General features: G+C 59.6%; 58 protein-coding genes and 1 riboswitch (2 of these 59 only partly in view). Of the genes, 29 read left to right on the top strand and 29 right to left on the bottom strand.

Annotation, left to right across the window (positions count from 1 at the left end; all coding sequences use genetic code 11):
- A protein-coding gene (gene uvrB / locus RD1_RS05785; protein ID WP_011567521.1) for an excinuclease ABC subunit UvrB crosses the window boundary here: on the top strand, nt 1-195 show its 3' end. 2,004 nt of this gene lie to the left of the window's left edge; 195 of the gene's 2,199 nt are visible here — the last part of the coding sequence; its start codon lies beyond the left edge, outside the window; it ends in the stop codon at nt 193-195.
- Here the strand turns inward: uvrB and RD1_RS05780 are convergent.
- On the bottom strand, nt 192-749 hold the full coding sequence (locus RD1_RS05780) for a T4SS efffector SepA family protein (RefSeq protein ID WP_105880325.1): 558 nt from the start codon (nt 747-749) through the stop codon (nt 192-194). The genes uvrB and RD1_RS05780 overlap by 4 nt on opposite strands.
- A 282-nt stretch (nt 750-1,031) precedes the next feature.
- On the opposite strand from RD1_RS05780, the gene RD1_RS05775 reads away from it, so the two are divergent.
- The 4 genes from RD1_RS05775 to RD1_RS05760 all read left to right on the top strand — a co-directional run bounded on the left by RD1_RS05775 (nt 1,032) and on the right by RD1_RS05760 (nt 3,024).
- On the top strand, nt 1,032-1,370 hold the full coding sequence (locus tag RD1_RS05775) for an EamA family transporter (protein ID WP_044032972.1): 339 nt from the start codon (nt 1,032-1,034) through the stop codon (nt 1,368-1,370).
- 42 nt (nt 1,371-1,412) lie between these two features.
- Entirely contained in the window at nt 1,413-1,901 is a 489-nt protein-coding gene (locus RD1_RS05770) for a HugZ family protein (RefSeq protein ID WP_011567519.1), read from the top strand.
- 97 nt (nt 1,902-1,998) lie between these two features.
- Nucleotides 1,999-2,508, top strand: coding sequence for a hypothetical protein (locus RD1_RS05765; protein WP_011567518.1), 510 nt, complete (start codon nt 1,999-2,001; stop codon nt 2,506-2,508).
- Between the two features lie 90 nt (nt 2,509-2,598).
- A complete protein-coding gene (locus tag RD1_RS05760) occupies nt 2,599-3,024 on the top strand; it encodes a hypothetical protein (protein ID WP_011567517.1) in 426 nt (141 codons plus the stop codon).
- A gap of 169 nt (nt 3,025-3,193) precedes the next feature.
- Here RD1_RS05760 and RD1_RS20650 read toward each other — a convergent pair whose 3' ends face one another.
- Nucleotides 3,194-3,424, bottom strand: a complete 231-nt coding sequence (locus RD1_RS20650; protein ID WP_011567516.1) for a zf-TFIIB domain-containing protein — start codon at nt 3,422-3,424, stop codon at nt 3,194-3,196.
- A 140-nt stretch (nt 3,425-3,564) separates the two neighbouring features.
- On the opposite strand from RD1_RS20650, the gene RD1_RS05750 reads away from it, so the two are divergent.
- Entirely contained in the window at nt 3,565-4,272 is a 708-nt protein-coding gene (locus tag RD1_RS05750; protein ID WP_011567515.1) for a hypothetical protein, read from the top strand.
- A gap of 6 nt (nt 4,273-4,278) precedes the next feature.
- Here RD1_RS05750 and RD1_RS05745 read toward each other — a convergent pair whose 3' ends face one another.
- Both RD1_RS05745 and RD1_RS05740 read right to left on the bottom strand, forming a co-directional pair.
- Nucleotides 4,279-4,680, bottom strand: coding sequence for a DUF4864 domain-containing protein (locus tag RD1_RS05745; RefSeq protein WP_011567514.1), 402 nt, complete (start codon nt 4,678-4,680; stop codon nt 4,279-4,281).
- A gap of 60 nt (nt 4,681-4,740) precedes the next feature.
- Nucleotides 4,741-6,324, bottom strand: coding sequence for a lysine--tRNA ligase (locus RD1_RS05740; RefSeq protein WP_011567513.1), 1,584 nt, complete (start codon nt 6,322-6,324; stop codon nt 4,741-4,743).
- Nucleotides 6,325-6,496: 172 nt separating this feature from the next.
- On the opposite strand from RD1_RS05740, the gene RD1_RS05735 reads away from it, so the two are divergent.
- Nucleotides 6,497-6,865: a tellurite resistance TerB family protein gene (locus RD1_RS05735; protein ID WP_050759060.1), complete on the top strand. Its 369-nt coding sequence runs from the start codon at nt 6,497-6,499 to the stop codon at nt 6,863-6,865.
- Nucleotides 6,866-6,912: 47 nt separating this feature from the next.
- On the opposite strand, the gene dacB is transcribed toward RD1_RS05735, so the two are convergent.
- The 5 genes from dacB to RD1_RS05710 form a co-directional block, all read right to left on the bottom strand.
- Nucleotides 6,913-8,412 (bottom strand): D-alanyl-D-alanine carboxypeptidase/D-alanyl-D-alanine endopeptidase, encoded by a 1,500-nt coding sequence (gene dacB / locus RD1_RS05730; RefSeq protein ID WP_011567511.1) that lies wholly within the window; start codon nt 8,410-8,412, stop codon nt 6,913-6,915.
- Nucleotides 8,413-8,494: 82 nt separating this feature from the next.
- A complete protein-coding gene (locus tag RD1_RS05725) occupies nt 8,495-9,094 on the bottom strand; it encodes a nicotinate-nucleotide adenylyltransferase (RefSeq protein ID WP_011567510.1) in 600 nt (199 codons plus the stop codon).
- Nucleotides 9,095-9,130: 36 nt separating this feature from the next.
- The gene (locus tag RD1_RS05720) at nt 9,131-9,619 is read right to left on the bottom strand and encodes an MOSC domain-containing protein (RefSeq protein WP_011567509.1); all 489 of its coding nucleotides are present in this window, start codon (nt 9,617-9,619) and stop codon (nt 9,131-9,133) included.
- A gap of 1 nt (nt 9,620) precedes the next feature.
- Nucleotides 9,621-10,910: an alpha/beta hydrolase gene (locus RD1_RS05715; protein ID WP_011567508.1), complete on the bottom strand. Its 1,290-nt coding sequence runs from the start codon at nt 10,908-10,910 to the stop codon at nt 9,621-9,623.
- 167 nt (nt 10,911-11,077) lie between these two features.
- Complete coding sequence (locus tag RD1_RS05710; protein WP_044032970.1) at nt 11,078-11,278, bottom strand: hypothetical protein; 201 nt, start codon at nt 11,276-11,278, stop codon at nt 11,078-11,080.
- A gap of 225 nt (nt 11,279-11,503) precedes the next feature.
- On the opposite strand from RD1_RS05710, the gene ettA reads away from it, so the two are divergent.
- Nucleotides 11,504-13,159: an energy-dependent translational throttle protein EttA gene (gene ettA / locus RD1_RS05705; protein WP_011567505.1), complete on the top strand. Its 1,656-nt coding sequence runs from the start codon at nt 11,504-11,506 to the stop codon at nt 13,157-13,159.
- A 517-nt stretch (nt 13,160-13,676) separates the two neighbouring features.
- Here the strand turns inward: ettA and RD1_RS05700 are convergent.
- From RD1_RS05700 to RD1_RS05690, 3 genes are all read right to left on the bottom strand, one after another.
- Nucleotides 13,677-13,955 (bottom strand): hypothetical protein, encoded by a 279-nt coding sequence (locus RD1_RS05700; RefSeq protein ID WP_105880324.1) that lies wholly within the window; start codon nt 13,953-13,955, stop codon nt 13,677-13,679.
- Nucleotides 13,956-14,593: 638 nt separating this feature from the next.
- A complete protein-coding gene (locus tag RD1_RS05695) occupies nt 14,594-15,064 on the bottom strand; it encodes a DUF2938 domain-containing protein (protein ID WP_044033360.1) in 471 nt (156 codons plus the stop codon).
- 97 nt (nt 15,065-15,161) lie between these two features.
- Entirely contained in the window at nt 15,162-15,551 is a 390-nt protein-coding gene (locus tag RD1_RS05690; RefSeq protein WP_011567503.1) for a BrnA antitoxin family protein, read from the bottom strand.
- A gap of 176 nt (nt 15,552-15,727) precedes the next feature.
- Here RD1_RS05690 and RD1_RS05685 point away from each other — a divergent pair, with 176 nt between their 5' ends.
- Together RD1_RS05685 and RD1_RS05680 are read left to right on the top strand one after the other, a co-directional pair.
- A complete protein-coding gene (locus tag RD1_RS05685) occupies nt 15,728-16,255 on the top strand; it encodes a lipocalin family protein (RefSeq protein ID WP_011567502.1) in 528 nt (175 codons plus the stop codon).
- Nucleotides 16,256-16,717: 462 nt separating this feature from the next.
- Nucleotides 16,718-16,924: a cold-shock protein gene (locus tag RD1_RS05680; RefSeq protein WP_011567500.1), complete on the top strand. Its 207-nt coding sequence runs from the start codon at nt 16,718-16,720 to the stop codon at nt 16,922-16,924.
- Nucleotides 16,925-16,997: 73 nt separating this feature from the next.
- Here the strand turns inward: RD1_RS05680 and RD1_RS05675 are convergent, their stop codons facing one another.
- Nucleotides 16,998-17,261 carry a hypothetical protein gene (locus RD1_RS05675; RefSeq protein ID WP_011567499.1) on the bottom strand — a complete coding sequence of 88 codons (264 nt, stop codon included), beginning with the start codon at nt 17,259-17,261 and terminating at the stop codon, nt 16,998-17,000.
- Nucleotides 17,262-17,670: 409 nt separating this feature from the next.
- Here RD1_RS05675 and RD1_RS05670 point away from each other — a divergent pair, with 409 nt between their 5' ends.
- Nucleotides 17,671-18,135 (top strand): hypothetical protein, encoded by a 465-nt coding sequence (locus RD1_RS05670; protein WP_105880323.1) that lies wholly within the window; start codon nt 17,671-17,673, stop codon nt 18,133-18,135.
- Between the two features lie 379 nt (nt 18,136-18,514).
- Nucleotides 18,515-18,721, top strand: a complete 207-nt coding sequence (locus RD1_RS05665) for a cold-shock protein (RefSeq protein WP_011567497.1) — start codon at nt 18,515-18,517, stop codon at nt 18,719-18,721.
- 61 nt (nt 18,722-18,782) lie between these two features.
- Here the strand turns inward: RD1_RS05665 and RD1_RS05660 are convergent, their stop codons facing one another.
- Nucleotides 18,783-19,421, bottom strand: a complete 639-nt coding sequence (locus RD1_RS05660; RefSeq protein ID WP_011567496.1) for an arylesterase — start codon at nt 19,419-19,421, stop codon at nt 18,783-18,785.
- 51 nt (nt 19,422-19,472) lie between these two features.
- Between RD1_RS05660 and RD1_RS05655 the strand changes: the two genes are divergently transcribed.
- The gene (locus tag RD1_RS05655) at nt 19,473-20,162 is read left to right on the top strand and encodes an ABC transporter ATP-binding protein (protein ID WP_011567495.1); all 690 of its coding nucleotides are present in this window, start codon (nt 19,473-19,475) and stop codon (nt 20,160-20,162) included.
- On the top strand, nt 20,159-22,675 hold the full coding sequence (locus tag RD1_RS05650) for an ABC transporter permease (RefSeq protein WP_011567494.1): 2,517 nt from the start codon (nt 20,159-20,161) through the stop codon (nt 22,673-22,675). The genes RD1_RS05655 and RD1_RS05650 overlap by 4 nt, the downstream gene beginning before the upstream one ends.
- 46 nt (nt 22,676-22,721) lie before the next feature.
- On the opposite strand, the gene gcvP is transcribed toward RD1_RS05650, so the two are convergent.
- Genes gcvP through gcvT form a run of 3 tightly spaced genes read right to left on the bottom strand, consistent with a single transcriptional unit; the run spans nt 22,722 to nt 27,124 of the window.
- The gene (gcvP, locus tag RD1_RS05645; RefSeq protein WP_011567493.1) at nt 22,722-25,571 is read right to left on the bottom strand and encodes an aminomethyl-transferring glycine dehydrogenase; all 2,850 of its coding nucleotides are present in this window, start codon (nt 25,569-25,571) and stop codon (nt 22,722-22,724) included.
- 51 nt (nt 25,572-25,622) lie between these two features.
- Entirely contained in the window at nt 25,623-25,982 is a 360-nt protein-coding gene (gene gcvH / locus RD1_RS05640) for a glycine cleavage system protein GcvH (protein ID WP_011567492.1), read from the bottom strand.
- A 17-nt stretch (nt 25,983-25,999) separates the two neighbouring features.
- Nucleotides 26,000-27,124, bottom strand: a complete 1,125-nt coding sequence (gene gcvT / locus RD1_RS05635) for a glycine cleavage system aminomethyltransferase GcvT (RefSeq protein ID WP_011567491.1) — start codon at nt 27,122-27,124, stop codon at nt 26,000-26,002.
- 154 nt (nt 27,125-27,278) lie between these two features.
- Nucleotides 27,279-27,367, bottom strand: a riboswitch (glycine riboswitch).
- A 96-nt stretch (nt 27,368-27,463) separates the two neighbouring features.
- On the opposite strand from gcvT, the gene RD1_RS05630 reads away from it, so the two are divergent.
- Nucleotides 27,464-28,054, top strand: a complete 591-nt coding sequence (locus RD1_RS05630) for a gamma-glutamylcyclotransferase family protein (RefSeq protein WP_011567490.1) — start codon at nt 27,464-27,466, stop codon at nt 28,052-28,054.
- Here the strand turns inward: RD1_RS05630 and RD1_RS05625 are convergent.
- Entirely contained in the window at nt 28,001-29,407 is a 1,407-nt protein-coding gene (locus RD1_RS05625) for an MATE family efflux transporter (protein WP_044032968.1), read from the bottom strand. The two genes, RD1_RS05630 and RD1_RS05625, sit on opposite strands and share 54 nt — an antisense overlap.
- Before the next feature lie 18 nt (nt 29,408-29,425).
- Nucleotides 29,426-30,751 carry a glutamate--tRNA ligase gene (gene gltX / locus RD1_RS05620; protein WP_011567488.1) on the bottom strand — a complete coding sequence of 442 codons (1,326 nt, stop codon included), beginning with the start codon at nt 30,749-30,751 and terminating at the stop codon, nt 29,426-29,428.
- Between the two features lie 176 nt (nt 30,752-30,927).
- On the opposite strand from gltX, the gene RD1_RS05615 reads away from it, so the two are divergent.
- Nucleotides 30,928-31,857, top strand: a complete 930-nt coding sequence (locus RD1_RS05615; protein ID WP_011567486.1) for an MBL fold metallo-hydrolase — start codon at nt 30,928-30,930, stop codon at nt 31,855-31,857.
- A 19-nt stretch (nt 31,858-31,876) separates the two neighbouring features.
- Here the strand turns inward: RD1_RS05615 and RD1_RS05610 are convergent, their stop codons facing one another.
- On the bottom strand, nt 31,877-32,686 hold the full coding sequence (locus tag RD1_RS05610) for an alpha/beta hydrolase family esterase (RefSeq protein WP_011567485.1): 810 nt from the start codon (nt 32,684-32,686) through the stop codon (nt 31,877-31,879).
- A 105-nt stretch (nt 32,687-32,791) separates the two neighbouring features.
- A complete protein-coding gene (locus tag RD1_RS05605; protein ID WP_011567484.1) occupies nt 32,792-34,450 on the bottom strand; it encodes an NAD+ synthase in 1,659 nt (552 codons plus the stop codon).
- 175 nt (nt 34,451-34,625) lie between these two features.
- On the opposite strand from RD1_RS05605, the gene RD1_RS05600 reads away from it, so the two are divergent.
- Nucleotides 34,626-36,014: an MORN repeat-containing protein gene (locus RD1_RS05600; RefSeq protein WP_011567483.1), complete on the top strand. Its 1,389-nt coding sequence runs from the start codon at nt 34,626-34,628 to the stop codon at nt 36,012-36,014.
- 10 nt (nt 36,015-36,024) lie between these two features.
- Here RD1_RS05600 and RD1_RS05595 read toward each other — a convergent pair whose 3' ends face one another.
- Nucleotides 36,025-37,554: a cryptochrome/photolyase family protein gene (locus RD1_RS05595; RefSeq protein ID WP_044032967.1), complete on the bottom strand. Its 1,530-nt coding sequence runs from the start codon at nt 37,552-37,554 to the stop codon at nt 36,025-36,027.
- Entirely contained in the window at nt 37,548-38,213 is a 666-nt protein-coding gene (locus tag RD1_RS05590; RefSeq protein WP_011567481.1) for an SDR family NAD(P)-dependent oxidoreductase, read from the bottom strand. Before RD1_RS05590 ends, RD1_RS05595 begins: the two co-directional genes overlap by 7 nt.
- 257 nt (nt 38,214-38,470) lie before the next feature.
- Between RD1_RS05590 and RD1_RS05585 the strand changes: the two genes are divergently transcribed.
- From RD1_RS05585 to RD1_RS05550, 8 genes are all read left to right on the top strand, one after another.
- Entirely contained in the window at nt 38,471-40,039 is a 1,569-nt protein-coding gene (locus RD1_RS05585) for a 2-isopropylmalate synthase (protein WP_011567480.1), read from the top strand.
- 132 nt (nt 40,040-40,171) lie between these two features.
- The gene (locus RD1_RS05580; RefSeq protein WP_011567479.1) at nt 40,172-41,008 is read left to right on the top strand and encodes an amino acid ABC transporter substrate-binding protein; all 837 of its coding nucleotides are present in this window, start codon (nt 40,172-40,174) and stop codon (nt 41,006-41,008) included.
- Between the two features lie 173 nt (nt 41,009-41,181).
- Nucleotides 41,182-42,228, top strand: a complete 1,047-nt coding sequence (locus RD1_RS05575; protein WP_013963402.1) for a rod shape-determining protein — start codon at nt 41,182-41,184, stop codon at nt 42,226-42,228.
- Nucleotides 42,229-42,302: 74 nt separating this feature from the next.
- Nucleotides 42,303-43,187, top strand: a complete 885-nt coding sequence (mreC, locus tag RD1_RS05570) for a rod shape-determining protein MreC (protein WP_011567477.1) — start codon at nt 42,303-42,305, stop codon at nt 43,185-43,187.
- Nucleotides 43,184-43,723, top strand: a complete 540-nt coding sequence (locus tag RD1_RS05565) for a hypothetical protein (RefSeq protein ID WP_011567476.1) — start codon at nt 43,184-43,186, stop codon at nt 43,721-43,723. Before mreC ends, RD1_RS05565 begins: the two co-directional genes overlap by 4 nt.
- Nucleotides 43,724-43,754: 31 nt before the next feature.
- A complete protein-coding gene (gene mrdA, locus RD1_RS05560; RefSeq protein ID WP_011567475.1) occupies nt 43,755-45,698 on the top strand; it encodes a penicillin-binding protein 2 in 1,944 nt (647 codons plus the stop codon).
- Complete coding sequence (rodA, locus tag RD1_RS05555; protein WP_011567474.1) at nt 45,695-46,834, top strand: rod shape-determining protein RodA; 1,140 nt, start codon at nt 45,695-45,697, stop codon at nt 46,832-46,834. Before mrdA ends, rodA begins: the two co-directional genes overlap by 4 nt.
- Nucleotides 46,835-46,854: 20 nt before the next feature.
- Nucleotides 46,855-47,787, top strand: a complete 933-nt coding sequence (locus RD1_RS05550) for a 2-hydroxyacid dehydrogenase (protein WP_011567473.1) — start codon at nt 46,855-46,857, stop codon at nt 47,785-47,787.
- A 3-nt stretch (nt 47,788-47,790) separates the two neighbouring features.
- Here the strand turns inward: RD1_RS05550 and RD1_RS05545 are convergent, their stop codons facing one another.
- From RD1_RS05545 to RD1_RS05520, 6 genes are all read right to left on the bottom strand, one after another.
- Nucleotides 47,791-49,806 carry a M3 family metallopeptidase gene (locus RD1_RS05545; protein WP_011567472.1) on the bottom strand — a complete coding sequence of 672 codons (2,016 nt, stop codon included), beginning with the start codon at nt 49,804-49,806 and terminating at the stop codon, nt 47,791-47,793.
- A gap of 60 nt (nt 49,807-49,866) precedes the next feature.
- On the bottom strand, nt 49,867-50,928 hold the full coding sequence (locus RD1_RS05540) for a HesA/MoeB/ThiF family protein (RefSeq protein ID WP_011567471.1): 1,062 nt from the start codon (nt 50,926-50,928) through the stop codon (nt 49,867-49,869).
- Nucleotides 50,928-51,380 carry a dUTP diphosphatase gene (gene dut / locus RD1_RS05535; protein ID WP_044033358.1) on the bottom strand — a complete coding sequence of 151 codons (453 nt, stop codon included), beginning with the start codon at nt 51,378-51,380 and terminating at the stop codon, nt 50,928-50,930. Before dut ends, RD1_RS05540 begins: the two co-directional genes overlap by 1 nt.
- Before the next feature lie 14 nt (nt 51,381-51,394).
- A complete protein-coding gene (coaBC, locus tag RD1_RS05530) occupies nt 51,395-52,588 on the bottom strand; it encodes a bifunctional phosphopantothenoylcysteine decarboxylase/phosphopantothenate--cysteine ligase CoaBC (RefSeq protein WP_011567469.1) in 1,194 nt (397 codons plus the stop codon).
- Nucleotides 52,589-52,657: 69 nt separating this feature from the next.
- The gene (locus RD1_RS05525) at nt 52,658-53,365 is read right to left on the bottom strand and encodes a ChaN family lipoprotein (RefSeq protein ID WP_245897212.1); all 708 of its coding nucleotides are present in this window, start codon (nt 53,363-53,365) and stop codon (nt 52,658-52,660) included.
- Nucleotides 53,366-53,469: 104 nt separating this feature from the next.
- Nucleotides 53,470-54,348: an RNA polymerase factor sigma-32 gene (locus tag RD1_RS05520; RefSeq protein WP_011567467.1), complete on the bottom strand. Its 879-nt coding sequence runs from the start codon at nt 54,346-54,348 to the stop codon at nt 53,470-53,472.
- A gap of 97 nt (nt 54,349-54,445) precedes the next feature.
- On the opposite strand from RD1_RS05520, the gene cobU reads away from it, so the two are divergent.
- The 4 genes from cobU to RD1_RS05500 all read left to right on the top strand — a co-directional run.
- Complete coding sequence (cobU, locus tag RD1_RS05515; RefSeq protein WP_011567466.1) at nt 54,446-54,967, top strand: bifunctional adenosylcobinamide kinase/adenosylcobinamide-phosphate guanylyltransferase; 522 nt, start codon at nt 54,446-54,448, stop codon at nt 54,965-54,967.
- Nucleotides 54,964-55,545, top strand: coding sequence for a histidine phosphatase family protein (locus tag RD1_RS05510; protein ID WP_011567465.1), 582 nt, complete (start codon nt 54,964-54,966; stop codon nt 55,543-55,545). Before cobU ends, RD1_RS05510 begins: the two co-directional genes overlap by 4 nt.
- A gap of 59 nt (nt 55,546-55,604) precedes the next feature.
- Nucleotides 55,605-56,288: a glutathione S-transferase gene (locus RD1_RS05505; RefSeq protein ID WP_011567464.1), complete on the top strand. Its 684-nt coding sequence runs from the start codon at nt 55,605-55,607 to the stop codon at nt 56,286-56,288.
- A gap of 79 nt (nt 56,289-56,367) precedes the next feature.
- On the top strand, nt 56,368-56,370 hold the beginning of the coding sequence (locus RD1_RS05500; protein ID WP_011567463.1) for a YifB family Mg chelatase-like AAA ATPase. The gene runs 1,497 nt beyond the window's last position; the window shows 3 of its 1,500 coding nt (coding positions 1-3); it begins with the start codon at nt 56,368-56,370; its stop codon lies off the right edge, out of view.

Here is a 56,370-nt window from a genome sequence, read left to right as displayed (position 1 = left end):
GAATTCGAAGAGGCCGCAAGGTTGCGCGACGAAGTCAAACGCCTCGAAGCCGTCGACCTCGCCATCGCCGACGACCCCATGGCGCGTCAGTATGCAGTGGAAAAAGCCGTGGAAGACAGCGCCAAAGCCTCAGGCCGCAGCACACTGGGCCGCGGCGGCATGCGCGGCGGGGTGAAGCGGAAGCGGGGGCGTTAAATTTTGATCCTCGCACGCTCTCCTGGAAGGTATGCGCCTTTCTTGTCCCTCCAAACAAAGTCGATCTGCAAACTTTGTTTCAACGAACGTGCTGATCGAATTGCTATCTCAATCGCATCGTCAGACGAAACGCCTTGGTAGGATAAGTTCAGTTCTGGCAAAAATTTGTAACCCTCATCACTCTTCACGCCTTCTACGATATTTGCACCGGAACAATTCTTGACAGCCCTGAATTCGCCGTGTTCGTTCCAAAGCGCATGTAAAGATGCTTTAACCAAAGCGTCCCAAGTCGGCTTTTCGATTTCGCGGCCTGCAAATGAACCTTCCAAAACTTTTGTGTGACGCAACGGAGGAACCTCATGTGGACCAAAGTGCTTACCCATCCGCGTTGCTAATTCAACCTCAGTCCGGCTACTCCGTGAGTCCTTTGCGGCTTCTGCGGCTTCTGCAATATCCAAAACCTTAGCAAAAGCGGTGGCCGCACTGTCTACTAGCGGCGTCGCAAAGGCCTGCAGTCGCTGAAAATCACGTGCATATACTTCAATGTTCTGCATTTCATATTTTCCTTTCATATTTTCATATATCCATATTTCCCTAAACCGTCAACTTGAAAATACCTAAACTCACAGAACGCGCCTTCGAATTAACTCAAATAAATGCGCGCAGATTGTCTAGTTTTTGGTGCTACACACCGACGGAAACCACACGGATTTTATGCGTCGGGCATTGCTCACAGAAGTCTCGCCATCTATGTAAACTGGTTCACATCCATCCAGCCGTTTCTATGCCACACTCAAAAACAGGGCATTCCCCCTGCTTTTCGGAAAGGGCATTTCATGACCCAACTCGCTTTTGGTTACGGCTTTATCATTTTCACGGCTCTCATCGTCATCATCGGTGACAGTATCATCAAGGTGGCGGCGGATGCGGGGCATGCGATTTCGTCCTCTTACGTTGTGATCGGCGTGGTTCTTTACGGCGTCTCGGCGGTTCTGTGGTTTTTCGCCATGCAGCACATCACCCTCGTGCAGGCCGCAGTCGCCTATTCGATGCTGACCCTCGTCGCCCTCGCCATCATCGGCGCGCTTTGGTTCAACGAGCCGCTGCACCTGCGCGAATACGCGGGTCTGGCCTGTGCGTTGCTCGCCATGGTGCTGATGAGCCGCATCGCCTGAATACCCGGTTGCAACCGGCGCGCCGCGCCCCACATCTGATGCATGAGCAAACGCGACCCCTTCCGCCCGGTTGATGCCGAGGCCCGCGCGCTGGCGCGCGATCTGATCGACCATGCCACTTACGCAGCCCTCGCCGTGATCGAACAGGGACACCCCAGCGTGAGCCGCATCGCCTTTGCCACCGACCCGGGTGGCGCGCCGTTGTCGCTGATTTCGGACCTGTCCTCGCACACCACGGCGCTGGAGGCACAACCCGACTGCGCGCTGCTTGTGGGCGAACCATCAGACCGGGGCGATCCGCTGACCCATCCGCGCCTGACCCTGCAGGCCACCGCCTGTTTCATCCCCCGCGACAGCGCCGAACACCCGGCCCTGCGCGCGCATTACCTTAAACAGCGCCCCAAGGCGAAACTCTACATTGATTTCGGTGATTTCCGGCTGGTTCGCTTTGACGTCCGCCTCGCCTTGCTGAATGGCGGTTTCGGGCGTGCCTACAAGCTGACGGCGGCTGACCTGACCATGGCGCCCTAGGCCGGATCATCCCCGTCCGTTCCGCGCTTTACGACCTTGTCCTCTCTGCGCAATTGGATAAGCTGCCACGCATCAATTCAACCTAAAGAGGTGCGCCATGATGCTTTTCTCCACCCGCTCCATCGCCGTGATTGCCACGGCCGTTTTTGCCACCGGTGCCAGTGCCGACACCTTCCTGAAATACGGCGAGGTCGAGGGCTGGAAGGTCTATATCGATCAGGAAAAGAAATCCTGCCTGATCGAAACAGTCGATAGCGCTGAGAATGTCGTGCAGATGGGCCTGACCGAAGACCGCAGCGTGGGCTATCTTGGCGTCTTCACCAAGGGCGAAACCGCCCTGAAGGCAGGCGAAACGGAGGCAGTCGTGATCCTGATCGGTGAGAACATGTATGTCGGCGAGGCCACGGGCATGCGTGGAAACATCACCAAAGGATACTCCGGTGGTTACGTGCTGAGCGATAGCCCGCAGTTTGCTGAGGATCTGGCGCAACAATACACGATGACCGTCTTTCCCGAAAAAGACTACGCCTTCACCATGGACCTGAGCGGCACAAAAAAGGCGATGGCCATGGCGCGCGAATGCACCCAAAAGCAGATCAGCGGGTAAAGCGTTGACATTGCAAGGGCCGGCGGCGCAAAGCCCCGGCCCATTCTGCGCAGCATTTGAGAATTCGCCACAGCGCCCTACTCTTTTTGCATGCGGTACGCCCTGCCCCTGATCCTGTTTGCAACCGCCTGCCCGGCATGGGAGTTCACCCCCGGCCTGCCCTGCCTGTTGAACCATGAAGAAGGCGGCGCGGCGGTGGCGTTGACCTATGACCCGACCGCACCGCTCTACACGATATCCATCACCACTGCAGAACCCTGGCCCGTTGCGCCGAATTTCTCGATGCGTTTTGACGGGCCGTCCGGCCTGATGATTTCAACCGACCGCCAGACCTTCAGCGCGGATCGCCGCACGCTGACGGTGACGGATCGGGGTTTCGGAAATGTTCTGAACGGATTGCAGTTCAACGAGAGCGCAACCGCAACACTGGGCGCAGCGACGGTGCGCTTTTCGCTCAGCGATGCCGCCGAACCGGTATCCGATTTCAGGCAGTGCCGTGCATCACCCGGCGTCTGAAGATACCGGGCGGCAATGCATCGCGGCTGGTGCTGGTTAGGGGTTCAAACCTCCAACCCGGACGCTCTCAAGCGTCATGCGAAAAACCTGCATCACGTAGAGCTGTCTGAAATCAAAGATTTCAATGCGTTACGTAATACTCGATGTTTCAGGTATTTCGTCAGACGCTCTAGAAGTCAAACAACTCATCGAGGAAGCCACCGCGCTTTTTCCTTCGATACCCGCCACGATCGTCATAGCCGCGCGACGGGGCTGGGGCAGCGGGCGGGGCGCTCCGGTCGAGAATCTTGTCGAGTTCGCCACGGTCCAGCCAGACGCCGCGACACTGAGGGCAATAATCAATTTCAACACCGCTGCGGTCGGTGATCACAAGGGTCGTTCCATCAACAGGGCATTTCATCGCGCTCTCCTTTTGTTCCTTCTCTCCTAGATAGGAAGTCTGTTCCGGTTTTCACCCGCGCAGAACCGCAAAAATCTCTAAAAATGCGTAACCAATTTTTAACGCTCGTTAACCATGATGCAGACCGGGAGACGAATGTGATGCGGTCCGTGGTTTTCGCGCTGATATTGGCCTTGGCAAGCGCGCCTTCCGCGCAGGCTGGGGCGTGGTTGCGCGAAAAAGGCAAAGGTTTCGTGTCAACCTCCGTGCAGACAACCGAAAACAACGGCAGCTCCGTCAGCTTTTACATGGAATACGGGTTGGGTGAAAAAGTCACCATCGGCGCCGATATCACCTATGACACTGAAATTCTGAACTATGTCGCGGGTGCCGATATCGCCGCTACGACGATCGAAGACGTGCCGATCGGGTCCGGCATCCTGTTTGCGCGCTTTCCCTTGGGCCCCGTGGACCAGCCCAATAAATGGGCCTTTCACCTCGGTATCGGCGCGCGGTACTTCGAGGCGGAGTTTCTCAAGGCCGCCGAACTGGGCCTGTCCTGGGGCCGTGGTATTCAGATCGGCGATAAATACGGCTGGGTCAATGTGGACAGCAGCTATAACGACGCCGAAGCACCCGCCAAAGCGCGCATCAAAGTGGATGGCACGGTCGGTCTGGGGCTCACCGACACAACCAAGGTCATGATGCAGATGTTCAACACGTTCGAGGATGGACAAAGTTTTTCAAAACTCTCCCCCTCGCTGCTGTTTTCGCCGGGCAGGGGCCGGGTGACGTTTCAATTCAGCAGCGAGATACCGGTCGAAAGCGGTGAGGCGTCGCTGAAACTCGGGGTCTGGACGGAATTCTGATGCCGGTCAGGTTATGAAATCGGCCGCATCCAGAATCTGCACCCCATTGATACGCCAGCCATTTTCAGTTTCGAGCATGCGGTAATCAAGGATATGCACCTTGCCTTCCATGTCCTTGATCCGAACCCGCTGCCAATGGATGCCGTCCTCAGTACGGTTTTCCAGATACTCCACCGTGTCAGGCCGCCAGACCATCGGATACCCCTGCGTCACCATGCGCCTGAAATTCTCGGGCGTGGCGAAATAGCGTTGCAAACCGGGGCTGGCATATTCCATCGCCTGCGCAAAATCATCTTGCTGAAAGGCCGACAGTTGACTGTCGATCACATCGCGCATGTCCTTGGGGTTCGCCACCGCGCCAAAGGCGGCCAGAACCGTGAACACAACGCCTAGAACAACTGCACGCATGGGCATTCTCCTTGATCCGATAGATCAAGGGTAAACCGCCAGCGCCATCCGGCAAGGGTGTCAGTCGTCGCTCAGCAATTCACCGGCAAGCGCGGCATCAATCAGAGCGACCGTTTCCTGCACCCCGTAAAGGGCGATGAAGCCACCAAAACGCGGCCCCTGCGACGCGCCCAGCAGCACCTCATAAAGGGCCGTGAACCATCCGCGCAAGGGATCAAACCGCTCGCGCCCGCAGGCATAGACGATGGACTGCAACGCCTCATCATCCACCGGCCCGTCATAGGCCTTGAGCTGGTCGCGCAGGTCCTCCAGCGCCTCACGCTCCAGATCACTGGCCGCGCGATAGACCTTTTTCGGCTTCACGAAATCGTTGAAATACCGCACGGCGAAATCTGCCGCTGCGTCCATATCCGGATTGTTTTCCGGATTGCTTTCAGGCGCATAGCGCTGGATGAACCCCCAAAGCTGCGATTTATCCTCAGCGGAGGACACGCTCGCCAGATTGAGCAGCATGGAAAACGGCACCAGCATATTCGACGCCGGCACATCGCCCCCATGGATATGCCACACCGGGTTGTTCAACCGCTGCGCTGTGTCCTGACCGGCATAGGCGCGCAATTGCTGATGGTATTCGTCCACAGCCTTCGGGATCACGTCGAAATACATGCGCTTGGCCGTCTTCGGCTTTTGGTACATGAAATACGACAGGCTCTCGGTGCTGGCATAGGTCAGCCATTCGTCAATGCTGACCCCATTGCCGGAGGATTTGGAAATTTTTTGCCCGTTTTCATCCAGAAACAACTCATAGGTGAAATGCTCCGGCGGGCGCTGGCCCAGGATACGGCAGATCTTGTCATAGATCGGCGTATTGGTGGAATGGTCCTTGCCATACATCTCGAAATCCACGCCGAGGGCCGCCCAACGCGCGCCAAAGTCTGGCTTCCACTGCAATTTGACGGCACCACCGGTGACCGGCAGCGTCATCTCTTCACCATCTTCGCTGTCAAAGGTGATGGTGCCCGCCTGCGCGTTGACCTCTTTCATCGGGACATACATCACGCGCCCGCTTTCGGGATGGATCGGCAGGAAAATCGAATAGGTCTGGCGCCGCTCCTCGCGCAGCGATTTCAGCATCACAGCCATGATTTCATCGTATTTCGCGGCGGCGCGCAGCAGAATCTCATCAAACTGCCCGGTGTTATAGAACTCGGTCGCGGAAATGAATTCATACTCGAACCCGAAAGTGTCCAGAAACCGGCGCAGCATGGCGTTGTTATGCGCGCCAAAACTGGCATGCGTCCCGAACGGGTCCGGCACGCTGGTCAGCGGGCGCTGCAAATGCTCGGTCAGCGCGTCGGGATTGGGCACATTGCCCGGCACTTTGCGCATCCCGTCCAGATCATCGGAAAAGCAGATCAGCCTGGTCGGAATATCCGATATTTCCTGAAACGCCCGCATCACCATCGAGGTGCGCGCCACCTCGCCAAAGGTGCCGATATGCGGCAGGCCCGATGGGCCATAGCCCGTTTCGAACAGGACATAGCCTTTCTCCGGCGGGTTCTTTTCGTATCGCTTGAGCACGCGGCGCGCCTCTTCAAAGGGCCATGCTTTGCTCGTCATCGCGGCGGTACGGGTGTCGGACATGATATATCAAACCTCTGGGTGCCGCGCCTCTTGCGCGACGTTCCGCCCGTCCCTATTGCCTTGTCATAGCGGCGTCAATAATCTGCGCCTGTAACCTTTTGCTGAAAGCACCCCTCCCTTGCCCGATACACCAGCCCATTCATTTTCTGCGCAGGACTGCCTTGTGGCGCTCATGATCGCGGTTTCCGCCTCTGACGAAGACATGCGCACCTCGGAACTCGTGAAAATACAGGCTGCCGTGCAGCTGCTGCCGATCTTTTCCGACTACGACCCGGACCGGATCACCCATGTGACACAGGTGGTCTTTGACCTGCTGGAACAGGAAGACGGTCTGGATGCGCTCTTTGGCCTCATGCGCGAGGGGCTGCCCGAACGTCTTTACGAAACGGCCTATGCGCTGGCCTGCGATGTGGCGGCCGCAGATGGCACCCTGGGGGAGACCGAACTGCGCCTGCTGGAGGAGGTCCGCTACGAACTCGCGCTGGACCGCCTGCATGCTGCCGCCATCGAACGCGGGGCCCGGGCGCGCCACCTGACCTGACCGCGGCCCGACCGAGGACGCAGGCCCGCCCTGCGACCAACATCGGATTACGCCGCCGGGTCGTAGACCGCCCCCCACCGCATGATCAACTGCCGCTGCAGGCGGCGCGCCCGTGTGGCATAGCTGCGCCCGCCGGGTGGGCGTTCGCGCTGCGCACGGGTAATGCCCGCCCTTGTGGCTTCATCGGCGGCAAAAATGGCGAATACCAACTCGCGCCCCTCGGGCGTTGTGACATAGCCGCCCAGTCCCGAAACGAAATTCAGCGTGCCGGTTTTGGCATCCGCCTGCACCGGGTGCTCATTGACCAGACGCCCCTGCGAGTCCAATAGCTTCACCGACTTGAGCAGCGGGCGCAGCAAGGCCGCGTGACCAATGGCCCCGAGGCCGCGCACCATATCCTGCGCGCTGACCCGGCTGTCGCCCCCAAGTCCTGAGTGATCGACAAAGGCCGGGCTTTGCATTTTCAGCACATCCTTGGCCCATGCATTCATCTCGCGCGCTGACGCGGCAAGGCTGCGCACCTGCCCGGTCCGCGCCTGCGTCGCCGCCATTCCGATCATTTCAGCGGTCAGGTTGTTTGAATACTTCAGCATCGCGCGCAACACGTCACTGAGTGGCGCGCTCTCGATCTCGGCCAGAACGGCCCCTTGTGGCGCTGCCTTTTGCAGCTTGGCCGCAGGCAGAACGATCCCGTGCGACCGGGCGAGCGTTGCAAACACCTCCCCCGCATAAAGCCCCGGTCGGCGCACCGGCAGCCAGCGCGACCCGCCCGACCCCAAGGCGCCACTGGCGACGGTCCAGTTATCGCGGCCGTTCGCTTCCTCATAGGTGTAAATCGGCGCGCGCCGTTGCACGACCTTCATACGCGCAACCGCCACCTCCGGGCGGTAGCGCCCTGCGCGCGCATCCATGGTCACGGTGTATTTGCCCCCCGCCCGTTTCCATTCGAAATGGACACGGTTGAAGTTGAGCGCGATCCCGGCCACCGCCGGGCTGTAGCCCACATGATCCGGCTGCTCAGGATCGATGGAACGCACCGTGGCAACGGGCCCTTCGTAGACACGGAAATCCCCTTTGACCTCGCGAATGCCCGCCTCTTTCAACTGTGCGGCCAGCGCTGCAAAGGCGCGCGTATCCGTTGTCGGATCACACCCACCGGCCAGAACCAGATCGCCCCGGACCACACCATCCGTCACACCGCCCGTCGCAATCACGCGGGTCTTGAACCGGTGCGCGGCCCCCAATGTGTCCAGCGCATAAAGCGCCGTGATCGCCTTGGTCACGCTGGCGGGCGCGATACCCAGTTCGGGGGCGCGCGCCTCAAGGATCTCACCGGTTTTGGCATCCGCAACCGCAAAGGCTACATCACCCGACAGCCGCGCCTTTTTCACCAGCGCCTCCGGACCGGGCGGGCGCACGGGGCCACGCCCTCTTGGGGGACGCTCGGACACAAGCGGCGCGCCGGCGGCCAGAGGTGTCGCAAGCGTCGCCATCAACGCCTGCACCACAGCGCGGCGTGAAAAACTCGAACAAGGTGTCTTGGTCATGGTCAAACCCTACCCCCAGCCGGGGCGCAGAAACAACAGTGCAAAGGCCATCATTTTGAACCGATTGCGGACGCAGGCAGCCTCAGACCCAGCCACCCTTGGACCGGATCGCGGATGAGGATTGTTCTACCATGGGGACGTTAACAAAACACCACGCCGGCGCGGCGGCACGTCCCAAAAGCTGCGAGGCGCGCCCCGGTATGCGCGCGCGGCCAAAAACCGCCGCAGCCGGGCTCATCCGCGCCGGGATTCTGTCGCCCGGTCGGGCAAGAACCCCAAGCGGCGTGGTGCTGGCGATGTCACGCCAGCGCTGCCATTTGTGAAACTGCGCCAGATTGTCAGCCCCCATCAGCCAGACGAAATGCACCCCCGGATAAAGCGCCGACAACTGATCGAGCGTCGCCGCCGTATAGCGCGTCCCAAGCCGTGTTTCGACGTCGGTGATGATCACGCGCGGGTGCTGCATGATCGCCTTTGCACGGGCCATCCGCGTGTCCAACGGGGCCGGACCCTGCGGTTTCAACGGGTTACCGGGCGAGACCAGCCACCAGACCCGGTCAAGTCCGAACCTCTTGAGCGCCTCGCGTGTGATATGCGCATGGCCCTGATGTGCCGGATCAAACGAACCGCCAAACAGCCCGATCACCTCACCTGCGCGCGCTTTCGGAAAGCCTTGTCGCACCCATCGCTCCCTTGCCTGATGGTCAGCGCCCTACAATCAGGCCGGGGCCCCGCTTGTCAATGGCATGACCGCGTCGCCGCGCTTTATCTCGCCGCCCTGCAGCACGCGTGCACACCATCCGCCATGCCCGCGCACCGCTGAATAGCCGCCCGGGCCCAGGATCTCCTCCATCCGGCTGCACGGGGCGCAAATCCCGGTGACTTCCAGCACGACGCCTCCGATCCGCAACTGCCGGTTCTTCAACGCTGAAAGATTGATGCCCGATACAACAAGGTTGCGCCGCAGCTCTTCGGGCGTCACCGGAGTGCGCCCAAGCATCGCGCCGATCACCGGCAGATGCTCCGCCTGAAGCAAGGTCACAGCGCGCTTTTGCGAGGTTCCGTGATCGCCCGTCAGCCCGGTTTCGCCAACCTCGGCACGCGCGCAGGCGACAAGCGGCGCACGGCGCGCGGGGCGCAGACCGATCCACGTTACCGCGCCGGGCTGCGCATGGCGCGCGATCAATGCCTTGAGCGGGCTTTCCATCCTAACGATCCGACCCTTCCACGCGCAAATCCGGCAACCGCTCCAGCGGATAGTTCGGATGCAACTGCCAGAACCCGTCCTCGCCCAACTCAAGCGGACGCAGCGTTCCACCGGGAAAGGCGCGCGTGCGCAGCGCCAGCACAATATCGGACAGCACCGCCGGGTTATCGCGGAAATAGGAATGCCCCCCGCCCCGCACATTTTCCACCCGGATCACATGCACCAGTTCGGATTTACGCAACCGCGCAAGTTCCCCCGGTGGCAGGGATTCAGACGTCGCCGCCCCCAATCGCTGCTCATTGGTCAGGATCGACGACAGCCGCAGCGCCCCATCGCGCGGGTTGATGTATATGTTGATCTGCTCGAACGCCTCCGAAAACCGTTCCGCCTGCAGGCGCTGGCGCACCACGCCCGTGTCCAGATCGGCCGCCGCCAGAATCAATGTTCCCGTTTTCATCGCCAGTTTCGGCGGCTTGCCCGCCCCACGATAGAAAATCACCTGCTCGCGCAGCGCCTTGGTCATGACATCCGTCCCGCGGGAATGGGCCACGATGTCGATGTCTTCCAACTCCGGGATGTCAGCCAAGAGCCGCAACATCTCCTTGGCGTGGAACACACTGAAATCGCCCGCTTCCCGGTCGCGAAAATACCCCAGCACACCGCCATTTCCCGCAGGCCAGCTGAACACGATCGGGATCGACTTGCGCCCGGCAAAATGCCACAGGTTCGCCAGCGTGGTCACGCTCTTGTCAAAGCCCGACCCGACGCCATGGGCATAGAGCAGCACACGTTTGTTCCCGGTGCGCAGGATCTCGGCGCGAATGGCGGCCTGAAATGCGCGCCCTTCCTGTCTGTAGATATCCTCCTCGTCGGGGTCGAAAATCAGCGCCCCATCCGTGCGCAGTGTGCTGAGCGGCACCGGGTTGAACTGCACATCTTCCGCCACGCCAGACACATCCAGCCGCGAAATCCGCCCGCCCCGATCAACATAGGTGCGCGTGACCAGATCGTCCCAATTGCTGGCCCCGAACTGCACCTGTGCTGTGCCAAAAGCCATGCCTTCCGAACGCATCGACCCGTAGATCTCCGCGCCTGCGCCCTCCCTCTCGCTCAAACGATCCGTCAGATAAAAGATACGCGGCGTGGTGGTGCGCAATACGGGTGGCACGTCTTCTGCCGGGAAATTCTGCCCCGTTGAATAGAGGTTCGGCGGCGGCGCAAGACTGATGCTTTGAGGCACACATCCTGTGAGGACCAGAGCCGATGCAATCAGCGCGTGTTTGATCTGCATGCTGTCCGCCCCGCAATATGCCTTGCCATTATCGCTACCATGCGGGGGTGATAAGTCAAATCACACTGCAGTCCGCGCGGTTATCTGCGCATTCCGGCACGGGCCACGCCCCGCCTCCGCACGGCCGGCCGCTGCGCACATCCGCAAAATTGACACCGTTGAGGTCCTCAACCCTCCCGCTTACCTGCGGCGTCTTGCAACCCACGTTGATAGCCCTGCCACAGGGGCGGCCCCACGAACCGCACAAGGCCCATCACAACCGTCAGGAACAATTGCACCAGAAACACCGTCGCGCGGTTCTGGCTGGCCCGCGCCCGCGCGCGTAGCCCGAAGATCACCGCCCCGAGGGCAGGTCCTTTGCCTGCCACTCCGCCTGCGACAGCCGCTCACTGCGCAACCAGCCCTGCACGTAGCCCGGCAGCTTGCTATCCGTTTTCCCCACCTGCGAACTGGCCCTTGCTGTAATATCTGATCCAAATAATCATGCCGGAGGTGCTTCTGCACCCCGCAACCGTCAATACCGGCGATTGCACCCGGACCGGCGGCGCGGTAATCGGGGGGCAAATCAGTTATCCAGCGACAGGAGCATCCCCATGGCCGCCTATCAATACGTCTATCACATGTCCGGCGTTTCCAAGACCTACCCCGGGGGCAAGAAATGCTTTGAGAACATCCACCTGAACTTCCTGCCCGGCGTGAAGATCGGCGTCGTGGGCGTGAACGGCGCGGGTAAATCCACCCTGATGAAAATCATGGCCGGTCTGGACACAGAATTCTCCGGCGAGGCCTGGCATGCCGAGGGGGCGACCGTCGGTTATCTGCCGCAGGAACCCAAACTGGACGAGACGCTCAGCGTGCGCGAAAACGTCATGCTCGCCGTGGCGGACAAAAAGGCGATCCTTGATCGCTACAACGAACTGGCGATGAACTACTCCGATGAGACCGCGGACGAGATGGCCGCCCTGCAGGACCAGATCGACGCCGACAACCTCTGGGACCTCGACAGCCAGATCGACGTCAGCATGGAAGCGCTGCGCTGCCCGCCCGATGATGCCGACGTCACCACGCTCTCGGGCGGTGAGGCCCGCCGTGTCGCCTTGTGCAAGCTGCTGCTCGAAGCGCCCGATATGCTGCTGCTGGACGAACCGACCAACCACCTCGATGCGGAAACCATCGCATGGCTGCAACAGCACCTCATCGACTACAAGGGCACCATCCTGATCGTCACCCACGACCGCTATTTCCTCGATGACATCACCGGCTGGATTCTGGAACTCGACCGCGGCAAGGGCATCCCTTACGAGGGCAATTACTCCGACTGGCTCGAACAGAAAGCCAAACGCCTCGCCCAGGAAGCACGCGAGGACAAATCCCGCCAGAAAACGCTTGAGCGCGAACTCGAATGGATGCGCCAGGGCGCCAAGGCCCGCCAGGCCAAATCCAAGGCCCGCATCAACGCCTATAACGAGATGGCCGAACAGTCAGAGCGCGAAAAACTCTCCCGCGCACAGATCGTCATTCCCAACGGCCAGCGCCTTGGCTCCAAGGTGATCGAAGTGCAGGGCCTGCAAAAAGCCATGGGTGACAAACTGCTGGTCGAAGGGCTGGATTTCTCCCTGCCCCCCGGCGGCATCGTCGGCGTGATCGGCCCCAACGGCGCGGGTAAATCCACGCTGTTCAAGATGCTCACGGGACAATTGGAACCGGACGCAGGCACCATCGAATACGGCGACACGGTCGATCTGTCCTACGTGGATCAAAGCCGCGATGATCTGGCCGAAAACGACACCGTCTGGGAAGCCATCAGCAGCGGCGCGGAACTGATCCAGCTGGGCGATGCCGAGGTGAACTCCCGCGCCTATTGCTCATCGTTCAACTTCAAGGGCGGCGATCAGCAGAAAAAGGTCGGACTGCTCTCGGGGGGGGAACGCAACCGCGTGCACATGGCGCGCCTGCTGAAATCAGGCGGCAACGTGCTGCTGCTGGATGAACCGACCAACGACCTCGACGTCGAAACCCTGCGCGCACTCGAAGACGCGCTTGTCGATTTCGCCGGCTGCGCCGTGGTCATCTCCCACGACCGGTTCTTCCTCGACAGGATCTGCACGCATATTCTGGCATTTGAAGGCGAAGCCCACGTGGAATGGTTCGAAGGCGGCTTTACCGATTACGAAGAGGACAAGAAGCGCCGCTTGGGCGCAGACGCCCTGGAGCCGAAGCGGTTGAAGCATAAGAAGTTTGTGAGGTAGTGAGGCGCTAGTCTAACTTATTTTTGCCAGTTCCCTAGCGTGTTTCGCACCAGGACTTGTGATAAGCACCCAAGCTACAAAGGCTTTCTTGTCTGTGGTTGGCACAGCCTTCAATGTCGCAATGCTTTTTTCTGCCAAAGCAATGTATACCAACGCTTCGGCCTTGTTTGGCCGGTACATTGGATCGTAGTCTGCGCGATGGCGAGCCTCTTGAAGTTGAATGAATGCGTCCGCGAAATCGTGAACCTCTTGCGGAAAGCTGACTTGGCCAGCTTTCTTACAAGCGTCTTTACAGGCGCCGTGTCCTAGCCCTCGGTATACTTCAACCCAAGCTTTGTTAGGTCGTCGCGATTTTGTCGCTCCTACTAGGCTGTCCGCCGCCGTTTTTGCAAGCGCGTGAAAAACAGCATAGTAACACGTACTAATGCACCGCCTTAGATTTGCCTGATTGGGACGTCTAGCAGATACTGGCGCTAACCGTCGTGCCGTGCTCAAAAAGTTTTGAGCAAGACGGCCGTCAGGCATTTGCTCCAGATGCAATCTCGGGCGTTATTACAGGAAAAAAGTCTTTCCAGTCGCTACCCAATGCAGTGCGCACTTTGCTTGTCAGGCCGAAATATCCTTCGGCGATAGACTTCGGCTCGGTGGTTGTTGTGATAGAGACCACAATACGAACCTCACGGCGGTCTGAATCAACATCAAACGATGTAACTTCAATGTTTTCTACGTTTTCAAGAGCAAATTTTTCCGAGATTGCCTCCAGCAATCTCTCGCGGATTTCAGCGTCGAGTTCCATATTTTCTCCCATCTAAAACAAGATATGGCACCTTATCGGATCGAATACCAGAAATACCGCCGCCGATTGAGGCCTTCTAAAAGTTAAGTTTATATTAACACACAGTGTTATGTCCCATCTTTTTTCTTAGAGAATATTGACGGCAAAGCGAACTCATGTTCGTTTATGAATAGATGCCCGTCATCACCTCAAGTCTCGCACCCTTCAAATGGATGAAGTCGCGCGAGGCGACTTCGGAGAGTTAGGCTTAACCTAACAAATCCTAAAAGAGGTGTCGAAATGACGACCTGTAAATGGCCGAAACCGGTAAGCGTAAGCTCTTATATCCGGTTTCGGTTTGGCCGTTGGGAGCATGTCTGCTCTCATTGCCGGTCATATCCGTCCTAAAAAGCGTTACAGCGCTAAGTAAGACCCATTGACGAAGATGGCGGGCATCTCCAGTTTCGTTGAATCAGCGTTATCACATATTTGCAATTAAAAAATTCGATACGTAATGGTTATGCAGTCGCAAATCGTATCAGGATTTACTATTTTACTCTGTAAATCCCCGATATCGTCGAAAACTATACTAAATCGAAACCGCAGACGCGCGCACGTCGTGAAAGCTTAGCTGCGACAACACCACCGCATCCCAAATCTCACACCATCGCCCCGACCCACAGGCCCAGACCAAAAACCGTATGCGCCGCCAGTCCCAGCGCGCGGGCGCGCCATGGGGTGGGTGTGCGCGATGCTGCCAGCCCGGCACCCATGGCCGGTTGCATCAGGAACCAGCCAAAGCCGATCATCACAATCGAAAACACCCACGCAGGCCCAAGCGTCGGCGCCGCCAGCCAGCCCGGCCCCATCAGCAGCGCCAGCGCCACGCCATAGATCACCCCCACCGCATAGTGAAACGCCCAGCCGATCTGCGCCTCGCGCGGCACGGGGGGCACAGCGCCAATGTCATCGTGGAACACGCGGCCCTGCGCGACCTGCACAACCCAGCGCCCCGCGCGGCCCCAGTTGGACATCGGCAGACCCACCAGCCGGTTCAGCAACAGCCCCCAAAGGTCCATGGCAGCGGTTGCCACCAGCCCCATCACGATACCCTCCGTCAGTATAGTCATCCCCACGCCTCGCAAACGCATCCAGAGGCGTTCTTTCAGGTTGCACCGGATTTGACCAGCCCCGCCGCCCACCAAACAGGCGCGCATCCGGATACGCTCAGAAATCCTCCCGCACACCGGGGCCCCATCCGGGCCTGACGCCGCTTTCCTGCTCCGCCGCGATGAGCCGGGCGCGCCGGTTGCCCAGCGCCGTCTCCTCCTCCATCAGCCCCGCCATCTTCATCGCCAGCCACGTGTTCAGAATGCGGTTGATCCGCGCCTGATAGCCCTGCCCCATGGCGCGGAACATCTTGGCCACGGATTGATCAAGGTACAGCGTCGTCTTCACCTTCGGCTCGTGGCAGTCGATGTCCGCTTCGATCATGTGCCATGCGTCCGGCACCTCTTCGCGCAGCGCACGCAGCGGCAGCGTGTCTTCATCCGCGCGCCACAGGTGATACATCAAACGGCGGCGGGCGATGTGTTCGGTCTTGGTCAGGCGGGGCATGGCGGTCTCCTTTGCCCGCAAGCCTGCCAAAACAGCATTAGCAAAGCCTGAGCGGTGCGCGCGCCCCGCACCGACGTGATACCGACGCCGTGCCGACCCTGTGCCGATGGCACTTTTGCCTGTCGCAAAAGGCGCCTCTGCGCTAGGGTTTCCGCACTCAACCGGACGGAGATTTCATGCCCTACAGACTTGCCCTATGCGCCCTTCTTCTGTTGACCGCCTGCGGCACACAATATCGCGACACCAGCGTGCCAATCGTCGCGCAGGCCGATTTTGACACGGCGCAGTATCTTGGCAAATGGTATGAAATCGCGCGCTATCCCGTGTCCTTTCAGGAAGGCTGCACCGCGACCACAGCCACCTATCAAACCCTTGATGCCAATAGGATTTCCGTGGTGAACCAATGTCGCCAGGGCGATCCGTCCGGACCGCTCGATCAGATCAAGGGCAATGCACGCATCGAGGCGCCGGGCCAGCTTTCCGTGCAGTTCAACCGCATCCCGTTCCTGCGCGCGCCCTATTGGGTGTTGTGGGTCGATCAGGACTACCAGACGGCGGTCGTCGGTGTGCCCAACGGCCGCGCCGGCTGGATTCTCGCCCGCAGCCCGGACATAACGCCCGGGACACGCGCCAAAGCAGATGAGATCCTGAGCCAGAATGGCTATGACCCCGCCGCACTTATCGACACGGTTCATGCGCCGTAAGAGCCCCGCGTCATGTTCCAGATCATTATGAAAACAAGGGGCTTGGCGGTCGCGCTGACGCAGAAAAAACGGGCCGATACAAGATCGACCCGTTGAGTTGAAAAGACATCGCGGAGGAAGAAAGCCGCGTGCCCGCCGAATGAACACATTGACCACTACGCCACCCTGACGCAGCCCAGTGGAAACATGGTTCCTCATCAATTAAGCACGGGGGGTCAAAGACGTCTGTGAACAACATCACACTGCCCCCTGCGCCGGGCGACAGGCAAGCAGGCGCGCAACGCTGGGTTTCATGCGTACGGCGCTCGGTTGCAATTTTGATGAAATTCTGCTATCGTTAGCGCGCACAAAACGTCTTCTTCGACCTGCTCTCCATGAAACGGCGCTCAGACTTCGATACAGATATACTGCGCCAGGTTATCGCACAAACGCGGATAGCATTCTTTAGAGGAGACACGGGATATGGCCACAGGCACCGTGAAATGGTTTAATACAACAAAAGGCTTCGGCTTTATCGCACCCGATGGCGGATCAAAGGACGTTTTCGTCCATATTTCTGCGGTCGAACGTGCAGGACTGACCGGCCTGGCTGATAATCAAAAGGTAACTTTTGACATTGAAGACGGTCGCGACGGGCGTCAGTCCGCAACGAACCTTGCTCTGGCCTGACCGCCACAACTTTGACAAAAAAGTCGGCAATCACATGCCGACTTTGCATTTTGTACGTGCTGGGTAAGCCGAGTTACAGCAGAACCCGCCAGACCAACAGGCTCGGCGCGAGCAGTGCAAATCCGATGCAGAACAATTTGGCGAAATGGCTCACTTTGCCGAAGGTGCCACCGCCCATCGCGCCTTCACCGTAACCGACCACAGCGGCCATGACAGCATAGCCGCGCGCAACTCTGCGGGTTTCATCCTGCTGCAGCTGCTTCAGCGCTGCCTCATTCACCAGTCGCTGGCGCTCATGCTCGTTCAAGTGATTCTCAAGGTTTTCCATGTTGGTCATGTTACCGTAGACGCTCCCGACTTAAAGTTTAGCAAGTAAGATGGGGTCAGAAGAGTTAAAGTCCAGACCGCAAACCGATATTTTAATATATGCGCACAAAGCACCGCGCGATGTATTCCATTTCAGCAGCACTCTTTAAAGCCATAACATAAAAAATTATTTAATACCATATGGTTAAATAAAACCTTTCGATACATGCACGCCCCTCAACCTCAGGTAATTTTGAACGCAGACATCAGTTTCCTGCTTCGTCAAAGCGTCATTTGGGCCCTTTGGACAATCCGATGTTAGCACTTTGTTAACCACGCAAGCGCACCACAAAACCGAATTAACCGCTTGTTCATATTTACATAGCCTTAATGTTCACCGGGTGGCGGGCGCCGAAATGGACTTTGTATCGGAGCCTACAATGACAGCAGTTTCACTTATCAATCCCTATGCGCCGCAGCCAGCAGCCGGCGTAAACATGGATGGCAACACATTTTCAGGGCAGGCAACACTGCCAGTGTCCACAACATCAAACAGTGCGGACGCGGGTCTTGCATCCGATCAGTCGGGGCAAGGTGCCGGGAACGGCACAGGCACCGGTGGCGCGCATCTCACCAGCCTTTTGGAGCGCGCGCGCGGTGAGGTGCAGGTACAGTATCCATCGCCAAAATCCGTGGTAGAGGCACAATCAGAAAGCGATCCGGCCACGGCCTTTCTGGCACAAAAGGCCGAACAGATGGCGCAGGCAGCCGCCTTGGACGCAACGCGCGCCGAAGAACAGGCCCGCGCAGCCAAAGAAGAGTTGGCCGAGCAAGCCAAACCGGAATACAAAATGCCTAACCCCCTGCCGACCGCCCCGATCCTGATGGAGGAGGAAGCAGAATGAACGTCCTGCACCCGGCCCAAATGCCGTCCGTCGTATTCGGACCGGACCCACAGTAGCGCCCTGTTTCAGTGCCCATACGCCGCTGCCCCGATTCTCGGCCCGGAGCGTGAAAACGCATCCGGACCCATCGGCGCATTAACAGACATGAACCAATAAAATGCCGCTCCGGCGGTTACTTGCCCATAAACAAAAACATCCGGCGACGACAAAAGAAATAACTTGAAATCGTGCGAGAAAAGGCCAAGATTTTACCCGTGACGCGAGAATTAAACGACCACTGCTGCTTTCGGCCCGCCTGAAACGACACTGTTTATCAATTGATTTAAGCCGAACCGCGCTGCCGCATCCTGCGGGCAGGTTTTCTTTAGGAGACACGGATATGGCTTCAGGCACCGTGAAATGGTTCAACACCACAAAAGGCTACGGCTTCATCGCGCCAGACTCTGGCGGCAAGGACATTTTTGTCCATATTTCCGCGGTTGAGCGGGCAGGTCTGACCGGGCTGGCCGACAACCAGAAAGTCACGTTTGAAATCGAAACAAGCCGCGATGGCCGCGAAAGCGCCAGCGATCTTGCAATTGCGTAAAACAGGCTTTTAGCGGGTCATTCGGGCGCTTTCCGGCGCCCGTTTTCTTTTGTAGCGGGGCCTATCGCGATCCGGCTTGTGCCACCAGTTCCGCCACATCCGGCCCGAGCGCCTCAACGATGCGCATGACACCCTGTGCATTGGGGTGAATACCATCCGGTTGCATGAATGCCCGCACGCTCGCTGGATCGCCCCCGACGACGGACAAACCTTCAAAAAAATCTGCCGCGTATAAAACACCGAATTCTGACGCAAGCTCAGGATAAATCGCATCGAATTCCGCCTTGAAATCGGGGCCGAAGTTACCCGGTGCCTGCATGCCCACCAGCAACACCTCCACGCTCTGCGCCGCTGCCGCCTCCAGAATTCCCGTGATGTTGCGGCGGCTTTCGGCCGGGTCAATCCCGCGCAAAAGATCGTTGCCGCCAAGGGCCACGATCATCGCATCCACCTTTGGTGTAAGGGTCCAGGCCACCCGCGACAGCCCGCCAGCCGTTGTGTCGCCCGAGACACCTGCGTTGATCACCCGCGCCGCGATGCCTTCCCTGTCCAGCCAGGCCTGCAGTTGCGGCACGAAGCCCTCCTCCTGCACCAGCCCATAGCCCTGCGTCAGGCTATCGCCGAGGGCCGCGATCACAACGCCATCCGCAGCGCCCCACGTTGGAAAACAAACGACAAAACATCCGATTAACTTGCGCATTCTGATCCAAGCTCCATATGCCAGAGGGAAGCCAACAACCTGTGGTATCTCATGCCTGACCCCATCTACACCCTCACAGATGCAGCATTGTCACTGGATGGCAATGCAGGGCCTGTGGAAATTCTGCGTTCGATCAGTTTTGAGGTTCACAAGGGCGAAAGCCTTGGGCTGATCGGGCCATCCGGGTCCGGGAAGTCTTCGCTCTTGATGCTGATGGGCGGGCTGGAACGGCCCACCGGGGGGCGCGTCACAGCCTTGGGTCATGATCTGGGCGATATGAGCGAAGACGCGCTGGCCCGTTTCCGGCGCGCGCATATGGGCGTGGTGTTTCAGTCCTTTCACCTGATCCCGACAATGACGGCACTGGAAAACGTGGCAACGCCGCTGGAACTGGCCGCCGATCCTGATGCCTATGACAAGGCGCGCGCGGAGCTCGATGTGGTGGGCCTCGCCCATCGGGCTGACCACTACCCCGCGCAGATGTCGGGCGGCGAACAGCAACGCGTAGCACTTGCACGCGCCGCCGCACCGCGCCCCGCCATCCTGCTGGCGGATGAACCCACAGGCAACCTCGACGGCGCAAATGGGGCGGCCATCATCGACCTGTTGTTCGGGTTGCGCGACCGGCACGGGGCGACGCTTATCCTTGTGACCCACAGCACCACGCTGGCGAACCGTTGTGATCGGATCATCCGCCTGTCCGACGGGCAGATTGACCCGATGGAACAGGCCGCTCAATGAGCCTCGCGGTCGCAGCGCGGTTTGCCCGGCGTGAATTGCGCGGTGGCTTGCGGGGGTTTCGCATCTTTCTGGCTTGCCTCGCACTAGGCGTGGCCGCGATTGCCGCCATCGGCACCGTGCGCGTCAGCATCGAGGCTGGTCTGGCCCGCGAAGGAGCAGCACTGCTCGGCGGGGATGCAGAGCTTGATTTCACCTACCGCTTTGCATCAGAGGACGAACGCGCATGGATGCAGGACGCCGCCCGCGCTGTCTCTGAAATCGCGGATTTCCGCTCCATGGCGGTCGTCGGCGACAGCCGTGCGCTGACGCAGATCAAGGCGGTCGACAGCGCCTACCCCCTGATCGGGACCGTGGGGCTCGAGCCGCAAATTCCGATTGATGTTGCCTTGGGCAGCCACGGAGGTTTGCCCGGCGCGGTGATGGAACGTGTCCTGATGGACCGTCTCGGCCTGTCCGTCGGGGATCGCTTTGCGCTAGGCACGCAGGAATTTCACCTCTCCGCCGTGCTGACCCGCGAACCGGATGGGGCTGCGGGTGGTTTTGCCCTCGGGCCACGCACCATCGTGTTGACCACGAGCCTTGAGAACTCGTCCCTGCTGGCCCCCGGCACCCTCTTTTCCACCAAATACCGTCTGGCGGTAGACCCCGGCACGGACCTTGAGCAACTCAAAAACGAGGCCGCCCTCACCTTTGCCGAAACCGGCGTGCGCTGGACCGATGCCCGCAACGGCGCGCCGGGCATCTCGGAATTCGTGGATCGCCTTGGCGCATTCCTCGTGCTGATCGGGCTGTCGGGCCTTGCGGTCGGGGGCGTGGGCGTGTCGTCGGCCGTGCAGGCCTATCTATCACAAAAGACCAGCGTGATCGCCACCTTGCGCACCCTTGGCGCAGAACGCAAAACGATCTTCCTGACGTACTTCCTGCAGATCGGTGCGCTTTCGGTCCTTGGTGTTGTGCTCGGCCTCCTCCTTGGGGCGCTGATCCCTGTGGCGCTCGCCCCGCTGATTGCAGCGCAATTGCCCATCCCCGCCGCATTCGCCATCTACCCCGCCCCTTTACTTGAAGCGGCGGTTTACGGGCTGCTGACCGCATTCATATTCACCCTGTGGCCCCTCGCCCGCACCGAGGACGTCCGCGCCGCCACCCTGTTTCGCGACGCGCTCAGCACCGGTCAGAAACTGCCGGCCCCCCGCTATATCGCGATCACGTTGCTGGCGCTCGCGGTTCTGTTGGGCGTGGCCGGGTGGTTCTCGGGCACATGGTGGCTGACGCTGCTGACCGCCGGGGGTATCGCGGGCGCGTTGGTTTTGCTGACCGGGGCCGCGTTCCTGATCCGGGTTCTGTCAAAACGGGGCAAGGCGCTGTCACGGGGCAAACCAAGGCTCCGCTGGGCGCTGTCGGCCATTTCCGGCCCCAAGGAAGGGGCCACATCGGTCGTCCTGTCGCTGGGCCTTGGGCTGTCGGTGCTTGCTGCCGTCGGGCAGATTGACGGCAACCTGCGCAATGCCATCACGGGCAACCTGCCCGACGTCGCGCCAAGCTATTTCTTTGTCGACATCCAGAAAGACCAGATCGACGGATACACCGACAGACTGGAAAGCGACCCCGCTGTCAGCCGCATTCAATCCGCCCCGATGCTGCGTGGGATCATCACCCGGATCAACGGGGCCCCCGCCGCAGAAACAGCCGGGGATCATTGGGTCTTGCAGGGCGATCGTGGTGTGACCTATTCCGCTGCCATGCCCGAAAACACGCGGCTGACAGCGGGGGAATGGTGGGCCGATGACTATAGCGGGCCACCCCTGATCAGCTTTGCCGCCGAAGAGGCCGAAGAGATGGGGCTGCGCCTTGGCGACACGATGACCATCAATATCCTGGGGCGTGACATCACAGGCACGCTTGCCAGTTTCCGGGAGGTTGATTTTTCCACCGCCGGCATCGGTTTCATCCTCGCCATGAACCCCGGTGCCTTGGCGGGCGCACCGCATAGTTTCATCTCGACCGTCTATGCCGAAGAAACGGCGGAGGCTGAAATCCTGCGTGACCTTGCCTCGCGCTATCCCAACATCACGGCCATCCGTGTGCGCGATGCCATTGACCGGGTGGCAGACGCGCTTGGCGGCTTGGCGACGGCCACCTCCTACGGTGCCGCTGCAACGCTGCTGACCGGGTTTCTGGTGCTGATCGGCGCTGCTGCCGCCGGGACCCGCGCGCGGGTCTATGAAGCCGCCGTTCTCAAAACGCTGGGGGCCTCGCGCCGCTCCATTCTGGCAAGTTTTGCGGTCCGCTCCGCACTGCTGGGCGGGGGTGCAGGGCTCGTGGCTCTGACGGCCGGCATTTTGGGCGGCTGGGTGGTCAGCGTCTATATCCTCGACACATCCTTTATCGTGATCTGGCCCTCTGCGATTGGCATCGTGCTCGGCGGTATTCTTGCCACCACGCTGGCGGGGCTGGCCTTCGCCTGGACCCCGCTCAATGCCAAACCCTCGCGCGTGCTGCGCACGCTGGAATGACATAGCGGCAGCCCCCACCCCGCACCCTTGTCACAGCAACCAGACGCTACTCCGCTGCTTCGGCATAGTCTTCCATGGGCGGGCAGGTGCAAACCAGATGCCGATCACCAAACACATTGTCGACCCGGTTGACCGGCGGCCAGTATTTGTCCACGCGGAATGCGCCTGGCGGGAAACACCCCTGATCGCGGCTGTAGGGGCGATCCCAATCGCTGACGAGGTCATCGACAGTGTGGGGCGCGTTTTTCAGCGGGTTGTTCGCAGCGTCCATGCGGCCCTCTTCGATGTCAGCGATTTCGGCGCGGATCGCGAGCATTGCGTCACAGAACCGGTCCAGTTCGGCCTTGGTTTCGCTCTCGGTTGGCTCAACCATCAGTGTCCCCGCCACGGGCCAGCTCATCGTTGGCGCATGGAACCCGCAGTCGATCAGACGTTTTGCAATGTCTTCGACGCTCACACCCGCGGATTTTTCAAAGGGGCGCACATCAATCACACATTCATGCGCCACCCGTCCCGTCGGCCCGCGATAAAGCACGTCGAACGCGCCCTCAAGCCGTTTGGCGATGTAATTCGCGTTCAGGATCGCGACCCGCGTCGCTTGCGTCAGACCATCCCCGCCCATCATCAGGCAATAGGCCCAACTGATCGGCAACAACGAAGGCGACCCGAATGGCGCTGCCGAAACAGCCCCTTCCCCCCCGCCGGTCATCTCATGCCCCGGCAAGAAAGGCGCAAGATGGGATTTGACGCCAATCGGCCCCATGCCCGGCCCACCGCCGCCATGCGGGATGCAAAAGGTCTTGTGCAGGTTCAAATGGCTCACATCCCCGCCCAGATCGCCCGGACGGCTCAGCCCCACCATCGCGTTCATATTCGCCCCGTCGATATAGACCTGACCGCCATGCTGATGGGTGATCCGTGTAACCTCGGTCACGGTCTCTTCGAACACCCCATGGGTGGAGGGATAGGTGATCATGCAGCCCGCAAGGTTGGCGGCATGTTGCTCGGCCTTGGCGGCAAAATCTGCCATGTCGATATCGCCATTGTCCGCCGATTTGATCGGCACGACAGTCCAGCCCACCATCTGGGCCGATGCAGGGTTGGTGCCATGCGCGCTCATCGGGATCAGGCAGATGTTGCGATGCGCTTCCCCATTCGCGCGGTGATAGCCCGCAATACTCAGCAGTCCGGCGTATTCCCCCTGCGCGCCGGAATTCGGCTGCATCGAAATCTGGTCATAGCCGGTGATCTGGCACAGCTTGGCGCTCAGATCGTCAATCATCTCTGTATAGCCTTTGGCCTGATCCACCGGCGCAAAGGGATGCAGCAGCGAAAAATCGCGCCAGCTGACCGGCATCATTTCTGCCGCCGAATTCAGTTTCATCGTACAGGAGCCCAGCGGGATCATCGCCCGGTCAAGCGCCAGATCCCGGTCGGACAGGCGACGCATGTAGCGCATCATCTCGGTCTCGGCCCGGTTCATGTGAAAGATCGGATGCGTCAGATAATCGGACGTGCGCAGCATTTCTTCTGGAAAGCGGTAGTCGGGCCGAAAATCATTATCGGCCCGCGTGATGCCGAAGGCGCGCCAGACCGCCTCAAGCGTATCCGGGCGGCAACGTTCGTTGAGGCTGATGCCCACGCGGGTTTCCCCCACGCGCCGCAGGTTGATCCCTTCATCCACCGCCGATTTCATCACCGCTGCCTGCAACGGCCCCACGTCCACCGTGATCGTGTCGAAAAACGCTTGCGGATCGACTGTGAACCCGGCCTCTTCCAGCCCTTTTGCAAGGCGCACGGCTTTTCGGTGGATGCGCTGCGCGATGGCGCGCAGGCCTTCGGGTCCGTGGAACACCGCATACATGGACGCCATGACCGCCAGCAGCGCCTGTGCCGTGCAGACATTGGACGTTGCCTTTTCGCGCCGAATGTGTTGCTCGCGCGTTTGCAGCGACAACCGGTAGGCCCGGTGCCCGTGACTGTCGACAGACACGCCCACGATGCGCCCTGGCATGGCGCGTTTATAGGCATCCCGGCAGGCCATATAGGCCGCGTGCGGCCCGCCATAGCCCTCTGGCACACCAAACCGCTGGGTCGAGCCGACGGCGATATCCGCGCCCATTGCGCCGGGTTCTTTCAACAGCGTCAGCGCCAGTGGGTCAGCCGATACGATGCCGATCGCCTTATGGGCATGCAACGCCGCCATATGGTCGGTGAAATCATTCACATGACCATAGGTGCCGGGATACTGAAAGATCGCGCCAAAGACGGCTTCGGCGTCCATCTTGTCAGGATTGCCGACGATAATCTCAATGCCCAAGGGGGCGGCGCGGGTTTGCATCACGGCGATGTTCTGCGGGTGGCAATCCCGGTCCACGAAGAACGCCTTGGATTTGGATTTCGACACCCGCTGCGCCATGGTCATCGCCTCGGCACAGGCGGTGGCCTCATCCAACAGGGATGCGTTGGCAACCTCAAGCCCGGTCAGATCGGAAACCATGGTCTGGAAGTTCAAAAGCGCTTCGAGGCGGCCTTGCGAAATCTCGGGCTGATAGGGGGTATAGGCCGTATACCACGCCGGGTTTTCAAGGATATTGCGCTGGATCGCGGGCGGTGTGACCGTGCCGTAATACCCCTGCCCGATCAGCGACGTCAACACCTGGTTCTTTGACGCGACCCGGCGCAGATGCTCCAGCACCTCACGTTCCGACATCGCCTTGCCAAAAGCCAATGGCTCTTTCTGGCGGATCGCGGCGGGCAGCGTATCATCCATCAGCGCATCAAGGTTTGCAGCACCCGTCACCTCCAGCATCTGCGTCATTTCCGCAGGGGATGGGCCAATATGGCGCCGGTTGGCAAAATCATAGGGCAGATAGTCTATCGGCTTGAAACTCATCGGATCATTCTCTCTGTGCTGGCGGGGGTCAGGCGCATCGGACGCAGCGGGTCAGGCGATAAACGCCTGATAGCCGGCTTCATCCATGAAATCGTCCATCTGGGATGGATCGCTGGGTTTCATCTTGAAAAACCAGGCTTCTCCCTGCGGGTCCTCGTTGACCGCGCCCGGATTGTCGGCAAGTGCCGTGTTCACCTCGGTAATCTCGCCATCAATGGGGGCCAGAATATCACTGGCCGCCTTGACACTTTCGATCACCACGACCTCATCATCCTTGCTGACGGTTGTGCCCTCTTCGGGCAGTTCCAGAAACACGACATCGCCCAACTGTTCGGCGGCATGTGTCGTGATGCCCACGATGATTTCGTCACCGTCCGGGCGCAACCATTCGTGCTCTTCTGTGAATTTCATGGCCTGTCTCCTGTTTTCTAACGTTTAAATCCTGCGGGAACGAACGGCAGGTCAACGACCTTCAGCCCCATGCGCTTGCTGCGCACCTCACCCCAGAGCGCGGTGCCGGTGGTGGCAAAATCGGTATCGACATATCCCATCGCAACCGGACCCTGCACCGAGGGGCCAAAACCGCCCGAGGTGACCGAGCCGATCTGCGCGCCCCCTTCGGCGCTGGCAAACAGCGCCACGCCCTGACGCATGGGCGCGCGCCCTTCGGGGCGCAATCCGACGCGTTTTGTCGCCGGGCCTTGGGCTATTTCATCAAAGATCGCCTTGCTGCCGGGAAAGCCGCCAGCGCGTGCGCCACCGGGACGGCGCACTTTCTGAATGGCCCAGGACAGACCGGCACCAACCGGACCTGTCGCCGCATCTATATCATTTCCGTAAAGGCACAGACCCGCTTCAAGCCGCAGGGAATCCCGCGCGCCAAGTCCGATGGGCGCAACCTCTGCGTCCTCAACAAGCCGCTGCGCCAGCGCCACGGCTTCGTCCGCGTGAACGGAGATTTCAAAACCGTCCTCGCCCGTGTACCCGGACCGGGAGGCCCAGACCGTATGCCCGCAGAGCGATAACTCGCATGTGTCCATGAAACGCATCGCAGCTGCGCGCGCATCCAGAGACGCGATCACACTGCCCGCCGCAGGTCCCTGCAGGGCCAGCAAGGCCCGGTCGCTCAACTCGGTAAGGGTGATGTCATCGGGCAAACCCGCGCGCATCAGGGCCAGATCCGCGTCCTTGCACCCGGCATTGATCACCACAAACAGGGCATCGCCGCGTCGGGAAAACATCAGATCATCCTCGATACCGCCTGCGTCATTGGTGAAAAACCCATAGCGTTGCCGCCCATCCGCAAGGCCCAGCACATCCACGGGCACCAAAGCCTCAAAGGCAAGCGCAACCGCGTCCCATGAGGGACCAGACAGGAGCACCTGCCCCATATGGCTGACATCGAAAAGCCCGGCACGGCCGCGCGTGTGCAGATGCTCTTTCATGACCCCCATCGGGTATTGAACGGGCATCTCGTAGCCTGCAAAGGGCACCATCTTCGCGCCAAGCTCTGCATGCAGATCAAAAAGTGGCGTCCGTTTCAGACGTGTCATCCGGCCTCCAATTCGTCGCCGGTGCTGCAATCAGACAAACAACGGCATCCCCCGCGCAGCCCTGTGACCTGCGCCTGAATGCCCCCTCTGTCTTTTCGCCTGAGATCGTTATCCCTTCGGCGGATGCGTCTCGCGCATCTCTCTCCAGAGTTCTGACACCACGACGGTCCTTTGGCCTGAGAGTTTCCGGGGCGGTTGCTCCTTCGGCACCGGCACTTTCGCCGGTTCTCCCGTGGTGGATGATGTCACGCTATGCCGCCCCATGCGTGTTGGTCAAGTCCCCTTGTGAAGCACAAACACCCATGATTGACTGTGCGGCGTGAAACCAAAGAGGCACAGATGAACGACCCCTACTTCTTTGGCTATGGCAGCCTTGTGAATACCAAAAGCCACGACTATCCGAACCCGCAGCCCGCGACACTGCGCGGGTGGCGCAGGGCATGGGTTGCCACGCCCCGCTACGGTGTTGTTCTGCTGACTGGCGTGCCGGCACCGGGGCATCGTATCGACGGGCTGATTGCACATGTGCCCGGCGCCGATTGGGCAGCCCTTGATGCACGCGAGGGCGGGTATGCCCGCCTGCCGGCCTCAGAGCACGTGGATCACGCGCTGCCACACCAGCCCGAGATCGCCGTTTATGCCGTGGCCCCGGAAGATATGACCGATAACAACAGCCACCGCATCCTGCTCAGCTATCTTGATGTCGTGGTTCAGGGGTTCCACGAGGTCTACGGCGACTCCGGTGTGCGGCATTTCTTTGACACAACGGACAATTGGCACACGCCCATCCTCAACGACCGCGCCGATCCTATCTATCCGCGCCACCAAAAGCTAACGCGGGCACAGACCGCGCTGGTCGATGACAACCTCGATCGTTTATCGGCGCAGATACAAGAGCGACATGAGGCGACCCTGCCGCCCAAATTCTGAGGGTTTCGCCTCTGCCGCGGCGATTTCCTGCGGCGCGCGGGCAATCACGCGCCGCGCCAGCCACCAAGCCAGCAGACCAAAAATCACACCAGCCACGGCCTGCCCGACCAGAACCCCCTGCGCTCCGAAAAAGCTGGACCCCAGCAGCACAAGAGGGATCATGCCCACAGTGTTGCGCCCCCAGTTGAGGAAGGTCGAAAAAAAAGGATGGCCCAGGTTGTTGAACGTCGCATTGGCCACGAACAACACTCCGTTGAAAAAGAACAACAGCGACAGCGGGCCACAGAACAAAAAGACAAGGTCCCGCGTAATCCCGCGCGCCAGAAAGAGATCGGCAATCGGGTTGCGCAAGGCGAAAAGCACGCATGAAACGACAACGCTGACAAGTGCCGTAAAGAGCAAGGCAGATGTCAGACCTGCTTGCACACGCTCGAAATTGCGCGCGCCGTAGTTCTGCCCGAGGATCGGCCCGACAGCCCCGGACAGGGCAAAGATCAAGCCAAAGGCCAGCGGACTGAGCCGTCCGACAATCGCCATTCCGGCAACGGCGGCTTCGCCAAACTCGGCCATGGCGCGGGTCACGATGGCCTGTCCGACCGGGGTGGCAAGCTGCGTCAGAACGGCGGGGAAGGCAATCGCGGCAATCGGGGGCAAATCCCGCAGCAGACCATGCGGATGGGGCCGCCCGACACCACCGTAATGCCGCACAATCTGCATGATCGCCGTGACCGCAATGACTATGCGCGCAGCGACTGACGCCAGAGCGGCACCGGTAAGTTCCAGATTGAGGCCAAAGATCAGAATGGGATCGAGCACGGCATTGACCAACCCGCCATAAATCGTCGCCATCATCGCCCGGCGAGCATCCCCATGCGCGCGCAAAATCGCACCCCCCATCATGCCGATCATCAGAAACGGCAGGCTGGGCACGACAATCCGCAAATACTGCACCGCAAGCTCGGCCGTGCGCCCCGTTGCCCCCAACAAATCCACAATCGGGGCGAGGTTCATCCAGACCAGTGCTGCGAAAATGACGCCAAAAACCGCGCCATAGGTCAGCGCATGGGTCTTGCGCTCTGATGCGAGTTGCGCATCACCGGCACCAAGTGCGCGCGCCACCAGCGCCCCGGCGGCAATCGCCATGCCGATCCCGAAAGACGTGGTAAAAAACAGCACCGTCGCCGCATAGCCCACGGCGGCGGCCAGTTCCGCCTTGCCCAGCATCGCGATAAAAATCATGTCGATGAAATCGACCACGAAAATCGCCATCAACCCCACGGATGAGGTCAGTGACATCACTGAAACATGGCGAAACAGGTTCCCCGTCAGGAATTTCGCCTGCGCCTCAGCCATGAACCGGGCGCGCGCAGCTCATCGGCGGGCCTTGACGACCTGCAACAGCGGCATCAGCCCCGACATGTCCGGCCCGTGGCTCTGACCTGTCAGGGCCTTGCGCAGCGGCATGAACAATGCGCGCCCCTTGCGCCCGGTCTTTTCCTTGACGGCGGCGGTCCATGTGCCCCAGGTCGTCGCATCAAAGGGGCCGTCCGGCAAAAGCGCCAGCGCCTCGGCGACAAATTCGCGGTCTTCGTCGTCGATCTGCGGCTCCGCACCATCGCGCATCAGGGTCCACCACGGGCCAATATCCTTGAGCGTGGTGATATTCTCGCGCGTCACATCCCAGAATTGTGCCGCCATGTCATCGGGTACGCCCGCTGCGGACAGATCACCCGCCACATCGGCCAGAGGCAGACCCGCCAGATAGCGCGCGGTCAGCGGATAAAGATCATCGGCATCGAATTTCGTCGGTGCGGAGCCAAAGCGCGAGATGTCAAACCCCTCGATCAGGTCGGCCATGTCGGTTTGCAACTCGACCGGGTCGCTGGAACCAAGCCGCGCCATCAGGCTCAGCAAGGCTGCGGGCTGCACACCGTTTTCGCGCAGATCGCGCAGGGCCAGCGTGCCCAGACGTTTTGACAACGCCTCGCCCTGCGGGCCGGTCAGCAGCGAGTGATGCGCGAAGTCGGGAACCGTGCCGCCTAGCGCGTTGATGATCTGAATTTGTGTCGCGGTATTGGTTACATGATCCGAGCCGCGCACCACATTCGTCACACCCATCTCCGTGTCATCCACCACGGAGGCCAGCGTATAGAGGATCTGACCATCCCCGCGAATAAGCACCGGATCGGAGACGGAGGCCGCATCAATCGAAATGTCGCCCAGAATGCCATCGGCCCATTCAATGCGTTCCCGCTCAAGCTTGAACCGCCAAACACCCGCACCGCGTTCGGCGCGCAAGGCGTCCTTTTCAGCATCCGACAACTCCAGTGCAGCCCGGTCATAGACCGGCGGTTTGCCCATGTTCAGTTGTTTCTTGCGCTTGAGGTCCAGTTCGGTCGGTGTCTCGAAAGCCTCGTAAAACCGCCCCATGTCCCGCAGTTTGTCAGCGGCCTGCGCATAACGATCAAGGCGCAGCGACTGACGCTCGATGCGGTCCCAATGCAAGCCGAGCCATTCAAGGTCTTGCTTGATGCCATCGACATATTCCTCTTTGGACCTTTCGGGGTCTGTATCGTCAATGCGCAGGATGAACGTACCGCCCGCCTTGCGCGCGATCAGGTAGTTCATCAAAGCCGTGCGCAGGTTACCGATATGGATGTAGCCGGTGGGCGACGGGGCGAAACGGGTGGTGGTCATTTGCTGTCTCCTGTTGGCGCGGTGTTGTCACAGGGTCGTGTAATTGTCCAGCAGCGCAATCAAGCACCTTGGTCAACTTTCGCGCGAAATCGTGAAGGACCGCCAAGCCGAAAACCATGGCTCCCGCGACATTCTGCCCTATGTTGCCACGGGATAACAATCCTCGGAGAATCCTGATGTCCAACACACCCAAGATTTCGCGCCGCACGGCACTCGCCAGCGCGGCTGCCTTGCCGCTCGCTGCCGTCACAGCCCGAACAGGCTACGCCGCGCCCCCGATCACCGGCGCGCAGATGTCACCCTTCCAGCGGCTCAAGGTCGGCGGGTTTGACGTCACCACGCTCTTGGCTGGCACCGTGCCGCGCGATGATCCGCACAGTATTTTCGGCCTGAACGTAGACAAAGAGACCTTTGACAGCGTCTCTGCCGCTGCAAACCTGCCCACGGACAAGGCGCAGTTTTTCTTTACGCCGACGGTTGTAAATACCGGCAGCGAACTGGTCTTGTTTGACACCGGCCTCTCCGGCGTCGGCACCGTGGCAGCGCTGGAAGCGGCTGGCTACACCGCGGATCTGATCGACGTGGTTGTTTTGACCCACATGCACGGCGATCATATTGGCGGCATGACGCTTGAGGATGGCAGCCCAACCTTTGCCAATGCGCGCTATGTGACCGGGCGCATCGAATATGACGCCTGGGCCGCACAAGACAATGACCGCTTCAAATCCAAGGTTGTTCCCTTCGCCGAGAAGATGACCTTCCTCGAAGATGGTGGTACGGTTGCCTCAGGGCTGACAGCAATGGGCGCTTTCGGTCACACGCCCGGTCACATGAACTACATGATCGAAAGCGAGGGCACGCAGCTTTACCTCGGCGCGGATTTCGCCAACCACTACATCTGGTCCCTCGGGCATCCAGACTGGGAGGTGAAATTCGACATGGATAAACCCGCCGCCGCCGCGATGCGTCGCAAAATCCTGGACATGCTTGCCGCGGATAAGGTTGCATTTGTGGGCTATCACATGCCCTGGCCCGGCGTCGGGTATGTCGAAACCAGAGACAGCGGGTTCACCTATGTGCCGCACAGCTACCAGCTGATGCTCTGAGCCTAGTGCAGGGTGGCTGTTACAGCTGCCCTGCCTTTTGCAATTGCTCCCAACCATGGCGCAGATGCTCGGTGCGAAACGAATGCCCGCCCCTGAACAGGCAGAACGCCAGAAGTTCACCGGTCTCATTGCGCTGCTCCTTGCAGCTTAGCCCGCCATATTGCACGGCACTGGCGCTGCCGAAACCGCCAAACGCCTCGTACATATCAAGTGCTGCGGGCACTTCGCCCTGTTTGGTCGGGCCAATCGGGCGGCCCAGCAAGGGCACCGTCTTGTCCTGATCCCCGTGGATGTGGATGATGCTGGCCGCAGGAGCCGCACAGGTCGCCGGAGGTTTCAACCAATAGGTTCCCGCAATCGGCACGAACCCCGCGAACATGTCAGGCCGCGCGCAGGCGAGGTTCCACACCATCATGCCCCCGGCGCTGAACCCGGTGGCGACAATGCGGTCCCTATCAATGGCAAACCGGGTTGCCGCATCGCTCAGCACCGCGTCGAAATAGGCGAATTCGGCCGCGCCGTCTGTATCAAGATGACGCGGGGCATTCGGGATCACCCAGTCCTGATCGCCTGATTTGACCGCAATCAGCGCCGCCCCGAGGTCAGAGGCCAGTGCCCGCAGGGACCGGTTGCGCATGACACCCCGCGCAGAGCCACGATAGCCATGCGCAAAGACGATGGCTGGCACCGGCACGCTGGCGTCATAGCCTTGCGGCAATGCAATGCGGTAGTGCCGCTCACCAATCATACAATCGCTGTCAGGCCCACAGGCCGCCGCCGGAAAGGCAAAGAACGCCAGTGCGAACAAAAACAAACCGCGCAAGATCATAAAACCCATTCCTTGATGATGTGTCCTTCAAAACAGGTGGCGATACCCTTTGGCAAATCACAGTTTTGCGTTTCGCATCATCAATAACCGGGATGTGGACCGCTTTCAGCCCCGGTCCCGCCAGCGGTTCACAATCGGATAGCGACGGTCCAGCCAGAACGCCCCTTTGGTCAGACGCGCACCCGGTGCGGACTGGAACCGTTTGTATTCACTGATATAAATCAGGTGTTCGATCTTCCTGGCCGTCTCCACATCACTGCCTGCGGCGACACAATCCTCGATGGAGCCATTCCGGTCGACCAGTATCTCAAGCAGCCGGTCCAGTTCCGGGTAATCAGGCAGGCTGTCACTGTCTTTTTGATCTGCGCGCAGCTCGGCGGAGGGCGGTTTGTCAATCACGCGCGGCGTGATCACCTCGCCCTGCGGGCCTTTCATCCAGTCACGGTGGGTCTTGTTGCGCCACCGACAGGTCTCAAACACGCGGGTTTTGTAGAGGTCCTTGATCGGATTATACCCGCCCGCCATGTCGCCATAGATGGTCGCATAACCCACGGCCACCTCGGATTTATTCCCGGTGGTCAAGAGCATCTCGCCGAACTTGTTGGACATGGCCATCAACAACAAGCCCCGCAGCCGGGATTGGATGTTTTCCTCGGTCAAATCCGCGCCGCGCCCCTCGAAAAGCGGTGCCAAAGTCTGTTCAATGGCGGCGCGCCCTTCGGTGATCGGCACGTAATCATAGTGACACCCGAGCGCCTTCGCGACGGCCTCGGCATCCTCCAGCGATTCCGCCGAAGTGTATTCCGACGGCAGCATCACGCAACGCACGTTCTGCGCCCCCAAGGCATCAACCGCAATGGCCGCAACAAGGGCGGAATCGACCCCGCCCGACAGCCCGAGCAGCACTTTGCCAAACCCTGTCTTGCGGCAATAATCGCGCAGCGCCTGCACCATCACGCGGTAATCCTGCTCCCAGGCATCCGGATGATGTGCTTTTTCCCCCTCAACAATCCGCCACCCTTGAGGCCCGCGTTCAAGATCGACATGTGCGACCGCCTCATCGAAAACCGGCAGTTGCACCGCCAGATTGCCGCCGGGGTTCAGCCCGAAACTGGCCCCGTCAAACACCTGATCGTCCTGACCGCCCACCATATTGAGGTAGATCAGCGGCAATTCGGTTTCGATGACGCGGGCCACCATGTGGTTCAGGCGGGTGTCGAATTTCCCGCGATAATAGGGCGATCCATTGGGCACGAGTAAAAACTCGGCCCCGGTTTCTGCCAGCGTTTCCGCCACATCCTCGTGCCACGCGTCTTCGCAGATCGGGCTGCCAACGCGTGAATTGCCCACGGAATAGGGCCCACCAAGCGGTCCGGCATCAAAAATGCGTACTTCGTCAAAAACAGTCTCATTGGGCAGATGGTGCTTGAGCACCTGACTGACGATTTTGCCGCCCTTCAGGATCAGGTAGGCATTGTACAGCCGCGTACCTTCAACCCATGGGGCACCGATGGCCAGCGTCGGCCCGTCCGCACAGTCTTGCGCCAGCCTGTCGACGTGTCGCGCCACATCCAGTTGAAACGCGGGCTTCATCACCAGATCCTGCGCGTTATAGCCTGTGATGAACATCTCGGGCAGCGCGACGAGATCGGCCCCGGCGGTTTTGCCCGCTTCCCAGACCTCGCGCGCGAGTGCGGCGTTACCGGCCAGATCGCCCACCGTCGGGTTCATCTGACCCAGAGTAATTCGAAAACGATCCGCCATGGATAAGGCCCTTTTGCCTGCCCGCCTGCCTGATTTTGAACCATGTAGCAGATCGTGCCGCCGATGAAAGCCCAACCCCGCCTATTGCGGCAAAAGGGCGTTGCCCCTGCCCGGCCCATTGCCTAAATTGCACCCCAACACCCCGCCGCAGTTTGCCAGAACATAAAGGGTAATCATGACACTTCGCCGCCTGAGCCTTTGCCTTGCCCTATTGCCCCTGCCGCTTTTGGCGCAGGACGGCGAGACACAAACCAAACAATACGAAGACGGTGGTGTCTATGAGGGGACATTCAAAGGCGGGGTGCAGCATGGCACGGGCACCTACAAACTGCCCAATGGTTATGAATACACCGGCCAGTGGGTTGATGGGGAAATCAAGGGCGAGGGTATTGCCCGTTTCCCGAACGGGTCGGTTTACGAAGGGCTTTTCGCGAAAGGAAAACCCGAAGGCTTTGGCCGGATCACCTTTGCCGATGGCGGCACCTATGAGGGCGAATGGCAAGGTGGCGCGATCATGGGGCGCGGCATCGCGCTTTATGCAAACGGCGTGCGCTATGAGGGCAGCTTTCGCAACGCCAAACATCACGGCAAGGGCACGATGCAAAGCCCCGGTGGATATGAGTATCAGGGCGACTGGGTGGATGGCGTCAAACAGGGCATGGGCACGATCACCTACCCGGATGGGGCCGTTTACGAGGGCAGCGTCGCCAATGGAAAGCGCGAAGGCGAAGGCACGCTGACCATGCCGGACGGGCTGATCTACGTGGGCCTGTGGCGCGATGGGCAGATCGACGGCACCGGCAAGCTGACGCAGGCCAATGGCGATGTCTACGAGGGGCAACTGGTGGCAGGGCGTCGCGAGGGCACCGGCAAGGTGACATACGCCAATGGCGATACCTATGAAGGCGAATTCGCCAATGATCTGCGCGAGGGCCAGGGGACCTTCATCGCGCAGGACGGCTATAAATATGTCGGGTCATGGGTTGCCGGCGAAATCGAAGGCGAAGGTCGCGTGACCTATCCTGACGGCTCGGTCTATGTGGGGTCGTTGTCCGCAGGACAGGCGGATGGTCAGGGGCTGATCACCTACCCCGATGGCTCCACCTATGAGGGCGAGTGGAAGGACGGGGTGATCGACGGCGTAGGCAAGGCGGTATATGCAAATGGCGTCGTCTATGAGGGCGGTTTCCGAAATGCCCGCAACCACGGGCAAGGCGTGATGACCTATGCGGATGGGTATCGCTATGAGGGCGAATGGCTGGACGGGCAACGCCATGGCCAAGGCACCGCCACCTATCCGGATGGGACCGTTTACACCGGCGGCTTTGCGGGTGGGCAGCGGGACGGGCAAGGCCGTATCGATATGCCTTCCGGTTTTTCCTATGTCGGGGCATGGGTCAGCGGCGAGATCGAAGGCATCGGTGTTGCGACCTACGCAAACGGCGATGTCTACGAAGGCATGTTCCGCGCCGGAAAACGGCAAGGGACCGGCACCATGCGCTATGCAACGGGCGAGGAAAACTCCGGCGAATGGGAAAACGGCATCCTGAAAGACGGCGGGTAGAACATCGCGGTCAGATGGCCTCGCCCGCGTCGAGGCGCGCCAACAGCGCATCCGCCTGCGCAATCACCGTCTCGCGTCTTTCGGCATCCATCCGGTCCCATGTACGATACATGTTGCCCATCCGCGCGTTATTGGAAAAACGCGCGCGGTGACGGTCCAGAAAATGCCAATAAAGCAGGTTGAACGGGCAGGCCGTGTCGCCGGTTTTCTGTGCCACTTTATAACTGCAGGATTTGCAGTAATCCGACATGCGATTGATATAGGCACCGCTGCTGACATAGGGTTTGGAGGCGATGATACCCCCGTCGGCAAACTGGCTCATACCGACAGTGTTGGGCGCTTCGACCCATTCGAATGCGTCCGCGTATACGGCCAGATACCATTCATGCATCTGCTGCGGGTCGACCCCGGCCAGCAAGCCGAAATTCCCGGTGATCATCAAGCGTTGGATGTGATGGGCATAGGCCTCTTCGCGGGTCTGGCCCACAGCTTTGGCCATGCAGTTCATGTCCGTTTTGCCGCCCCAATAGACATCCGGTAAATCGCGGCTCTGCCCCAGAACGTTGCGGCCTGTGTAATCGGGCCCTTCCAGAAAATAGATGCCGCGCACATATTCGCGCCATCCGATGATCTGCCGGATGAAGCCTTCCACCGCGTTGATGGGGGCATCGCCCTGTTCATAGGCACGCGCGGCGGCGGTGCAGACCTCAAGCGGGGTCAACAATCCGATGTTCAGCGAAGTTGAGATCAGACCGTGATACAAGAACCGGTTGTCGTTCAGCATCGCGTCCTGAAAATCGCCAAATTTAGGCAGGCCGTTTTCGATGAAATGATCCAACTGTTGCAGCGCTTCGGCGCGGGAAGTCGCAAACCAGAAGGGACGCAGCCTGCCAAAGTGATTTGAAAAGCGCGCCTCCACAAGGTCAAGAACCTCTTGCACGGTGTCATCCGGCTCGAACCGCAGTGGCCCGTCAAATGTAATCTCATCTGGTGCCGGTTTGCGGTTGTCGTGATCAAAATTCCACTTGCCGCCGCTGGGTTGATCGCCCTCCATCAGCAGACCCGTCTTGCGCCGCATCTCGCGATAGAAATACTCCATCCGCAACTGCTTGCGCCCGTCGGCCCAGTCTTCGAACTCCTGATGAGACGCAAGAAAACGATCATCCGGCAGCACCTCGACCCGCAACGGCGCCTCTTTGAGAAGCGTGATGAGACGCCACTCCCCCGGCTCTGTGGCCAATACGGTTTGCGCCCCGGTCTGCTCTGCCCGGCGCAACAGCTCACCAACAATGGACCCGGCGTTTTCGCTGTCATCCAGCTGCGCATAGGCAACGTTCCAACCCTCATTTCGAAGGTGTTGCGCGAATTTCCGCATGGCCGCAAAGATCAATGCGATCTTTTTCGGGTGGTGCTGCACATAGGAGGTTTCATCTGCGACCTCGGCCATCACAACAGTATCGTGCGACTTGTCGCCCGCCTGCAACGCGCTGAGGCTTTCGGACAGCTGGTCCCCCAGCACCAGAACGAGGCGGCTCACCACGCAACCTCCTTGCCTGCCCAGTCGAAAAACCGGCCCGTCTGCGCCGCAGACAAGCCATCGACGACGCGCAACAGGTTATGCGCCGCCTCGGACGCTGGCACCGACGGATGCCGGCCGAGGTATTTCTCGGTAAAGGCCGTCTGGACCGTGCCGGGATGCAGGGCCACACAAACGGACTGCGGATGCGTGCGTGCCAATTCGATGGACGCCGTGCGCACCACCTGATTGACCGCCGCCTTCGCGCTGCGATAGCTGATCCATCCGCCTATCTTGTTGTCACCGATGGAACCGACCCGCGCGGAGAGCACGGCAAAAACCGACGGGCGGTCGCGGGGCAGTAACCGCGCAGCATGGCTCAGCACCAGCGCAGGCCCGACCGCATTGAGTTCAAATTGATCCAGCATCGCCTGCGCAGTGACGTTCCGGATCGACTTCTCCGGGACTGCGCCATTTATTTCCAAGGCCCCTGTTGCCACGATGATCAGATCAAACGGCGCGCTGAGCGAGGCCAGATGCTGCGCGACTGAAGCGTCATCCGTTATATCAAAACCATCACCGCTGCGCGACAGCCCCGTAACCACGTCGCCGCGCGCTTTGCAGGCGGCTGTGAGCGCCGCACCGATCCCGCCGGACGCCCCAAGTATCAAAACATTTTTCATTCTCAGCGACCTAGAAGGCGCAAGCGCGCCTTCAACCCCGGCGCAGGCAAACAGGACAAAGCCTCTTTCCATTTTGCCAAGCTGCTGTATAAATCCGACCCATGGTACAGTCAGAACATATTATCGCGACCGCACGCACCCTGCGCGCCACGGCTGCCCTACTGCTGCTAATCCGCCTCTGAGCGTGCCCTTCGGCGCGCCCGCTCAGAGGGATGTGTTGCGCGCCACGGATTGAAGCACAGAACGAAAGATACACCATGACAGATACGACGAAACAGGATCACGTATTGATCTTTGACACGACATTGCGCGACGGCGAACAAAGCCCGGGTGCGACCATGACCCATTCGGAAAAGCTTGAGATCGCCGGGCTGCTGGATGAAATGGGTGTCGATATCATCGAAGCAGGCTTTCCCATTGCGTCAGAGGGCGATTTCGCCGCTGTCTCTGAAATAGCGCGCAACGCCAAGACATCGGTGATTTGTGGTCTGGCGCGCGCCCAGATCGGGGACATCGACAGATGTTGGGAGGCCGTGAAACACGCCAAACGCCCGCGCATCCACACCTTTATCGGGACGTCCCCCCTGCACCGCGCCATTCCGAACCTCGATATGGACCAGATGGCCGAACGGATCGAACAGACCGTGACCCACGCGCGCAACCTGTGCGACAATGTGCAGTGGTCGCCCATGGATGCCACCCGCACCGAAGAGGATTACCTCTGCCGGGTGGTGGAAATTGCCATCAAATGCGGGGCCACCACGATCAATATCCCCGACACCGTCGGCTATACGGCGCCGCGCGAATCCGCAGCGCTCATCTCGATGCTGCTTGAACGAGTGCCGGGCGCAGATGAGATCACCTTTGCCACCCACTGCCACAATGATCTGGGCATGGCCACGGCCAACAGCCTTGCCGCCGTCGAAGCGGGCGCGCGCCAGATCGAATGCACGATCAACGGCCTTGGCGAACGTGCAGGGAATACAGCGCTGGAAGAGGTCGTGATGGCCCTGAAAGTGCGCAATGACATCATGCCGTTTCACACCGGCATCGACGCCACCAAGATCATGAATATCTCGCGCCGTGTCGCTGCTGTGTCCGGCTTCCCGGTGCAGTTCAACAAGGCGATCGTCGGCAAGAACGCCTTTGCGCATGAATCCGGCATCCATCAGGACGGCATGCTCAAGAACGCGGAAACCTTTGAGATCATGCGCCCCGAGGATGTTGGCCTGACCGAAACCAATATCGTGATGGGCAAACATTCAGGGCGCGCAGCGTTGCGCTCCAAGCTGGAGAACCTCGGTTTTGAATTGGGCGACAACCAGCTCAAGGACGTCTTTGTGCGTTTCAAGGCGTTGGCGGACCGCAAGAAAGAGATCTATGACGACGATCTGATCGCCTTGATGCGCACGGCGACGGACCCTGAAAACGACCGGATCAAACTGGTGTCGCTGCGCGTCGTCTGCGGCACCCACGGCCCTCAGCAAGCTGACCTTGTGCTGAACATCGACGGTGTAGAGAAATCCACCACACAAACCGGGGACGGCCCGGTTGATGCGTCCTTCAATGCAATCAAGGCACTGGTTTCGCATTCGGCACGCCTTCAGCTTTATCAGGTGCATGCAGTGACCGAAGGCACGGATGCGCAGGCAACCGTTTCGGTGCGGATGGAGGAAGAGGGCCGTATCGTCACGGGGCAGTCGGCAGACACGGACACGGTGGTAGCCTCGGCGCGCGCCTATATCCACGCCTTGAACCGCCTGCTGGTGCGGCGCGAAAAGGCAGGCAAGGACGCGCGCGAAATCAGCTATAAGGACGTGGGCTGACACCTTGGGCGGAATAGCGCGCGAGGTGCGATAAAATACAGATACCGCCGATTTTCCGGCGGTAACTTCTATTTTTATCTGCTAGGCTTTATTGAACGCGTAAAACAATACCTCCAAACAGGACACTCAAACATGCGCCCTCTCCTTGCCGCTTTGATCGCAGCACTCCTCATTCCCGCCGCAGCCCATGCTCAAACGCTTGAGCGAATTAAACAAAACGGACAGTTGGTGATCGGCTTTCGCACCGACGCAGCCCCCCTTTCGTATTTGGGCGAAAACGAACCCAAAGGGTACACGCCCACAGTCTGCTATGCACTGGCTTCAAAAATTGCTGCCGAAGTCGAAGTTCCCGATCTGGAAATCATCTTTCGGTCAGTGACTGCAGAGGACCGTTTTGAACAAGTCGCAAATGGCAATATCGACCTTCTGTGTGGTGCTGCCACAATTACGCTTGAACGCCGCGAATTGGTGGACTTTTCCGTACCCATTTATGTTGACGGAACCGTCGTTGTGCTCAAAAAAGGCGGGCCTGATTCGCTGGAGGGACTGGCAGGCATGAAGGTGGGCGTCCGCGCTGCGACGACCACGCTGGAAGCATTGCAAAACTCACTTGCGGCGGCGGATATCGCGGCGGAAGTCGTGATCTTCGATGATCACCCAACAGGTATGGCCGCGCTGGAGCAGGACGAGATCGCTGCGTATTTCGCGGATCAGTCCATCTTGATGAACATGGTCATGCAAAGCGAAGTGGCCAATGAATTAAAGGTTTTTGATCAACTGTTGACGGTGGAAAAGCAGGGGCTTGCCATGGCGCGCGGTGACACGGAGTTTCGCCTGGTTGTCGATCGCGGGCTGAGCGAGCTGTTTACCGAAGGTACGATGGAGCAGGCATTCGCACGCGCCCTGCCCAATGTGAAACCGGGTTTGGGCCTTCAAGCGATGTATCTTTTGTCGCCAACCCTGCCCTGATCGGTGGAAGTTACGACATTTTATCAGCGGCATTCATCATTTTTTTCAAAAAGCAAGATGATGCCTAGAACATCGTTAACGCCCCTTTCACCATATCGCAGCTAAGCATATAACACAGGTCAACTGAGCCGATGGGCTCGGATAAATCAGATTCGGGCAAGGTTATAAGCTTCATGGCTCTATTCGATAGTTTTCGTGGTCTTTTTTCGTCAGATATGGCGATTGACCTCGGCACGGCAAACACGTTGGTTTACGTCAAAGGCCGTGGCATAATCTTGTCAGAGCCCTCGGTGGTCGCCTATCACGTCAAGGATGGCGTGAAAAAAGTCCTTGCTGTTGGCGAAGATGCCAAATTGATGCTGGGACGTACCCCCGGCAGCATCGAGGCAATTCGCCCCATGCGCGAAGGTGTGATCGCCGATTTCGATACGGCCGAGGAAATGATCAAACATTTCATCCGCAAGGTGCACAAGCGGTCCACCTTCTCGAAACCCAAGATTATCGTCTGCGTGCCCCATGGTGCAACGCCCGTTGAAAAACGCGCTATCCGCCAGTCCGTTCTGAGTGCGGGTGCGCGCCGCGCAGGGCTGATTGCGGAACCCATCGCCGCGGCCATTGGCGCCGGCATGCCGATCACGGACCCCACTGGCAACATGGTCGTGGACATCGGTGGCGGTACGACCGAGGTCGCAGTCCTGTCTTTGGGTGATATCGTCTACGCCCGTTCGGTGCGCGTTGGCGGGGACCGGATGGACGAAGCGATCATCAGTTATCTGCGCCGTCAACAAAATCTGCTGGTCGGTGAAACCACGGCCGAACGGATCAAGACATCCATCGGCACGGCGCGAATGCCTGATGACGGGCGTGGGACGTCAATGCAGATCAGGGGCCGTGACCTGTTGAATGGCGTCCCGAAAGAAATCGAAGTAACACAGGCGCAGATTGCCGAGGCGCTGGCCGAACCCGTCCAGCAAATCTGCGAAGCGGTCATGACAGCGCTTGAGACAACGCCCCCCGACCTCGCTGCGGATATCGTGGATCGTGGCGTGATGCTGACGGGCGGTGGCGCATTGCTGGGGGATCTTGACCTCGCCCTGCGCGAACAAACCGGCCTTGCCGTATCAATTGCGGACGAGTCACTGAATTGCGTGGCTTTGGGCACCGGTAAGGCCCTAGAATACGAAAAACAGCTGCGTCACGCCATCGACTACGACAGTTGATCGCAACGCATTAACCGCACCCCGTCAGAGGCAGGCATGCCCTGCTCCACTAGGGGGCAGGAGACCGAGGCCGGATGGCAAAGGACAGGTCAAACGCAAACGACTTTACCGGCCCGCTGCGCCGGTTATTGATCAGCATCCTGATCCTGTGTCTTCTCGGGACATTCCTGTTGTGGCGGATCGACAGCCCTCGGGTTGAGCGTTTTCGCGCGCAGGTGACGGACACATTCGTGCCAAATCTCACTTGGGCAATGGCGCCGGTCACTGCCACAATCAACCTGTTTCAGGACTTTCAAAGCTATCAGCGGCTGGCGCAGCAAAACCGCGAATTGCGCTCTGAACTGCGCCGCATGCAAGCGTGGAAGGAGGCCGCCCTTCAGTTGGAACAGGAAAATGCGCGGCTTCTCGATCTCAACAACGTGCGTCTGGACCCGCGCCTGACCTATATCACGGGCGTGGTTCTGGCGGACAGCGGCTCGCCCTTCCGGCAATCCGTGCTGATCAATGTCGGCAGCCGGGATGGTCTGGTGGATGGCTGGGCGACGATGGATGGCATCGGCCTTGTCGGTCGGATTTCCGGCGTGGCGGACAAAACTGCCCGTGTGATCCTGCTCACGGATGCCTCAAGCCGCATCCCCGCCATCATCCAGCCCTCGGGCCAGCGCGTGATCGTATCCGGTGACAACTCCGCCGCGCCCTTCATCGACTTTCTCGAAGACAGCGACCTTGTAAAACCCGGCCACAGGGTCATCAGTTCCGGTGACGGTGGCGTCTTTCCGGCCGGGCTTCTGATCGGTCAGGTGGCAGCCGACCCGACCGGCAAATTGCGTGTCATCATGGCGGCTGACTATCAGCGCCTCGAATTCCTGCGCGTACTGCGCCATCACGGCACAACAACGGTCTCTGACAGCGCGCAGATCATCGGCCCGCAACTGCCTGTTGCGGAGGCCACACAATGAGCGAGCAAACCAACACGCGCGTCTGGGGTATGCGGCTGATGTTCGGCCTCATTGTTTGTGTCATCTTGTTTTTCCATCTCCTGCCGCTGGAAACCACGCCACGACAATGGGTCGGGCCGGACCTGATTTTGGCATTCGCCTTTGCCTGGTCTCTGCGGCGACCGGAATACGTGCCGAGCATCGCGCTGGCGGGGCTGTTCCTTCTTGCTGATCTGCTGCTTTTACGACCCCCGGGGTTGTGGGCGCTGTTTGCTCTGCTGGCCTGCGAAAGCCTCAAGTCCCGGGCCATTGGCCTGCGCGATGGCAGTTTTGTCAACGAATGGTTAAGCGTCTGCATCATGATGGCCACCGTGGCGCTTGCGTATCGCGCCGCACTGATGGTCACATTTGTCGATCCGCCAGCCTTTACCTTGTCAGTCTTCGAACTGGTCATGACCATGCTGTTCTACCCGGTCGTGGTCGGATTGACTCACAGCGTGCTCGGTGTGCAAAAAACGGCACCGGGTGAACTTGATGCGCGGGGGCGGCGCGGGTGATGAGCAAAGGGCATAGACCGGGGGGGCTGCTGTGAAACGGACACGGGCAGAAACGGATTTCAGCCATCGGCACCTGTCACGACGCGCCGCACTTCTTGGCGGGGCGCAATTGCTGTTCATTGGCGGGTTGGCCGCGCGCATGCGGTACCTGCAGGTCGAACAGGCCGATGAATTCCGACTGCTGGCCGAAGAAAACCGCATAAACGTGCGCCTGATCCCACCGTCGCGCGGGGAGGTTTTTGACAGGAACGGGGTTCGGCTCGCACAAAACGCGCCCTCTTATCGCATTGTGATCATCAAGGAAGACGCCGGCGATGTGGATGCCTCTCTGAAACAGCTGTCCAGGATCATTGCGCTTGACGACAATGCGATTGCCCGCGTCAAGGAGGAGATGCGCAGGTCAGCCCCGTTTCTGCCCGTCACCGTCGCGTCGGACGTCACTTGGGATGAAATCAGCCGTGTTTCGGTGAATGCGCCCGCCTTGCCGGGCATCACACCCGAGGTGGGGCTCAGCCGTGTCTATCCGCAAGGCTCTGACTTTGCGCATGTTTTGGGGTATGTGGGCCCGGTGTCGGATTATGACCTTTCAAAGATCACTGACCCGGAACCGGTCCTGATGATACCCCGGTTTCAGATCGGGAAGGTGGGCGTGGAAACCAAGCTCGAACCGCTTTTGCGCGGGAAAGCCGGGGCCAAACGGGTCGAGGTCAACGCCACGGGACGCGTGATGCGTGAACTCGACCGTCAGGAGGGCACTGCCGGATCGGATGTCCAGCTTACCGTTGATGCGGCCTTGCAGGGGTATGTGCAGGCGCGTCTGACCGGCGAAAGTGCGAGCGCGGTGATCATCGACTGTGACAACGGCGATCTTGTCGCCTGCGCCTCGGCCCCGACATTTGATCCCAATTTGTTTGTGCGCGGCATCTCGCAAAAAGACTACGGGGCGCTGACCAGCAACAAGTACCGCCCGCTGGCCAGCAAGACCGTTCAGGGGCTGTACCCGCCGGGGTCCACCTTCAAGATGATCACCGCCATGGCCGCCCTTGAGGCCGGGCTGATCGGGCCGGATGAAACTGCCTATTGCCCCGGCCACCTCGAAGTGTCCGGTCGCCGGTTTCACTGCTGGAAACGCGCAGGCCACGGGTGGGTGGATTTGCAGGATTCGCTCAAGAAATCCTGCGATGTCTATTACTATGATCTGGCCATCAAGGTCGGTATTGAAAAGATTACCGCAATGGCCAATCGTTTTGGCCTTGGCGTGAAACACGATGTGCCCATGTCAGCCGTCGCCTCCGGCCTGATGCCGACGATGGAATGGAAACAGATCAATCAAGGCCAATCCTGGCGGGTCGGTGACACGGTCAATGCCTCCATCGGGCAAGGGTTTTTGCTGGCCTCTCCCCTGCAGCTTGCGGTCATGACCGCGCGACTTGCCACCGGGCGCGCGGTATCCCCGCGGCTGATCAAATCAATCGACGGTGTTGAACAACCCGATCGCGGTGGCGAAAACATGGGTATGAATGAGAACAACCTGCGCAAGATGCGCAGGGCCATGTTTGCCGTCGTCAATGACCGGCGGGGCACTGCCTATGGGTCACGCGTGATCGAAGAAGAGATGCGCATGGCCGGTAAAACCGGCACAAGTCAGGTGCGCAACATCACCGCCGCAGAACGCCGCGCAGGTGTCATCCGCAACGAGGATCTGCCGTGGGAACGCCGCGATCATGCCTTGTTTGTGAATTTCGCACCATATGACCGCCCAAAATACGCCGTGGCCGTTATCGTCGAACACGGCGGCGGCGGGTCGAAAGCCGCCGCCCCGATTGCCCGCGATATCACCCTGCAGGCGCTTTATGGCGGCACACCACCGCTTGAGGCATACCCGGCCAAGGACCGCGAACGCATCGGCACGCTGCAAAAAGAATTGCAAAAGATGCAGCCACAGGCCGCTATCAGCGGGCGGGATCAGGCATGAGTTATCTCGAGCATAACGTCAAATCCACGCCCGTGGGCTTGCGCAAGATCCTGCACCTCAACTGGCCCGTTGCGATCCTGCTGGCCGCAGTTGCGGGCGTCGGTTTCCTGATGCTCTACTCGGTTGCGGGCGGGTCATTCTCCCCCTGGGCCGAGCCGCAGATGAAGCGGTTCGTCGTCGGTTTCGCCCTGATGCTGATTGTGGCCATGGTTCCCATCTGGTTCTGGCGCAGCCTGTCCGGCCTTGCCTATCTCGGCACGCTTGTCTTGCTGGTTGCGGTTGAATTGTTCGGCACCGTCGGCATGGGGGCGCAACGATGGATCGACCTTGGTTTCATGCGATTGCAGCCCTCGGAACTGATGAAAATCACATTGGTGATGCTGCTGGCGGCCTATTATGACTGGCTGCCAGCCAAGAAAACATCGCGTCCCTTATGGGTGATCCTACCGGTTATCATCATCATAATCCCCGTTCTTCTGGTACTGCGTCAACCGGATCTGGGCACGTCAATTCTGCTGCTGGCCGCCGGGGGCGGTTTGATGTTTCTGGCGGGGGTGCACTGGGCCTATTTTGCCGCTGTTGCAGCCAGCGGTGTGGCGCTGGTCACTGCGGTGTTCAAATCCCGCGGCACACCTTGGCAGCTTATTGAAAACTATCAGTTCCGCCGGATAGACACTTTTCTGGACCCCAGCACCGATCCTCTGGGCGCCGGGTATCACATCACGCAATCAAAGATCGCGCTTGGCTCTGGTGGATGGACCGGGCGCGGTTTCATGCAGGGCACGCAAAGCCGTCTGAACTTTTTGCCCGAAAAACACACGGACTTTATCTTTACTACGCTGGCAGAGGAATTCGGCTTCATTGGCGCGATTTCATTGCTTGCGCTTTATACGCTGATCATTGTCTTTTGCGTCTGGTCCGCCATGCTGAACAAGGACCGGTTTTCATCGCTGCTGACCCTTGGGATTGCGCTGAACTTCTTTTTGTTCTTTGCGGTCAACATGTCGATGGTCATGGGGCTTGCGCCGGTTGTCGGGGTCCCGCTCCCGCTGGTGAGCTTTGGGGGTTCGGCCATGCTGGTTTTGATGCTTGCCTTCGGGCTGACGCAAAGTGCGCATGTGCACCGCCCCAGATAAAGGCCAGATAAAGGACCGACATGACCCTGACCGTTTTGTTCGCCGCCAGCAATGAGGACTGGCACAAGTACGGCCGCGCACTGAGCGATGCCTTTACCCAGGAAGGTCTCGACGCGGAACTTGTAACGCGGGCGTCACCACAAGATGTGGACTACATCGTTTATGCCCCCACATCGACGCTGCAGGACTTCTCTCCCTATAAAAACACCAAAGCCGTTCTGAGCCTTTGGGCCGGGGTCGAGCGCATCGTGACAAATGACACGCTCACCTTTCCGCTGATCAAAATGGTTGATCCCGGCATGACCCAATCCATGGTCGAATGGGTCGTCGGCCATGTCATGCGGTATCATCTGGGCATGGACAGCCATATCGTGAATCCGCAGCGCGAGTGGGAGTGGCATTCCAACCCGCTGGCACAGGAAAGGCGGGTCTGCATTCTGGGGCTGGGATCATTAGGAACTGCTGTTGGTGAACAATTGTGCCGCATGAACTTTCGCGTCAGCGGCTGGAGCAGATCCGCCAAGAACCTCGACGGTATCGAGACCTTTCACGGATCAGACGGCCTGCGCGATGCTTTGGCGACAGGCGAAATACTGGTTCTGTTGCTGCCGGACACAGCCGAAACAGAAAATACGCTGAACCGTGAAACGCTGGCCCAGTTACCCAAGGGCGCGTACATCCTCAACCCCGGGCGCGGGCCGCTGATTGAGGATGCCGCGTTGATCGAAGCCCTTGACAGCGGTCAGGTCGCGCATGCCACCTTGGATGTGTTCCGCACGGAACCATTGCCACAGGATCACCCGTTTTGGGCGCATCCAAATGTGACGGTGACACCACATATCGCGGCGGCAACCCGCCCGGTGACTTCCGCAAAAGAAATTGCCCGCAACATCGTACGCGGTGAAAAAGGTGAGGCTTTTTTGAACCTCGTTGACCGTGCGCGAGGCTATTGAGCGCTACTCAGCGGCCAGCCCGCGCCCTTTGAGCAGCGCATCCACCCCCGGCAGCCGCCCGCGGAAGGCGATGTAAAGCTCCGCCGCGTCTGAACTGCCACCCGTGGATAATATGTGCCGTTCAAGTGCCGAGGCACGTTCAGGGTCAAACGCACCGCCCGCTTCTTCGAAGGCGGCAAAGGCGTCCGCATCCATCACTTCCGACCACATGTAGCTGTAGTACCCGCTGGAATACCCATCACCGGCAAAAACATGGGCAAAATGCGGCGTGGCGTGGCGCATCGTAATCGCTGGCGGCATGCCGATAGCATCAAGAACTTCGCGCTGCTTGTCCATCGGGTCCGCAGGTGCCGGGCCGTCATGAAACGCCAGATCGACGAGGGCCGAGGCCACATATTCCACGGTCTGGAACCCCATATCAAACGTCGAGGCGTCGAGCACTTTCTGCAGCATGTCGGGGGGAATGGGCGCGCCAGTCTCTGCATGAACAGCAAATTCTGACAGCACCTCCGGGACATCCAGCCAGTGTTCGTAAAGCTGGCTGGGAAGCTCAACAAAGTCGCGCGCAACGGACGTGCCAGAAATGCTCTCGTAGGTCACATCTGACAGCATCTGGTGCAGCGCATGGCCGAATTCGTGAAATAGCGTGCGCGCGTCATCATAAGACAACAGCGCCGGGTCGCCCTTGGCAAAATTGCACACATTGATGACAATCGGTGCCTGCGGCTTGGGGAATTTCGCCTGCGAACGCATCGCAGAACACCAGGCACCCGATCTTTTGGACCCACGGGCGAAATAGTCACCAATGAACACGGCGATATGTTCGCCGTTGCGCGTCACTTCCCAAGCCCGGCAATCCGGGTGGTAAAGCGGTATGTCCAATGGCTTGAACTGCAACCCGAACAGCCGCTGTGCACAGGCAAAGCTGGCCGCGATCATGCGGTCCAGTTGGAAATATGGCTTCAGCTCTGCCTCATCCAGATCGTGTTCTGCGGCGCGCCGTTTTTCAGCGTAATAGCGCCAGTCCCAAGGGGCCAGATCATCGTTGATGCCATCCTTGCGCATCATCTCGGCGAGACGCGCAGCGTCAGCATCCGCCTGCGCACGCGCTGGCTCCCACACCGACATCAGCAGATCTCTCACGGCAGCGGGTGTCTTGGCCATTTCGGTTTCAAGTTTGAAATCCGCAAAAGACTCATAGCCCAACAGCTTTGCCCGCTCTTGGCGCAAGGACAGGATCTCCGCTGCGATGGCGCGGTTATCCGTCTGACCCCCATTTGCACCCCGCGCGACCCAGGCTTCAAAGGCGGTTTTCCTTAGATCGCGCCGTGGGGAAAACTGCAAAAACGGAACGATGAGCGACCGCGAAAGGGTCACAACCGGGCCATCAGCCCCCTTCTCGTCACCCGCCGCGCGCGCGGTGTCCACGACAAATTCGGGCAAGCCCTCAAGATCGTCTTCGGCAAGCGGCATGAACCACGCCCGCTCATCCGCCAAAAGGTTTTGCGTGAACTCCGTCCCCAGAACGGCAAGGCGTGCCTTGATTTCCTTCATGCGTGCGTCTTCCGCCCCGGTCAGTGCAGCCCCCGCGCGCACAAACCCACGGTGGGTGAGCATCAAAACACGGTCCTGTTCAGGCCCAAGGCCCAGCGTTTCGCGGGTTTCCCACAATGCGTTGACCCTGCTGAACAGGGCCTTGTTGCTGGAAATTTCGGAAAAATGCGCGGCGAGTATTGGAGAGAACTGGCGCTGCAGGTCCTCGCGCGTCGGGTTGCTGTCGGCCCCCGCGACGGTGAAGAACACCGAAAGAACCTTGTCGAGGTCGGCGCCAGCAGCCTCAAGCGCCTCGATTGTATTGGCAAAACTTGGCGCTTCGTCGCAGGTGGCAATGGCGTCAATCTCGCTGCGGTGCGCCGCAAGTGCTGTGTCCAGTGCTGGCGCGAAATCAGCGTCAGATATGACATCAAAGGGTGCGATCTGAAAGGGTGTCGCCCAGTCTTGCAGCAATGGATTGGTCATCATGGCTCTCCTTGTTCTTGCATAGCTAGGGCGCGTCAGACGCCAGAGCAACCGTGCGGATCAGGACGCTTTCGCCTGAAGTGGTCCACAACTCGGGCAGTCGCTACGTGGTTTGATGGCGATCGTTCGGCTTTCACCATAAAGTGCGTCATAGATCAGCATCTGGCCCCGCAGCGGTGTGCCTGCATCCGTGATCAACTTGATTGCCTCAACCGCCATCATTGTGCCGATCACCCCCGGCAATGGGCCAAGCACACCCGCCTCCGCGCAGGACGAGGCCAGTTCGGCTGCAGGCGCGCTTTTGAAAACGCAGCGGTAACACGGGGCCCCATAGGCGGGGTCAAAGACGCTCAACTGCCCTTCCCACTGACTTAATGCGCCTGAAATCAATGGAATACCGGCTTTGACCGCCGTTTCGTTCACCAAATAGCGCGTGTCGAAATTATCCGTCCCATCCAGAACGAGGTCGTACTCCTCAAACAACGCATCCGCGATATCCGCCGTCAGGCGGCGGTTGTAGGGGCGCACCTCGACATAGGGGTTTTGCGCCGTCATTTCGGCCTGCGCGGAAAACACCTTGGCCATGCCAATCGACGCATCGCGGTGAATGACCTGCCGCTGCAGGTTAGCGTTTTCGACCATATCATCATCAATGACACCAATCGTCCCGACCCCAGCCGCCGCCAGATACTGCAAAATGGGCGCACCAAGCCCACCCGCGCCGATGACCAGAACCTTTGCTTCTTTCAGCCGTTTTTGCCCCGGACCACCAATTTCTCGCAGCACCATATGCCGCGCGTAACGGTTCAACTCGCTGGTATTGAACAGCGGCCTGTCGAGGGCGTCGTCGCTCTGCTTTTCGACCGCTTTCGCGCGGGTGCGCAGCCTCGTGATCACCTGACGGTATGAAAAGATCACCAGCGCGAAACCACCGATCAGCAACCACAGCGCCGGACTTTCACCCGTCGCCAAACGCAGCGGGTGGCGGTCCGGCAACGCGATATGCATGGCCAGAACGCCGACATACAGGATGCCGATCATCATTGCGCGGGCGGAACGCGGCGCGCCCATAAGGCTGCCAATGCCCCATAAAACGGCGCATAGCCCAAAAACCAATAGCATCAATCGCCTCCTGTGGACCCAAACCCGCCTGAACCACGATCTGTTTCGCTCAGGCTATCGGACAATTCAAAGCTAGCCTGAACAACAGGCGCGACCACCATTTGCGCGATCCGCATCCCATGGGTGATTTCAAACGCGGCATCCCCAAGGTTCTGCATGATCACACCGACCGCCCCCCGGTAATCGCTGTCGATGGTGCCGGGGCTGTTGACCAGCGTGATCCCGTGCCGGAGCGCGAGGCCCGACCGGGGTCTGATCTGAACCTCATAGCCCTGCGGAATGGCCATGCGCAGCCCTGTTGGCACAAGCGCGCGCGCGCCGGGTGCCAGTGTGACCGGCCCATCAGGACAATTTGCGCGGATGTCAGCACCCGCCGCGCCGGATGTCTCATAGGCAGGCAACGGCACCGATGTGTCGGCCCCGTCAGCCCATTGCAGTTTCAGGGATACCAAAGCCATGGCCTCCGTTAAGCCAACCGCTGAGCGATCAGGGCAGCGAGGCGTTGCGACACTGCGTCTTTGGACATTCTGGGCCAGGTGTCAGCGCCCTTTTCATCTATCAGGGTCACGGCGTTCTCCTGCCCCCCCATGATCCCGGTCTGGGGCGATACATCATTTGCAACAATCCAGTCGCACCCTTTGCGCAGCCGCTTTGCCGTCGCGTTTTCCACCACATCGTCGGTTTCGGCGGCAAAACCGATGACAAGTTTCGGGCGCTGGTCCTTTGCGTGCGAGATGCTGTGCAGGATATCCGGGTTCTCTGCAAAGGTCAGCACCGGCAGCGCGCCGCTCGTTTTCTTCAGTTTGCTGTCACTGGCGCAGGCCACACGCCAATCCGCGACGGCAGCCGCGAAGACTGCCGCATCCGCAGGCAGGGATTGACGCACCGCGTCCAGCATCTGCTGCGCTGTCTCAACCCGCACCACATCGACGCCCGCCGGGGGCGGCACATCCGCCGGGCCGGTGACAAACGAAACCCTCGCACCCAATGCATGCAGCGCTCTGGCGATTGCCGCCCCCTGCGCGCCGGAGGAGCGGTTTGCGATATACCGCACCGGATCAATGGGTTCATGGGTTGGACCGGACGTCACGAGGATATGTTTGCCCTGCAAAGGTCCGTCCTGAAAATGCGCCGTCACGGCCGCCAGAATATCCATCGGCTCGGACATGCGCCCGGGACCATGTTCACCGCAAGCCATATCGCCGGAAACCGGCCCCACCATATGCACCCCATCCGCGCGCAATCGGACTGCATTACGCTGTGTCGCGGCATGTTCCCACATGCGCACGTTCATGGCGGGTGCAATCAACACAGGCGTATCCGTTGCCAGCAGCAGCGTACTGGCCAGATCATTGGCGAGGCCTTGCGCCATCTTGGCCATCAGATCCGCCGTCGCAGGCGCCACAACGACAAGGTCCGCAACCCGGCTAAGCTGGATATGGCCCATCTCGGCCTCATCCGTCAGGTCAAACAGGTCGCGATATACTTTCGCGCCCGCCAGTGCGGAAACGGACAGTGGTGTGACGAATTCTTCGGCCGCCTTGGTCAAAACGGGCGTCACAACCGCGCCATGCTCGCGCAGGCGGCGGATCAGATCGAGCGATTTGAAAGCCGCGATCCCGCCACCAATAATCAGCAGAATGTGTTTATCGCTCAGCATCTTGGACCTTTGATCGTGAAACCTGACGGGGTGACTTTAAGGCGAGACGCTGATTTCCACCAGCCCGGATTACTTTGCGAAGGCATCACAGGGACTGCCGCGATCCACCGCTGGGCCATCCACAACTGAGGTGAATGATCCATCAGGCATGCGGCCGGCTTCCCCTTTTCCAAGGCTGAAAACTGAAAGATCGGGTGCGGCTTGACCAAGGATAAACGGCGCGCCCCAATCGGCGCGCGCATGGCCATTGCCGGTGATCACAATAACAGGACCACCAAACTGTTCGTAAGCCTGCAGCGCAGCCTGCGCGAGGGCCGCGTCACGCAACCGCTGGACATCGACCATCTTGGGCAGCAATTCCTCGGGCAGGGCATCACAATGGGCACTGCGCTGCAACGCCTCACGCACTGTTTGCTGCGCGGCTGGCAAAGGCTGATCGAGGCCCAAGCGCTGTGCGGTGTCGGTCCCGAGGAGACTGGCAACGTCCCCGTTCATCACCTCGCGCAACTGGGCGCGCGGCACACCAGCGCCAAAAACCGGCGCCTCGGGCGCTGCGGCAAATATCGGATAATACATTGAAAAATCGGGCCAACCGGATGCTTGCCAGTCCAGCACGTCCCCCAGGGTGGCCTGATCGACCCTGTTGTCAGGGGTGATTTTTGACGCCTGCGCGCGTGTCAACATTTCGAACACGAGCGCGCTTGCGCTCAACTGCTCAACCCACGACGCCTGAACCTCGTGGTGCGTCAGGTTGTCGTGCTGCTCACCTAGAAACACGACATCCGCTTCGAAGGCTTCGCTCGGCGGTACAATAACGTCCGCCCAAGCGGCGAAGCACAAGACAACGCCACAACAACTTGCCAGAAGTGCGTTACGGAGCATCAGTCGAGGAAATACAAAACCTCGCGGGATTGATTTTCAAGGCTCTTGCGCATTTTCCCGAAGGCTGCGGCCTCAAGCTGGCGCACGCGTTCCTTGCTGAGGTTCAACTCCTGACCGAGGCTTTCCAAGGTGCGCGGTGCATCCCGCAACTTGCGCTCGCGAACGATGAAACGCTCACGTTCGTTCAGGTCATTCATGGCTTGCAGCAACCATGCACGCAGCTGTTCGGTATCGTGGTGATGCTCAACCGTTTCGGCCGCCTGCGCGGAGTCGTCCTCCAGCGCGTCAATCCACTCGCGCCCCTCATCCTCCGTCGATTGCGTCGCATTCAACGAATAGTCGGAACCCGAAAGGCGGCCTTCCATCATCTCGACATCGTGCAACGGAACGCCGATCTCGGTTGAAATCATCTGCCGAAGCTGATGACGGTCCAAAGGTTCGCCCGATGCAGCGCTTTCACGCTCCAGTCTGGCCTGCACGCGGCGCATGTTGAAGAAGAGCGATTTTTGCGATGAGGTCGACCCGGTACGCACCATGGACCAATTGCGCATCACGTAGTCCTGAATGGAGGCTTTGATCCACCACACCGCATAAGTTGAAAAGCGCACGCCTCTGTCCGGATCAAACTTATCCGCAGCCTTCATGAGCCCCAGACCTGCTTCCTGAATCAGGTCATTCATGGGCGCGCCGTAGCGTTTGAATTTGGATGCCATGGAGATTGCGAGGCGCATGTAGGCAGTGATCAGTCGGTGCAATGATTTCTCGCAACGCTCGTCCCGCCACGCGTAAGCGAGTTCAAGCTCGGTTTCCGCATCCAGCAGTTCCGCTTTCATCGCCTTGCGCGACAAAGCCATATCCCGTGTTGAGTCCAAAGCCATAGCGACATCTCCCAGTCAGATGAAGCACACCTTGCCGTGCACATTTGAAATAGATACGCAGTCTAGAAGCGATTGGTTCACTTCAAAGGTTTATAAAATGTTGCCAAATCTGTCTCTTGTCCTTGGCGGCGCTGCATCCGGAAAATCGCTGTGGGCCGAAAACCATACATTAAACAGTGGCTTAGAGCCTGTTTACCTGGCGACATCACGTATTTTTGACGACGAAATAAAAATCAAAATAAATTTTCATAAAAAGCGTCGCGACCATCGGTGGCTCAATATTGAGGCAGACGCGGAGCTGCAATCGGCCCTTTCGCAGTTACAACCGACTCAAGCTGTCCTGATTGATTGCGCGACCATGTGGCTGACCAATCAAATGATGGATGAAAAGGACCTGCAGGCGGCGCAAGCCGACTTTCTCAACGCGATCCGCACATGCCGGGCGCCGGTCGTTGTCGTGTCAAATGAGGTCGGTCAGGGAATCGTGCCGGACAATGCCATGGCGCGGACGTTTCGTGAGGCACAGGGCCGGCTCAATATCGCACTGGCCGATCAGGCGGATACGGTCGTGCTTGTCACGGCAGGTCTGCCACTGGTGCTCAAGGGGACATTGGCATGACCGTCTGGCACTGGGTGCGCCATGGCCCGACCCATGCCAGGTCTTTCGTGGGCTGGCGCGATGTTCCCGCTGATCTGTCGGATACCGCCCAGATCGCGCGACTGCGCGCGCACCTGCCGTCTGACGCCGTGCTGGTGTCCTCCGATCTGGCCAGAGCCCGCGATACAGCCCACGCATTGCAGACCCCCGCTCATCACCGGTTGCCGCATGATCCGCATCTGCGTGAAATGCACTTCGGTATCTGGGACGGGATGCATTTTGAGGATATCGCCGCGCGGGATCCGGATTTAAGCCGCACCTTCTGGGAAAATCCCGGTCACGTGACAGCCCCGGGCGGCGAAAGCTGGAACACCGCCGCCGCCCGCGTGCAAAGCGCGGTTACGCGGATCAGCAACGCCTATCCCGGGCGCGACATCATCGCCGTTGCCCATTTCGGCGTGATCCTCACACAGGTGCAGCGGGCCTTGCAGATTTCCGCCTATGATACGCTGTCCCACAGGATCGACAATTTCTCAGTGACCAAGATCAACTGGACCTGCGACACGGACCCGGTGCCCTACATCAATCATTTACCGTGATCCCCTGCCGCACAAAATAGAATTGGCATAACCTTACCCGGTGGCCGTAGCCTGATGCCATGACGTATGATCTTTTTATTGGCGATCGGACTTTTTCAAGCTGGTCATTGCGCGGCTGGTTGATGCTGGAAAAATTCGGCCTTGCACATCGCACCCATATGGTCGGGCTTTATGCAGGCACAATGGCGCAAGACATTGCACAATTGGCACCTGCGCGACTGGTGCCCGTTCTGAGAACACCCGAGGGCAATGTCGTGGGCGAAAGCCTCGCCATGGCCGAAACACTGGCCGAACGGCACCCCGACGCCGGGCTTTGGCCGCGCGAGCCAAGTGCAAGGATGCGCGCCCGCTGGCTTTGCGCTGAAATGGCCTCCGGCTTTTCCGCGCTGCGCTCGCAATGCCCGATGCAGTTGCAGCATGTGAACACGGGTTTCGTTGCAAAGGACGCCGTGCTGAGCGATCTGGAACGCCTGCAAGAGCTGTGGCAGGGCGCGTTCAAGATGACCGGCCACGCAGACGGCTGGCTGTTTGATACATATTCGCTGGCGGATGTTTTCTTTGCCCCCGTCGCGGCGCGCATCATCGGCTATGACCTTCCGGTATCGCAACAGGCGCTGGACTATTGCATGCGCACCCTGCGTGATCCGGCTTTTCGCGCCTGGCGGTCGGACGGGCTTAAAATCACCTATGATCCATTTCCCTACCCCGCGGGCACCGGCACAAAACCCTGGCCCGTAAGCTAAAAACACGACGAGCCTTTAACCTTTCGTAAACACACCTGACGTAGCCGTTAACCATAACACGCCAACCTCGGGGATATCTGTG

The organism is Roseobacter denitrificans OCh 114 (assembly GCF_000014045.1).
In the GTDB taxonomy this organism is placed as follows: domain Bacteria; phylum Pseudomonadota; class Alphaproteobacteria; order Rhodobacterales; family Rhodobacteraceae; genus Roseobacter; species Roseobacter denitrificans.
The sequence above is the reverse complement of the archived record's forward strand: the minus strand, read 5'-3'. Positions and strand labels throughout refer to the sequence as shown.

Excerpts from the sequence above, each read along its gene's own strand:
- RD1_RS05780 (WP_105880325.1), bottom strand. The coding sequence starts at position 749 with ATGCAGAACATTGAAGTATATGCACGTGATTTTCAGCGACTGCAGGCC.
- RD1_RS05775 (WP_044032972.1), top strand. The coding sequence starts at position 1,032 with ATGACCCAACTCGCTTTTGGTTACGGCTTTATCATTTTCACGGCTCTC.
- RD1_RS05770 (WP_011567519.1), top strand. The coding sequence starts at position 1,413 with ATGAGCAAACGCGACCCCTTCCGCCCGGTTGATGCCGAGGCCCGCGCG.
- RD1_RS05765 (WP_011567518.1), top strand. The coding sequence starts at position 1,999 with ATGATGCTTTTCTCCACCCGCTCCATCGCCGTGATTGCCACGGCCGTT.
- RD1_RS05760 (WP_011567517.1), top strand. The coding sequence starts at position 2,599 with ATGCGGTACGCCCTGCCCCTGATCCTGTTTGCAACCGCCTGCCCGGCA.
- RD1_RS20650 (WP_011567516.1), bottom strand. The coding sequence starts at position 3,424 with ATGAAATGCCCTGTTGATGGAACGACCCTTGTGATCACCGACCGCAGC.
- RD1_RS05750 (WP_011567515.1), top strand. The coding sequence starts at position 3,565 with ATGCGGTCCGTGGTTTTCGCGCTGATATTGGCCTTGGCAAGCGCGCCT.
- RD1_RS05745 (WP_011567514.1), bottom strand. The coding sequence starts at position 4,680 with ATGCGTGCAGTTGTTCTAGGCGTTGTGTTCACGGTTCTGGCCGCCTTT.
- RD1_RS05740 (WP_011567513.1), bottom strand. The coding sequence starts at position 6,324 with ATGTCCGACACCCGTACCGCCGCGATGACGAGCAAAGCATGGCCCTTT.
- RD1_RS05735 (WP_050759060.1), top strand. The coding sequence starts at position 6,497 with ATGATCGCGGTTTCCGCCTCTGACGAAGACATGCGCACCTCGGAACTC.
- dacB (WP_011567511.1), bottom strand. The coding sequence starts at position 8,412 with ATGACCAAGACACCTTGTTCGAGTTTTTCACGCCGCGCTGTGGTGCAG.
- RD1_RS05720 (WP_011567509.1), bottom strand. The coding sequence starts at position 9,619 with ATGGAAAGCCCGCTCAAGGCATTGATCGCGCGCCATGCGCAGCCCGGC.
- RD1_RS05715 (WP_011567508.1), bottom strand. The coding sequence starts at position 10,910 with ATGCAGATCAAACACGCGCTGATTGCATCGGCTCTGGTCCTCACAGGA.
- ettA (WP_011567505.1), top strand. The coding sequence starts at position 11,504 with ATGGCCGCCTATCAATACGTCTATCACATGTCCGGCGTTTCCAAGACC.
- RD1_RS05700 (WP_105880324.1), bottom strand. The coding sequence starts at position 13,955 with ATGGAACTCGACGCTGAAATCCGCGAGAGATTGCTGGAGGCAATCTCG.
- RD1_RS05695 (WP_044033360.1), bottom strand. The coding sequence starts at position 15,064 with ATGACTATACTGACGGAGGGTATCGTGATGGGGCTGGTGGCAACCGCT.
- RD1_RS05690 (WP_011567503.1), bottom strand. The coding sequence starts at position 15,551 with ATGCCCCGCCTGACCAAGACCGAACACATCGCCCGCCGCCGTTTGATG.
- RD1_RS05685 (WP_011567502.1), top strand. The coding sequence starts at position 15,728 with ATGCCCTACAGACTTGCCCTATGCGCCCTTCTTCTGTTGACCGCCTGC.
- RD1_RS05680 (WP_011567500.1), top strand. The coding sequence starts at position 16,718 with ATGGCCACAGGCACCGTGAAATGGTTTAATACAACAAAAGGCTTCGGC.
- RD1_RS05675 (WP_011567499.1), bottom strand. The coding sequence starts at position 17,261 with ATGACCAACATGGAAAACCTTGAGAATCACTTGAACGAGCATGAGCGC.
- RD1_RS05670 (WP_105880323.1), top strand. The coding sequence starts at position 17,671 with ATGACAGCAGTTTCACTTATCAATCCCTATGCGCCGCAGCCAGCAGCC.
- RD1_RS05665 (WP_011567497.1), top strand. The coding sequence starts at position 18,515 with ATGGCTTCAGGCACCGTGAAATGGTTCAACACCACAAAAGGCTACGGC.
- RD1_RS05660 (WP_011567496.1), bottom strand. The coding sequence starts at position 19,421 with ATGCGCAAGTTAATCGGATGTTTTGTCGTTTGTTTTCCAACGTGGGGC.
- RD1_RS05655 (WP_011567495.1), top strand. The coding sequence starts at position 19,473 with ATGCCTGACCCCATCTACACCCTCACAGATGCAGCATTGTCACTGGAT.
- RD1_RS05650 (WP_011567494.1), top strand. The coding sequence starts at position 20,159 with ATGAGCCTCGCGGTCGCAGCGCGGTTTGCCCGGCGTGAATTGCGCGGT.
- gcvP (WP_011567493.1), bottom strand. The coding sequence starts at position 25,571 with ATGAGTTTCAAGCCGATAGACTATCTGCCCTATGATTTTGCCAACCGG.
- gcvH (WP_011567492.1), bottom strand. The coding sequence starts at position 25,982 with ATGAAATTCACAGAAGAGCACGAATGGTTGCGCCCGGACGGTGACGAA.
- gcvT (WP_011567491.1), bottom strand. The coding sequence starts at position 27,124 with ATGACACGTCTGAAACGGACGCCACTTTTTGATCTGCATGCAGAGCTT.
- RD1_RS05630 (WP_011567490.1), top strand. The coding sequence starts at position 27,464 with ATGAACGACCCCTACTTCTTTGGCTATGGCAGCCTTGTGAATACCAAA.
- RD1_RS05625 (WP_044032968.1), bottom strand. The coding sequence starts at position 29,407 with ATGGCTGAGGCGCAGGCGAAATTCCTGACGGGGAACCTGTTTCGCCAT.
- gltX (WP_011567488.1), bottom strand. The coding sequence starts at position 30,751 with ATGACCACCACCCGTTTCGCCCCGTCGCCCACCGGCTACATCCATATC.
- RD1_RS05615 (WP_011567486.1), top strand. The coding sequence starts at position 30,928 with ATGTCCAACACACCCAAGATTTCGCGCCGCACGGCACTCGCCAGCGCG.
- RD1_RS05610 (WP_011567485.1), bottom strand. The coding sequence starts at position 32,686 with ATGATCTTGCGCGGTTTGTTTTTGTTCGCACTGGCGTTCTTTGCCTTT.
- RD1_RS05605 (WP_011567484.1), bottom strand. The coding sequence starts at position 34,450 with ATGGCGGATCGTTTTCGAATTACTCTGGGTCAGATGAACCCGACGGTG.
- RD1_RS05600 (WP_011567483.1), top strand. The coding sequence starts at position 34,626 with ATGACACTTCGCCGCCTGAGCCTTTGCCTTGCCCTATTGCCCCTGCCG.
- RD1_RS05590 (WP_011567481.1), bottom strand. The coding sequence starts at position 38,213 with ATGAAAAATGTTTTGATACTTGGGGCGTCCGGCGGGATCGGTGCGGCG.
- RD1_RS05585 (WP_011567480.1), top strand. The coding sequence starts at position 38,471 with ATGACAGATACGACGAAACAGGATCACGTATTGATCTTTGACACGACA.
- RD1_RS05580 (WP_011567479.1), top strand. The coding sequence starts at position 40,172 with ATGCGCCCTCTCCTTGCCGCTTTGATCGCAGCACTCCTCATTCCCGCC.
- RD1_RS05575 (WP_013963402.1), top strand. The coding sequence starts at position 41,182 with ATGGCTCTATTCGATAGTTTTCGTGGTCTTTTTTCGTCAGATATGGCG.
- mreC (WP_011567477.1), top strand. The coding sequence starts at position 42,303 with ATGGCAAAGGACAGGTCAAACGCAAACGACTTTACCGGCCCGCTGCGC.
- RD1_RS05565 (WP_011567476.1), top strand. The coding sequence starts at position 43,184 with ATGAGCGAGCAAACCAACACGCGCGTCTGGGGTATGCGGCTGATGTTC.
- rodA (WP_011567474.1), top strand. The coding sequence starts at position 45,695 with ATGAGTTATCTCGAGCATAACGTCAAATCCACGCCCGTGGGCTTGCGC.
- RD1_RS05550 (WP_011567473.1), top strand. The coding sequence starts at position 46,855 with ATGACCCTGACCGTTTTGTTCGCCGCCAGCAATGAGGACTGGCACAAG.
- RD1_RS05545 (WP_011567472.1), bottom strand. The coding sequence starts at position 49,806 with ATGACCAATCCATTGCTGCAAGACTGGGCGACACCCTTTCAGATCGCA.
- RD1_RS05540 (WP_011567471.1), bottom strand. The coding sequence starts at position 50,928 with ATGCTATTGGTTTTTGGGCTATGCGCCGTTTTATGGGGCATTGGCAGC.
- coaBC (WP_011567469.1), bottom strand. The coding sequence starts at position 52,588 with ATGCTGAGCGATAAACACATTCTGCTGATTATTGGTGGCGGGATCGCG.
- RD1_RS05520 (WP_011567467.1), bottom strand. The coding sequence starts at position 54,348 with ATGGCTTTGGACTCAACACGGGATATGGCTTTGTCGCGCAAGGCGATG.
- cobU (WP_011567466.1), top strand. The coding sequence starts at position 54,446 with ATGTTGCCAAATCTGTCTCTTGTCCTTGGCGGCGCTGCATCCGGAAAA.
- RD1_RS05510 (WP_011567465.1), top strand. The coding sequence starts at position 54,964 with ATGACCGTCTGGCACTGGGTGCGCCATGGCCCGACCCATGCCAGGTCT.
- RD1_RS05505 (WP_011567464.1), top strand. The coding sequence starts at position 55,605 with ATGACGTATGATCTTTTTATTGGCGATCGGACTTTTTCAAGCTGGTCA.